The 57,524-nt window shown below is 70.1% G+C and carries 46 protein-coding genes (1 of these 46 running past the window's edge); 24 read left to right on the top strand and 22 right to left on the bottom strand.

Going from position 1 to position 57,524, the window contains the following annotated elements:
* A protein-coding gene (gene pulA, locus ACWC09_RS29035) for a pullulanase-type alpha-1,6-glucosidase (RefSeq protein ID WP_450853867.1) crosses the window boundary here: on the bottom strand, positions 1-1,323 show its 5' portion. It extends 4,053 nt beyond the left edge of the window; the window shows 1,323 of its 5,376 coding nt (coding positions 1-1,323); the start codon lies at positions 1,321-1,323; its stop codon lies beyond the left edge, outside the window.
* A gap of 202 nt (positions 1,324-1,525) precedes the next feature.
* Here pulA and ACWC09_RS29030 point away from each other — a divergent pair, with 202 nt between their 5' ends.
* Positions 1,526-3,598, top strand: coding sequence for a carbohydrate-binding module family 20 domain-containing protein (locus ACWC09_RS29030; protein WP_450853866.1), 2,073 nt, complete (start codon positions 1,526-1,528; stop codon positions 3,596-3,598).
* A 5-nt stretch (positions 3,599-3,603) separates the two neighbouring features.
* On the opposite strand, the gene ACWC09_RS29025 is transcribed toward ACWC09_RS29030, so the two are convergent.
* The 6 genes from ACWC09_RS29025 to ACWC09_RS29000 all read right to left on the bottom strand — a co-directional run bounded on the left by ACWC09_RS29025 (position 3,604) and on the right by ACWC09_RS29000 (position 12,872).
* Positions 3,604-5,994, bottom strand: a complete 2,391-nt coding sequence (locus tag ACWC09_RS29025; RefSeq protein WP_450853865.1) for a non-reducing end alpha-L-arabinofuranosidase family hydrolase — start codon at positions 5,992-5,994, stop codon at positions 3,604-3,606.
* 125 nt (positions 5,995-6,119) lie between these two features.
* Positions 6,120-7,496, bottom strand: coding sequence for an alpha-amylase (locus ACWC09_RS29020; protein ID WP_450853864.1), 1,377 nt, complete (start codon positions 7,494-7,496; stop codon positions 6,120-6,122).
* Positions 7,497-7,618: 122 nt separating this feature from the next.
* Positions 7,619-9,334, bottom strand: a complete 1,716-nt coding sequence (locus tag ACWC09_RS29015) for a glycoside hydrolase family 13 protein (RefSeq protein WP_450853863.1) — start codon at positions 9,332-9,334, stop codon at positions 7,619-7,621.
* Between the two features lie 217 nt (positions 9,335-9,551).
* The gene (locus ACWC09_RS29010; RefSeq protein WP_450853862.1) at positions 9,552-10,472 is read right to left on the bottom strand and encodes a sugar ABC transporter permease; all 921 of its coding nucleotides are present in this window, start codon (positions 10,470-10,472) and stop codon (positions 9,552-9,554) included.
* 13 nt (positions 10,473-10,485) lie between these two features.
* Entirely contained in the window at positions 10,486-11,490 is a 1,005-nt protein-coding gene (locus tag ACWC09_RS29005; RefSeq protein ID WP_450853861.1) for a carbohydrate ABC transporter permease, read from the bottom strand.
* 110 nt (positions 11,491-11,600) lie between these two features.
* Complete coding sequence (locus ACWC09_RS29000) at positions 11,601-12,872, bottom strand: extracellular solute-binding protein (protein ID WP_450853860.1); 1,272 nt, start codon at positions 12,870-12,872, stop codon at positions 11,601-11,603.
* A 496-nt stretch (positions 12,873-13,368) separates the two neighbouring features.
* Between ACWC09_RS29000 and ACWC09_RS28995 the strand changes: the two genes are divergently transcribed.
* On the top strand, positions 13,369-14,403 hold the full coding sequence (locus ACWC09_RS28995) for a LacI family DNA-binding transcriptional regulator (protein ID WP_450853859.1): 1,035 nt from the start codon (positions 13,369-13,371) through the stop codon (positions 14,401-14,403).
* Between the two features lie 142 nt (positions 14,404-14,545).
* Positions 14,546-15,517, top strand: a complete 972-nt coding sequence (locus ACWC09_RS28990; protein WP_450853858.1) for a phosphatase PAP2 family protein — start codon at positions 14,546-14,548, stop codon at positions 15,515-15,517.
* Here ACWC09_RS28990 and ACWC09_RS28985 read toward each other — a convergent pair.
* The gene (locus ACWC09_RS28985) at positions 15,411-16,982 is read right to left on the bottom strand and encodes an amidohydrolase (RefSeq protein WP_450853857.1); all 1,572 of its coding nucleotides are present in this window, start codon (positions 16,980-16,982) and stop codon (positions 15,411-15,413) included. The two genes, ACWC09_RS28990 and ACWC09_RS28985, sit on opposite strands and share 107 nt — an antisense overlap.
* Positions 16,983-17,011: 29 nt before the next feature.
* Positions 17,012-18,472, bottom strand: coding sequence for an APC family permease (locus ACWC09_RS28980; protein WP_450853856.1), 1,461 nt, complete (start codon positions 18,470-18,472; stop codon positions 17,012-17,014).
* A 181-nt stretch (positions 18,473-18,653) separates the two neighbouring features.
* On the opposite strand from ACWC09_RS28980, the gene ACWC09_RS28975 reads away from it, so the two are divergent.
* The gene (locus ACWC09_RS28975) at positions 18,654-19,268 is read left to right on the top strand and encodes a TetR/AcrR family transcriptional regulator (protein WP_450853855.1); all 615 of its coding nucleotides are present in this window, start codon (positions 18,654-18,656) and stop codon (positions 19,266-19,268) included.
* Here the strand turns inward: ACWC09_RS28975 and ACWC09_RS28970 are convergent.
* Positions 19,256-22,252, bottom strand: coding sequence for a bifunctional [glutamine synthetase] adenylyltransferase/[glutamine synthetase]-adenylyl-L-tyrosine phosphorylase (locus ACWC09_RS28970; protein WP_450853854.1), 2,997 nt, complete (start codon positions 22,250-22,252; stop codon positions 19,256-19,258). The two genes, ACWC09_RS28975 and ACWC09_RS28970, sit on opposite strands and share 13 nt — an antisense overlap.
* Positions 22,253-22,396: 144 nt before the next feature.
* On the opposite strand from ACWC09_RS28970, the gene ACWC09_RS28965 reads away from it, so the two are divergent.
* The 6 genes from ACWC09_RS28965 (at position 22,397) to ACWC09_RS28940 (ending at position 27,597) form a co-directional block, all read left to right on the top strand.
* Positions 22,397-22,909 (top strand): pyridoxamine 5'-phosphate oxidase family protein, encoded by a 513-nt coding sequence (locus ACWC09_RS28965; protein WP_450853853.1) that lies wholly within the window; start codon positions 22,397-22,399, stop codon positions 22,907-22,909.
* Between the two features lie 33 nt (positions 22,910-22,942).
* A complete protein-coding gene (locus ACWC09_RS28960) occupies positions 22,943-23,374 on the top strand; it encodes a VOC family protein (protein ID WP_450853852.1) in 432 nt (143 codons plus the stop codon).
* Positions 23,375-23,568: 194 nt separating this feature from the next.
* Entirely contained in the window at positions 23,569-24,414 is an 846-nt protein-coding gene (locus tag ACWC09_RS28955; protein WP_450853850.1) for an alkaline phosphatase family protein, read from the top strand.
* A 1-nt stretch (position 24,415) separates the two neighbouring features.
* Positions 24,416-25,702, top strand: coding sequence for an MFS transporter (locus ACWC09_RS28950; RefSeq protein ID WP_450853848.1), 1,287 nt, complete (start codon positions 24,416-24,418; stop codon positions 25,700-25,702).
* Positions 25,699-26,721, top strand: coding sequence for a TolB family protein (locus ACWC09_RS28945; protein WP_450853846.1), 1,023 nt, complete (start codon positions 25,699-25,701; stop codon positions 26,719-26,721). Before ACWC09_RS28950 ends, ACWC09_RS28945 begins: the two co-directional genes overlap by 4 nt.
* Positions 26,722-26,796: 75 nt before the next feature.
* Positions 26,797-27,597, top strand: coding sequence for an HAD family hydrolase (locus tag ACWC09_RS28940; protein WP_450853844.1), 801 nt, complete (start codon positions 26,797-26,799; stop codon positions 27,595-27,597).
* A 243-nt stretch (positions 27,598-27,840) separates the two neighbouring features.
* On the opposite strand, the gene glnA is transcribed toward ACWC09_RS28940, so the two are convergent.
* Positions 27,841-29,202, bottom strand: coding sequence for a type I glutamate--ammonia ligase (glnA, locus tag ACWC09_RS28935; protein WP_450853842.1), 1,362 nt, complete (start codon positions 29,200-29,202; stop codon positions 27,841-27,843).
* A gap of 303 nt (positions 29,203-29,505) precedes the next feature.
* Between glnA and ACWC09_RS28930 the strand changes: the two genes are divergently transcribed.
* The 7 genes from ACWC09_RS28930 to ACWC09_RS28900 all read left to right on the top strand — a co-directional run bounded on the left by ACWC09_RS28930 (position 29,506) and on the right by ACWC09_RS28900 (position 37,602).
* The gene (locus ACWC09_RS28930; RefSeq protein WP_450853841.1) at positions 29,506-30,177 is read left to right on the top strand and encodes a DUF3105 domain-containing protein; all 672 of its coding nucleotides are present in this window, start codon (positions 29,506-29,508) and stop codon (positions 30,175-30,177) included.
* 1 nt (position 30,178) lies between these two features.
* A complete protein-coding gene (locus tag ACWC09_RS28925) occupies positions 30,179-30,811 on the top strand; it encodes a DUF305 domain-containing protein (protein ID WP_450853839.1) in 633 nt (210 codons plus the stop codon).
* Between the two features lie 222 nt (positions 30,812-31,033).
* On the top strand, positions 31,034-32,971 hold the full coding sequence (locus ACWC09_RS28920; protein WP_450853838.1) for a S53 family peptidase: 1,938 nt from the start codon (positions 31,034-31,036) through the stop codon (positions 32,969-32,971).
* A gap of 79 nt (positions 32,972-33,050) precedes the next feature.
* On the top strand, positions 33,051-33,446 hold the full coding sequence (locus tag ACWC09_RS28915) for a DUF6153 family protein (RefSeq protein WP_450853836.1): 396 nt from the start codon (positions 33,051-33,053) through the stop codon (positions 33,444-33,446).
* A 129-nt stretch (positions 33,447-33,575) separates the two neighbouring features.
* Positions 33,576-35,198, top strand: a complete 1,623-nt coding sequence (locus ACWC09_RS28910) for a multicopper oxidase family protein (RefSeq protein WP_450853834.1) — start codon at positions 33,576-33,578, stop codon at positions 35,196-35,198.
* Between the two features lie 79 nt (positions 35,199-35,277).
* On the top strand, positions 35,278-37,314 hold the full coding sequence (locus tag ACWC09_RS28905; RefSeq protein ID WP_450853832.1) for an NAD(+) synthase: 2,037 nt from the start codon (positions 35,278-35,280) through the stop codon (positions 37,312-37,314).
* Between the two features lie 84 nt (positions 37,315-37,398).
* Positions 37,399-37,602 (top strand): SpoIIE family protein phosphatase, encoded by a 204-nt coding sequence (locus tag ACWC09_RS28900; RefSeq protein WP_450853896.1) that lies wholly within the window; start codon positions 37,399-37,401, stop codon positions 37,600-37,602.
* Positions 37,603-37,743: 141 nt separating this feature from the next.
* Here ACWC09_RS28900 and ACWC09_RS28895 read toward each other — a convergent pair whose 3' ends face one another.
* The 4 genes from ACWC09_RS28895 to ACWC09_RS28880 form a co-directional block, all read right to left on the bottom strand.
* The gene (locus ACWC09_RS28895; protein WP_450853830.1) at positions 37,744-38,970 is read right to left on the bottom strand and encodes an MFS transporter; all 1,227 of its coding nucleotides are present in this window, start codon (positions 38,968-38,970) and stop codon (positions 37,744-37,746) included.
* Between the two features lie 112 nt (positions 38,971-39,082).
* On the bottom strand, positions 39,083-40,051 hold the full coding sequence (locus tag ACWC09_RS28890) for an endonuclease/exonuclease/phosphatase family protein (RefSeq protein ID WP_450853895.1): 969 nt from the start codon (positions 40,049-40,051) through the stop codon (positions 39,083-39,085).
* Positions 40,052-40,316: 265 nt separating this feature from the next.
* The gene (locus ACWC09_RS28885) at positions 40,317-40,949 is read right to left on the bottom strand and encodes a TetR/AcrR family transcriptional regulator (RefSeq protein WP_450853828.1); all 633 of its coding nucleotides are present in this window, start codon (positions 40,947-40,949) and stop codon (positions 40,317-40,319) included.
* A 52-nt stretch (positions 40,950-41,001) separates the two neighbouring features.
* A complete protein-coding gene (locus tag ACWC09_RS28880; protein WP_450853827.1) occupies positions 41,002-42,594 on the bottom strand; it encodes an MFS transporter in 1,593 nt (530 codons plus the stop codon).
* 194 nt (positions 42,595-42,788) lie between these two features.
* On the opposite strand from ACWC09_RS28880, the gene panB reads away from it, so the two are divergent.
* From panB to ACWC09_RS28865, 3 genes are all read left to right on the top strand, one after another.
* Complete coding sequence (panB, locus tag ACWC09_RS28875) at positions 42,789-43,655, top strand: 3-methyl-2-oxobutanoate hydroxymethyltransferase (protein WP_450853825.1); 867 nt, start codon at positions 42,789-42,791, stop codon at positions 43,653-43,655.
* Positions 43,656-43,796: 141 nt separating this feature from the next.
* A complete protein-coding gene (locus ACWC09_RS28870) occupies positions 43,797-44,822 on the top strand; it encodes an ATP-binding cassette domain-containing protein (protein ID WP_450853823.1) in 1,026 nt (341 codons plus the stop codon).
* A complete protein-coding gene (locus ACWC09_RS28865; RefSeq protein ID WP_450853821.1) occupies positions 44,819-45,628 on the top strand; it encodes an ABC transporter permease in 810 nt (269 codons plus the stop codon). Before ACWC09_RS28870 ends, ACWC09_RS28865 begins: the two co-directional genes overlap by 4 nt.
* Before the next feature lie 20 nt (positions 45,629-45,648).
* Here ACWC09_RS28865 and ACWC09_RS28860 read toward each other — a convergent pair whose 3' ends face one another.
* The gene (locus tag ACWC09_RS28860) at positions 45,649-49,710 is read right to left on the bottom strand and encodes an AfsR/SARP family transcriptional regulator (protein ID WP_450853819.1); all 4,062 of its coding nucleotides are present in this window, start codon (positions 49,708-49,710) and stop codon (positions 45,649-45,651) included.
* Between the two features lie 54 nt (positions 49,711-49,764).
* On the bottom strand, positions 49,765-50,340 hold the full coding sequence (locus ACWC09_RS28855; protein ID WP_450853817.1) for a DUF6578 domain-containing protein: 576 nt from the start codon (positions 50,338-50,340) through the stop codon (positions 49,765-49,767).
* Positions 50,341-50,456: 116 nt separating this feature from the next.
* Here ACWC09_RS28855 and ACWC09_RS28850 point away from each other — a divergent pair, with 116 nt between their 5' ends.
* The gene (locus tag ACWC09_RS28850) at positions 50,457-51,227 is read left to right on the top strand and encodes a site-2 protease family protein (protein WP_450853815.1); all 771 of its coding nucleotides are present in this window, start codon (positions 50,457-50,459) and stop codon (positions 51,225-51,227) included.
* Here ACWC09_RS28850 and ACWC09_RS28845 read toward each other — a convergent pair.
* The 3 genes from ACWC09_RS28845 to ACWC09_RS28835 form a co-directional block, all read right to left on the bottom strand.
* Positions 51,209-51,388: a hypothetical protein gene (locus ACWC09_RS28845; protein WP_450853813.1), complete on the bottom strand. Its 180-nt coding sequence runs from the start codon at positions 51,386-51,388 to the stop codon at positions 51,209-51,211. The two genes, ACWC09_RS28850 and ACWC09_RS28845, sit on opposite strands and share 19 nt — an antisense overlap.
* A 92-nt stretch (positions 51,389-51,480) precedes the next feature.
* The gene (npdG, locus tag ACWC09_RS28840) at positions 51,481-52,197 is read right to left on the bottom strand and encodes an NADPH-dependent F420 reductase (protein ID WP_450853811.1); all 717 of its coding nucleotides are present in this window, start codon (positions 52,195-52,197) and stop codon (positions 51,481-51,483) included.
* Positions 52,198-52,234: 37 nt separating this feature from the next.
* A complete protein-coding gene (locus tag ACWC09_RS28835) occupies positions 52,235-53,308 on the bottom strand; it encodes a sialidase family protein (RefSeq protein WP_450853809.1) in 1,074 nt (357 codons plus the stop codon).
* A gap of 121 nt (positions 53,309-53,429) precedes the next feature.
* On the opposite strand from ACWC09_RS28835, the gene ACWC09_RS28830 reads away from it, so the two are divergent.
* Together ACWC09_RS28830 and ACWC09_RS28825 are read left to right on the top strand one after the other, a co-directional pair.
* The gene (locus ACWC09_RS28830) at positions 53,430-54,068 is read left to right on the top strand and encodes a hypothetical protein (RefSeq protein ID WP_450853807.1); all 639 of its coding nucleotides are present in this window, start codon (positions 53,430-53,432) and stop codon (positions 54,066-54,068) included.
* Between the two features lie 68 nt (positions 54,069-54,136).
* Positions 54,137-55,468 (top strand): MFS transporter, encoded by a 1,332-nt coding sequence (locus tag ACWC09_RS28825; RefSeq protein WP_450853806.1) that lies wholly within the window; start codon positions 54,137-54,139, stop codon positions 55,466-55,468.
* Between the two features lie 5 nt (positions 55,469-55,473).
* Here ACWC09_RS28825 and ACWC09_RS28820 read toward each other — a convergent pair whose 3' ends face one another.
* Entirely contained in the window at positions 55,474-55,704 is a 231-nt protein-coding gene (locus tag ACWC09_RS28820) for a hypothetical protein (protein ID WP_450853804.1), read from the bottom strand.
* Between the two features lie 58 nt (positions 55,705-55,762).
* Between ACWC09_RS28820 and map the strand changes: the two genes are divergently transcribed.
* Positions 55,763-56,620, top strand: coding sequence for a type I methionyl aminopeptidase (map, locus tag ACWC09_RS28815; protein ID WP_450853802.1), 858 nt, complete (start codon positions 55,763-55,765; stop codon positions 56,618-56,620).
* Between the two features lie 85 nt (positions 56,621-56,705).
* On the opposite strand, the gene ACWC09_RS28810 is transcribed toward map, so the two are convergent.
* Positions 56,706-57,362, bottom strand: a complete 657-nt coding sequence (locus ACWC09_RS28810) for a PhzF family phenazine biosynthesis protein (protein WP_450853800.1) — start codon at positions 57,360-57,362, stop codon at positions 56,706-56,708.
* Positions 57,363-57,524: the final 162 nt, after the last annotated feature.

The raw sequence follows: 57,524 nt of genomic DNA, 5'->3' as shown, positions 1-57,524 counted from the left end.
CTCGTTGGAGAGCCTGTCCTTGGCGAGGAGTTCGGCATCGGTGGCCTTCGGGTTGTCCGTCTTCAGGAAGTACCCGATGCGGCCCATGTCGTGGTTGCCGGTGAAGGTGACCTGCTCGTACGCGTTGGCCTTGTCGGTCGTGTACTTGTAGTCGTCGCCGAAGACCGAGGCCAGCTTCTGCGCGCTGCCGCCCTGGGAGGCGTAGGTGCGCGCCGCGTCCTGGAAGGGGAAGTCGAGGGTCGCGTCGAGGCGGCCCTGGGTGACGTACGGCGAAGTGATCGACGTGTCGGCCGAGTAGACCTCGCCGAACATGAAGAAGTTCTTCCGCCCGTGTTCGGCCGCGTACGTGTCGAGCGCGGTCGCCCACTGGGTCCAGAACCCCATGTCGACGTGCTTCACGGTGTCGATCCGGAAGCCGTCGATGTCGTAGTCCTTCACCCAGCGCTCGTAGATCTTCTCCATGCCCCTGACGACTTCGGGACGCTCGGTCCACAGGTCGTCGAGGCCGGAGAAGTCGCCGTAGGTGGCGTTCTCGCCGGCATAGGTGGAGTCACCGCGGTTGTGGTACATCGTCGGGTCGTTCAGCCACGACGGGACCTTGATGTTCTTCTTCTCGGCGGGCACGGTCGGCGTGCGCGGGAAGGAGTCGGTGTCGACGGCCGGGAACTTCTTGCCGCCGTCCGCGTAGTCGGCGTCGTCGAAGGGCTGCCCGTCCTTGGTCAGATACGGGAAGGCGCCCTTGGAGAGGTAGTCGTACGACGTGCCCTCGTAGTCGACGACATCGGCGGTGTGGTTGGTGATGACGTCGAAGAAGACCTTCATGCCCTTGGCGTGCGCCTTGGAGATGAGGGTCCTGAGGTCGGCGTTGGTCCCGAAGTGCGGGTCGACCTGGGTGAAGTCGGTGATCCAGTACCCGTGGTAGCCGGCGGAGGCGTTGCTCCCCGTCCCCTGCACGGGCTGGTTCTTGAAGATCGGGGCCATCCAGATGGCGGTGGTGCCGAGCCCCTTGATGTAGTCGAGCTTCTTGGTCAGGCCCTTGAGGTCGCCGCCCTGGTAGAAGCCCTTGTCGGTGGGGTCGTAACCGGTGCTGAGCCGCGAACCGGTCAGCCCACCCTCGTCATTGGACGTGTCGCCATTGGCGAAACGGTCCGGCATGACGAAGTAGAACTGCTCCCGGGTGTCGTCGTGCCGGGCGGGCTCGGCGGCGAGCTTCGCATCGGAGGGCGGCGAGGGCGGGGACTCCGCGTGCGCCGCGAGTGGCTGGATCAGGGCTGCGGCGAGCGCGGCGACGGTGACGGCCGCGAGCCGTCTGACATGTATCACCGGTGTGAACTCCTAGCGACAGCGGCTCTCTTGGGTCCGACCCCGCGTGACCGTACCGCTGACGCAAGGTTTACAGCAAGAGCCTTGAAACTCATAGCAAGAACTTTCAACGTCAACCTTGACGTGCCCTTCTCAACTGCCCCACGCTCACGAGTTGTTGAACCCTGTCCCTTCCTCACGGAGTTCTCTTTCGGAGCCGCACATGAGCAGACACCGCCCCCCAGGTGTCCTCCGCCGCACCACGATCGCCGCGGCCGCAGGCGCCCTCGCACTGGCCGGGGCCCTGGCCCTGCCCGCAACACCCGCCCAGGCGGACACGTCCGCCAAGGGCGACGTCATCGCCAACCTCTGGGAATGGAACTGGGACTCCATTGCCTCCGAGTGCACCAATGTGCTGGGCCCGGCCGGTTACGGCGCGGTCCAGGTGGCCCCGCCGTCCGAGTCCCTCAAGCAGTCCACCTACTACTGGTGGGACGTCTACCAGCCGTACTCGTACACCTTGAACAGCCGTTTCGGTACGGCAACCCAGTTCGCGAACATGGTGACCGCCTGCCACACGGCCGGCGTGAAGGTCTACACGGACGCGGTGATCAACCACACGGCCGCCCAGACCGGCACCGGCTACGACGGCACCACGATCACCAACAAGTACGACACCCCGGACTGGAATCCGAGCGACTACCACACCTCGGCCGACTGCCCCACCTCCGACCTGACCATCCAGGACTACTCCAACCTCACCCAGGTCCAGAACTGCGAACTGCTCGGCCTTCCCGACCTCAAGACCGGTGCGGACAACGTCCGTTCGGGCCTCGCGGCGTTCCTCAACAAGCAGATCGCGCTCGGCGTGGACGGCTTCCGTGTCGACTCCGCCAAGCACATACCGGCCACCGACATGGCGGCGATCGTGGCCAAGCTGAACACCACGACATCCGGGTCGGCGCCGTACGTCTTCGACGAGGTCTACCCCGGCTCGACCCCACAGCCCAGCGACTACTACGGCTCGGGCGACGTCCTCGACTTCACGTACGCGAGCAAGATGAAGTCGGCCTTCCAGGGGAACGTGAGCGACCTGTCCTCCCTGTCGTCGTCCGGCATCCTGCCCGCCGCCAACTCGGTGTCCTTCGTGACCAACCACGACACCGAGCGCAACGGCCTGCACATGTCGTACAAGGACGGCGACGCCTACAAGCTCGCCAACCTCTTCGAGCTCGCCTACAAGTGGTCCACGCCGACGATCTACTCCAGCTGGCAGTGGACCCAGAGCGACCAGGCCCCGCCGAACTCCTCCGGCTTCGTCACCGGCACGGACTGCGCCAACGGCTGGAACTGCCTCGACCGTGACACCGCGGTCGTCGGCATGGTGGCCTGGCACAACGCCGTCGACACGGCCGCCGTCTCCAACTGGCAGACCATGTCGTCGAACGTGATCGGCTTCGGGCGGTCGGGGGCCGGGTTCTTCGCACTCAACAACGGCTCCTCGTCGGCGACCTACACCTTCACCACCGGTATGGCGGACGGCACGTACTCGAACGTCATCGACGGCGGCGCGACAAAGGTCACCGTGTCGAGCGGCAGCGCGTCCCTCACCATCCCCGCGAAGAGCGCGGTCGCCTTCTACAACTCCTCCTACACCTGCACGGTCGGCTGCGACGGCACGGGCGGCGACGGCGGCTCGACCTCCACGGTGAGCGCGACCTTCAACGAGTACGCGCCCACGACGAGCGGCACGAACATCTACGTCGTCGGCTCCATCTCGGAGCTGGGCAGCTGGGACACCTCCAAGGCGATCCAGCTGTCGTCGAGCGGATACCCGATCTGGTCGGGCGAGGTGAGCGTGCCGATCAACACGTCGTTCACCTTCAAATACATAAAGAAGGACTCATCCGGAAACGTCACCTGGGAGTCGAACGCCAACAGGTCGGCCACCACGACGACTTCGGCCATCACCCTGAACAATTCCTGGAACGTGGCGAACGCCGACGCCACGGACGTCACCTTCAACGAATACGCCACAACCGACTGGGGCACCAACGTCTACGTCGTCGGCTCCATCGCCTCCCTCGGCTCATGGAACACGAGTGACGCGATTCCGCTGTCGTCGGAGTCGTACCCGACATGGAGCAAGCTGGTGATCGTCCCGAAGAGCACCGCGTTCACGTACAAGTACATCAAGAAGGACAGTTCCGGGAACGTGACCTGGGAGTCCGGGACGAACCGCTCGTACACGACGGGCAGTTCGTCCGGGTACTCCACGAGTGACACCTGGAAGTGAACCGACTAGCAGGCCGAGTTGGTCTGCGTGAGCAGTCCCAGCCGCCACGGGAGCGTGTTGTACGGGCCCGTGGCGGTTGGGCTCAGCCCTTGGTACAGGTATTGCAGTCGGCATGGGTTGATGGTGAGGTTCTGGTCGGTGCCGGAGCGGATCATTTCGCCGTGGCTGATGTCCTGGGTCCAGGGTGTGCCGTCGAAGGTGACGTTGGTGGAGCGGGCGAAGGGATTGGATTCCGTGTCCGCGAGAGCGGTCCAGGTGCCGGTGAGGCTCGGGGACGTCCAGGAGCGGAAGTAGCGTTTGCCGTTGCCGCCTATTGCCTCCACCAGGAGGAGGTACTGGCCCGTGCCGTCGATCTTGTAGACGTTGCTCGCCTCCCACAGGCGGTATTTGTTGCTGGTGTCCTGCATGACCATCACCGTGTTGGTGAAGCCGTTCGGGAAGTTCGCGAGGGTGGTCTGGGAGCGGTACAGATGGCCGTTGTCGTCGGACGAGAAGAGGTAGCAGTTCGTCGTGTCGCAGATGGTCCAGAAGTCGACCCAGTAGCCGCTGCCGATGTTCTGTTTGATGATGTCGGGCATGGCCGAGTAGAAGTTCTTCGGCGCGGTCCAGGTGGAGGGTTTGGCGGGGTCGTCCGTGGTGGAGTACGAGCCGCCGTTTCCCGTCTGGTAGACCAGGTACCACTTCTTCTGCGGGGCGAAGTAGAAGAGCTGGGGCGCGGCACGGTAGCCGGTGCCTATGTTCGGGTTCTGGTCCAGGTAGTACTGGGGTGCCGAGGACGCCTGGGACCAGTCGCTGAAGCTCGTGTACACCAGGCTGTAGGAGCCGTTGGCGTTGGTCGTGCTGGCGTACACGATCCACTTGCCGTTGGAGTACACGACCGTCGGGTCCTTGACCGCTGTCAGGCTGTGGGTCGCGTCCGACTTCGGGGAGATCAGGGTCCCGCTCGACTTCCATTGGAAGCTGCCGGGCAGGGCGGCGGCGAGCTTCGCCGACGGGGACTTCTTGAGGGTGTACGTCACCAGCGAGCGCGCCGGGACCGTGGTGTTGAGTGTCCCTCCGCTCACCGCCACGGCCGGCTGCTGGGCCGTGCTGTGGGTGGTGTCGGTGAGGTACGGGGTCGCCGTCCCCGTCGTGATCCCGGTGTTCTGCAGGCTGAAGGTCACCGGGGTGGCGCTGGTCGCCGCGTTGAGGGCCACGACGGTCGTCGTGCCGTCGGTGTTGCGGAACGCCGACAGCTTGAGGTCGGCGTCGGAGGTCGTGGCGCCGATGCGGGTCGCGCCGGGGCGGATGAAGCGGCTGTAGTTGGCCATCGCCCACAGGCGCTTGGAGACGTGGTAGCTGTCGCCGTCCATCTGGATGAGGCCGCGGGTCGCGCCGGTCGAGGCGCCGTACCAGTACACGTACCCGCTGGTGTTGCCCTTGGTGAGGGCGTCGTTGATCGCGGAGGCGACGGTGAAGCCGTCGTAGCCGCTGCCGTCGTCCCAGTTCTCGTTCCAGGTGGTGCCGTTGGGCGACCACTCCGACATCCAGGTGCGCTTCGAGGTCGGCAGGGGTCCGTCGACGGCGCTCGCGTACGTGTGGCCGGTGTGCGTGGTGACGTAGGTCCGCGCCGTCGCGTCGGCCTCGATCGCGCTGCTGTACGCCTTCTGCTGGTCCCAGCCGAACGAGTCGCAGCACGTGACCTTGTATCCGGCCGCGCTCGCGATCGGACCGAAGGTCCTGGTGAACTCGACCGCCTGCGCCGGGGTCAGGCGCATCGAGTCGTACGTCGCCGTCCAGTCGGGTTCGTTGGTGAACCCGATGTCGGTGACGGGGATGCCCTCCTGGCCGTAGAACTTGGCGTACTGGACCAGGAAGTCGGCGTATGCCTTCCGCCAGTCCCCGCTCGCGCAGGTTGCGCCGGAAAGGCCGCAGAGGGTGCCGCCGTTGGCGTCCGTGCCGTTGGTCTTCATATAGCCGGGGGCGGTCCAGGCGTCGGCGTAGAAGCGGTTCACGCCATAGGACTTGGCCTGCTTGGCGAGCCAGACCTGGCCCTTGTCGTAGCCGTCCCAGGTGTACTTGGGGGTGGCGTTCGGACCGCCGGGGTCGGTGGGCTGGATGCCCGAGTCGATGCCCAGGCGAAGGATGCTCAGCCCCGCGCCGGTGGTGCGGTTGAACAGCAGGTCCAGGAGCTCGCGTTGATGCTGGGCCGATAAGCCCTGCGAGCCGTTCATGATGGCGGCTCGTCCGAAGTGCTCGGAGATGCCGAAGCCGTCGATGGGCTGGTAGGTGGTCGAGCCGTTGATGGTGGCCGAGGTGGCGGCGTAGGCGTTCGGGGTACTGACGGCGGTGACGCCGGCGGCCGTCAGCAGGGCCGCCGCGGAGGCCAACGCCCACGTTCTGAGTCTGCGCTGCATGGTCCGTCCAATCGTGGGAGCGCTCCCATATCCGTGGCGGAAGTTAGGGCGCCGTTGGGGGACCGTCAACCCCTCGCGTACCGCGCATGGTCAGCCGCAACAATGCGCGGTCGCAGTCGGGGAGCTCAGCAGCTCGACTTGCCCGCGTAGATCGCCAGGGCCGTGTTGGAGCCCAGGGTCGCCGTGAACCGGCCGGTGGAGTCGACCGTCACGCTCGTGTTGTTCTGCACGTTGCAGTACGTCCCCGCGGCCAGCGAGGTCTGGTAGGTGCGGGTCAGGCTGCCCGACTCGTGGTTGATGGCGACGTAGCCCTTGCTGCCGCGCCCGAAGCCGATCGCGTCGCCGCCGTCGTCCCACCAGTTGGTGACCGACTCGCCCCGCGTGGCGTTGCGGAAGGCGACCATGCGGATGATCTCCGGCCAGGCGTGCTGGCACTTCCAGCCGTCCTGCCAACAGGCGGTCACGGAGCCGTTGTCGGGCGGCCCGGCGTCCGTGTCGGACCACTCGTAGCCGGAGTTGATGTCCGGGGCGCCGTACGGGTAGGCGAGCATGAAGACGTTGGCGAGGGTGTAGTTCGCCCCGTCCTTGTAGTTGAGGGTCGACCCGTTGCGCTCGGTGTCGTGGTTGTCGACGAACACACCCGCCACCGAGCTGCTCATGTACCCCCAGCCCTCGCCGTAGTTCTTGAGATAGGCGAGGTTCTCGTTGTTGAAGACGCGCTTGAGGTCGTACGCGTAGCGGAACTCCTGCACATCCCCGTTGCCGGTGTACTCGGTCGGCTGGACGGCCTCTCCGGCGCCGTAGATGACCTCCTGCTTCCAGTACGCCGACGGGTTGCTGAGCCGGGACTTGATGTTGGCGAGGTCGGTGGCCGGGATGTGCTTGGCCGCGTCGATGCGGAAGCCGTCGGCCCCGTAGCCGAGAAGGGAGTTCAGGTAGCCGGCGATGGTGGCGCGGACGTACTCCTCACCCGTGTCCAGGTCGGCGAGGCCGACGAGTTCGCAGTTCTGGACGTTGGCGCGGTTGGTGTAGTCGCTGACGGCGGACGTGCAGTCGTCCATGTCGGCGGAGGAGTACAGACCGGGGTAGTTGTACTTCGTGTACGACGAGCCGCCGGTGCCGGTGCCGCTGCCGGCCGACATGTGGTTGATGACGGTGTCGACGACGACCTTCACACCGGCCGCGTGACAGGTGTTGATCATGTTCTGGAAGGCGGCCGCGTCACCGAGCCGGCCCGCGATCCTGTAGCTCACCGGCTGGTACGAGGTCCACCACTGCGCGCCCTGTATGTGCTCGGCGGGCGGCGAGACCTGCACGTATCCGTACCCGGCGGGGCCGAGTGTGTTGGTGCACTCCTTGGCGACCGAGGCGAAGTTCCACTCGAAGAGGACGGCGGTGACGTCCTTGGTGCCGGGCGGGGAGGCGGCGGCGGTGCCGGGGGTCATGACGGCGGCGGCCGCGGTGAGCGCCAGGGCCGCCGAAACGTATCTGCTGGATGCCATGTGGGGGTCCTTCGTCGTTGAAGGTTCTTGCTGAAAAGTTTCAACCACCTTGCGATGACGGGAATGTTAAAGGCCCGCCGCCTGGAAAGGCAGCGGGCCGTGTGAAGTTGATGAAAGAAATTTCAGGCGGTGGTGAACCACACCGTCGTGTCCGCCGGTACCTTCGTCTCACCCTCCGCCTCGGTCACCTCACCGCTGGTGAGCAGGACGCGGCCGTAGGCGGGGGTCGTCACCGACTCACCGCCGGTGTTCGCGACGCACACGAACTCCCCGCGCCGGAAGGCCAGTACGCCCTCCGGGGCGCGCAGCCACTCCACCGCGTCGCCCGCACCGAGGTCGGGGTGGGCTCGGCGGGCGGCGAGGGCGGCGCGGTACAGCTCCAGCGTCGACCCCGGCACACCCGTCTGCGCGGCCACGCTCAGCTCGCCCCAGCCCTCCGGCTGCGGCAGCCAACTCCCGGCGCCACCGAAGCCGTACGACGATCCGTCCCGCGTCCACGGGATCGGCACCCGGCATCCGTCGCGGAAGCCGTCCTGGCCGTCGCCGCGGAAGTACGCGGGGTCCTGGCGGACCTCGTCCGGGAGGTCGACGACGTCCGGGAGGCCGAGTTCCTCGCCCTGGTAGACGTACGCCGATCCGGGCAACGCCAGCATGAGCAGGGTGGCCGCCCGCGCCCGCCTGAGCCCCAGCTCGCGGTCGCCGGCCAGGCGGATCTGGGTGCCGAGGCCGGGCTCGTTGGCGAAGCGGGTGGCGTGGCGGGTGACGTCGTGGTTGGAGAGGACCCAGGTGGCCGGGGCACCCACCGGGCGCATCGCCTCCAGCGTGCGGTCGACGACCTTGCGCAGCTCCTCCGCGTCCCAGTCCGTCGCCAGGTACTGGAAGTTGAAGGCCTGGTGGAGTTCGTCGGAGCGGACGTAGTTGGCGGTCCGCTCGACCGTCGGGGTCCATGCCTCGGCGACGAAGATGCGCTCGCCCGTCTCCCGCGACCGCCCTTCTGCGGAAGGCCCTTCGGGCCCCTTTCCCTCTCCAGAGTACTCGTCGAGGATCGTGCGCCACTGGCGGTAGATCTCGTGCACGCCGTCCTGGTCGAAGAACGGCATGACATCGTTGCCCAGCAGCTTGAGTTGGTCGTGGGAACCGAGGTCCGGGAGACCCTCCGCCTTCACCAGCCCGTGGGCCACGTCGATACGGAAGCCGTCGACGCCCATGTCCAGCCAGAAGCGGAGGATCGAGCGGAACTCGTCGCCGACGGCCGGGTGGTCCCAGTTGAAGTCGGGCTGCTCGGGGGCGAAGAGGTGCAGGTACCACTCTCCGTCGTCGACACGTGTCCACGCGGGGCCACCGAAGATCGACTCCCAGTCGTTGGGCGGGAGTTCGCCGTGCTCGCCCTTGCCGGGGCGGAAGTGGTAGCGGTCGCGGAGGGGCGAGCCGGGGCCCTCGCGCAGGGCGCGCTTGAACCACTCGTGCTGGTCGGAGGAGTGGTTGGGGACCAGGTCGACGATGATCCTGAGGCCCAGCTCACGGGCGTCCCGGATCAGCGCGTCCGCGTCCAGAAGGTTGCCGAACATCGGGTCCACGGCCCGGTAGTCGGCCACGTCGTAGCCGGCGTCGGCCTGCGGGGAGGCGTAGAAGGGGCTGAGCCACACGGCGTCCACGCCGAGGTCGCGCAGATACGGGAGTCGGGAGCGGATTCCTTCCAGATCGCCCATGCCGTCGCCGTTGCTGTCGGCGAAGCTGCGCGGATAGACCTGGTAGATCACCGCGTCCCGCCACCAGTCGCTGCGCTTGGCTTTGGCGGAGTTCGGTGCCGGGGCGACGGCGGAGTGCTGCTGGCTCATGGCGTCCTTGGTGCGGTGGGGGTCCCCCCGCTCGAGCGAATTCGAGAGTGGGGAAGGGGTCATGGGGTCAGATGTGCATACAACGGTGATGACGAGACGGCCGCGGTGAGAGCGGGGTCGGATGAACACCGCGGCCGCCTCGGGTTTCGGGTGCGGCGCCGTCGGGGCTGGTCGCGCGGTTCCCCGCGCCCCGTTGGGGCGCTGGTGAACCGGCGTTCTAGCCCTTCGTGCCACCCGCGGTGAGACCGGTCACCAGGTTCTTCTGCACGAGGTAGAAGAACGCCGAGACCGGTATCGCGATCAGCACCGCGGTCGCGGCCATCAGGTTGCGCTGGGCGTCGTGTTCGCTGACGAAGGTCTGCAGACCGACCGCGAACGTGTACTTCGTGTCGGACAGCATGAACGTCGACGCGAACGCGACCTCGCCGAAGGCCGTGAGGAAGCTGTAGAAGGCGGCGACCGCCAGGCCCGGCTTGGCGAGCGGCAGGATCAGTCGCGCGAACGTGCCGAAGGGGGTCAGCCCGTCGACGCGCCCGGCCTCGTCGATCTCGAACGGGATGGTGTCGAAGTAGCCCTTGAGCAGCCAGGCGCAGTACGGCACCGCGGTCGAGCAGTAGACCAGGATGAGACCAGGGTAGCTGTCGATGAGCTGCAGGTCCGACAGGATCTGGTACATCGGCACCATGAGTACGGCCACCGGGAACATCTGCGTGACCAGCAGCACCCACATGAACTTCCGGTAGCCCGGGAAGCGCATACGGGAGACCGCGTAGCCGGTGGTGGCCGCGATCAGGACGCCGATGACCGTCGTACCCAGCGAGACGATCAGCGAGCTCTTCAGCCAGTCGAAGAACTCCGTGTGCTGAAGCACGAACGAGTAGTTGGAGAACGACATCTTGGACCAGATGCCACCCGGGTGGAGGTAGTCGTCCTTGTCCGGGCCGAGGGACAGATAGATCAGCCAGGCCACCGGGAAGAACGCGATCAGGCTCGCGACGATCAGGATGCCGTGCGAGGTGAAGGTCGCGAGGGGGCCGCTCTCGCCACGCCGGCGGACCGGGCGGAGCCGCGAGGCAGCGAGGACTTGCGGGGTCACCGGGCGGTCGGACTTGATCTCGGGGGGCGTTGCGGTGCTCATGGTGACTCCTGCCTCAGATCGCGAGCTGCTGGTCATTGCGGTTCAGCCAGCGGCGGTAGAAGGAGGTGAAGACGATCAGGATGGCCAGCAGCAGGATGCCGTAGGCGGCCGACTGCGCGAAATCGCGCGGCTGCTGTCCGAAGCCCAGGTAGTAGGCCCAGGTCACGAGGATCTGGGCGTCGGGGGCGGTGTTGCCGAACAGCAGGAAGATGACGGCGAACTGGTTGAAGGTCCAGATGATGCCGAGGAGCACGACGGTGGAACTGACCGATCGCAGGCCGGGCAGGGTGACGTAGCGGAACCGCTGCCAGGCGGTGGCGCCGTCCATCTCGGCGGCCTCGTACAGCGAGGCGTCGATGGACTGGAGTCCGCCGAGGAGCGAGACCATCATGAACGGCACACCGCACCAGGTGTTGACCATGATGGCGGCGAACCGCTGCCAGAAGGTGCTCTCCAGCCAGTCCGGCTGCGGCAGATGGAGCGCGTCGAGGGCGATGTTGATGATGCCGCCGTCGGCGAGCATGAACCGCCAGCCGAAGACGGTGACGAAGGTCGGTACGGCCCAGGGCAGGATGAGGATCAGCCGGTAGAAGGTCCGTCCGCGCAGCTTCTGGTTGAGCAGGAGCGCGAGGCCGAGTCCGATCGTGTAGTGCAGGGCGACACAGAGCGCCGTCCAGACGATCGTCCAGATGAAGTGGGACCAGAAGCGGCCGTAGGACGTCGGGCCGAACAGGATGTCCTTGTAGTTGTCGAGCCCGATGAACTTGTAGGTGGCGTCGATGTGGTTGACGCCGATCGTGCGCGCGGTGTTGAGGCTGTTGGCGTCGGTGAGGGTGAGGTAGAGGCCGTACACCAGGGGGTAGAGCACGAGGACACCGAGGACGATCGCGACCGGGGCGATCATCGCGTACGCGTACCAGTGCTTCTGGTAGCTGTGCTTCAGGCGTTGGCCCAGCCCGGGCCGCGGCGCGCGGTCACCGTGGCGTTTGCCGGTGGCGCGGTCGATGGCGACTGTCATGTTCGACACCTTCTGGAAGTTCTACGGCACTGAGAAGAGGCTGGGCACAGGCCGGTGGCCGTCGGACCGCTCCCCCCATGGATGTGGGCGGTCCGACGGCCACTCGGGGCTTACTTGCTGAAGTCCGGCAACAGCTTGGCCATGGCGAGTTCAGCGTTGCTCAGTCCCTTGTCGAGGGACTCCTTGCCGCCGGCGATGGCGGTCAGCTCGGTGTCCAGCGGGGTCCACAGGGAGCTGTACTCGGGCAGCGCCGGGCGCGGCTGGGCGGCGGGCAGGACCGCCTGGAAGCCGGCGATGCCCGGGTCGGCCTTGACCTCGGCGGTGTAGGCGTCCGCGCGGGTGGGCAGCGTGGAGTTCTTCAGCGCGATCTCCGTCTGGGACTTGGCGGAGGTCATGAAGTTGACGAACGTGAGAGCCGCCTTCTGGTGGGCGGAGTCCGAGCCCGCGTAGACGGCCAGGTTGTGGCCGCCGGTCGGGGCGCCCGCCTTGCCGGTGGAGCCGGCCGGGATGGTGGCGATGCCGAGGTTGGACTTGTCCTTGAACGCCGAGCCCTTGTAGAAGTTCGTGATCTCCCAGGGGCCCTGGATGATCGCGCCGACCTGGCCGTTGACGAACGCGTCCTGGATGTGGGCGTAGGCGTCGGCCGTGGTGTCGGCCTTGTGCAGGCCCTGGCCCTTGAACATGCTCAGCCAGGTGCCGTACGCCTTCTTCGCGGCGGCCGAGTTCACGGTGATCTTCTTGGCGGAGGCGTCGACGGTGTCGGTGCCCTCGCCGTAGAGGAAGGTCTGCGCGTAGTAGGACTGGGTGGAGCCCCAGTAGCCGTAGACGTGCTCCTTGGCGTCGATCTGGAAGGCGTCGGCCTTGAGCTCGTCCCAGGTCTTGGGGGGCGTGGTGAAGCCGGCCTTCTTGAAGATCGCCTTGTTGTAGACGAGCGCGAGGGTGTCGGTGACCAGCGGCACGCCGTACGTCTTGCCGTCGTACTGGGCCTGGGTGATCAGGCTGGACTGGAACTTGTCCTTGTCGGCGAGGGCCTCGGTGCCGTCCAGCGGCAGGAAGTAGCCCTTCTTGGCGAAGGCGGGAGTCCAGCCGACCTCGGAGCGCAGCACGTCCGGGGCGCCCTTGGAGCCGGCGGCGGTGTCGAACTTGTTCTGCGCCTGGTCGAAGGGGACGTTGACGTACTTGACCTTGATGTTCTTGTTGGCGGCCTCGAACTCCTTGACCAGGGCCTTGTACGTCGGCGCCTCATTGGTGGCGTTGGAGGTGTCCCACCAGGTGATGGTGACCGGACCGTCGGCCTTGTCGCCGCTGTCACTTCCGCCGCAGGCCGTCGCCGCGAGGGCGAGGGACGCCACCAGCGCGGTGGCCGCTATGCCACGCCGCATGAGTTCTCCTTGAGGGTTAAGCCCGTGTGGGTGGGCCCTGTCGTCATATGCCCGTCGTCCGCCCGGAGGGCGGGCCTCGCGCCAGGCGTCGCGTGGCGGACGGGAATATGACGACAGGGCCCGCGGGAGCGGCCCCGTCCGCCGCTCCTGCCATCGTGCCGACTGCGCCGTTGCCGCCGCCGGGCGACGCCGAAAGTAACAGCCATGTAAGCGGCTCCGAAAGACCTTGCAGCAAAAAATTGCAAGAAGGTGCGAGAGTTACCCGGCCGTGACCTGACCTCGATGACCTCGGAACCGCGTATTGCAGCCGCTGAGCGGGCAGAGGCACTCTTGTGCAAGACTCTGCAAGCTCTTGCCACCGGTGGCATCGATCAGCAGCCGATCAGAACACGAGGGACCCGCGATGACGCAGCAACCCGCACGGGGCCGTGCAACCGCTCGTGCCCGGCGTCCGATTGGTGTGCAAAGTGACACTCGACCGGTACAGTCCACCCCTGTGACCACACGGCTTGCCGACATCGCTGCCCAGGCGGGGGTGAGCGAAGCGACCGTCAGCCGCGTCCTCAACGGGAAGCCGGGCGTCGCCGCCACCACCCGCCAGTCCGTGCTGGCCGCGCTGGACGTGCTCGGCTACGAGCGCCCCGTCCGGTTGCGGCAACGCAGCGAGGGCCTGGTGGGCCTGATAACCCCGGAGCTGGAGAACCCGATATTCCCGGCGCTGGCCCAGGTGATCGGCCAGGCACTCACCAGGCAGGGCTACACCCCCGTGCTCGCCACCCAGACCCCGGGCGGCTCGACGGAGGACGAGCTCACCGAGATGCTCGTCGACCGCGGGGTCGCCGGGATCATCTACGTCTCCGGACTGCACGCCGACACCACGGCCGACATGGAGCGCTACGAGCGCCTGCGCGCGCAGGGCGTGCCGTACGTGCTGGTGGACGGCTTCTCGCCGAAGGTGCAGGCGCCGTTCATCTCACCGGACGACCGCGCGGCGATGACGCTGGCGGTGACCCACCTGGCGTCTCTCGGTCATAAGAGGATCGGTCTGGCCCTGGGCCCGAAACGGTTCGTCCCCGTCCAGCGGAAGATCGAGGGTTTCGTACGGGCGATGCAGGACCAGCTCGGTCTGCCCGCGGAGACGATCGAGTCGGACCTCGTCCAGCACTCGCTCTACACCCTGGAGGGCGGCCAGGCCGCCGCCACCGCGCTGATCGGCCGTGACTGTACGGCGGTTGTGTGCGCGAGCGACATGATGGCGCTCGGTGCGATACGGGCGGCACGGCAGCGCGGCCTGGACGTGCCGAAGGACATCTCGGTGGTCGGCTTCGACGACTCGCCTCTCATCGCCTTCACCGATCCGCCGCTGACGACGATCCGCAAGCCGGTGCCGGCCATGGGGCAGGCCGCGGTGCGCACGTTGCTGGAGGAGATCGGTGGGACACCGGCACCCCACAGTGAGTTCGTGTTCATGCCGGAGCTGGTGGTGCGGGGGTCGACCGCTTCGGCGCCTGGGGAACGGCATCGGCCGTAAGTCCTCCGCAGGGCGGAGAATCCGCGATTTCGTGCAGTGCCTCGGGAGTAGGCGCGGGGGTTCGTCTGTTGTAGAAAGTGCGACCTGAACCCGACCGGGGGATGATCGGTGGCGGAAGGCATTTCTGGCAAACTCTGTGCCTATGGGTGACACGACCGTGACCAGTCTGGAAGACCGCGAGCAGGCGGCCGTTCCGGACCCGAGGACGGCCTCGGAACGCCCTGGATTCCTCCGGCGACTGCGCACTCCGCGCCGGCCCCGCCTGTGGTTCGAGATCCTCCTCATCGCGGTCAGTTACTGGACGTACTCGGTCATCCGCAACGCGGTTCCGGAACAGCGCGGCAAGGCGCTGCGCAACGCCGACTGGATCTGGAGTGCCGAGCACCATCTGGGCATCGCCGTGGAGCAGTCGGTCAACCACGGGATCAACTCGGCGACTTGGCTGATCGTCGGGATGAACTACTACTACGCGACGCTGCACTTCATCGTGACGCTGAGTGTGCTGGTGTGGCTGTACCGCAGTCACCCGGGCCGCTACGCGGCGACGCGGCTGGTGCTGTTCGCGACGACGGGCGTGGCCCTGGTCGGTTACTACCTGTACCCGCTCGCCCCGCCCCGCCTGATGAACGGCAGCCACTTCATCGACACGGTCACGGTCCACCGGACCTGGGGTTCGATGGCCTCCGGCGACCTCAAGCACGTGTCCAACCAGTACGCCGCGATGCCGTCCATGCACATCGGCTGGTCCCTGTGGTGCGGACTGACCATCTTCGCCCTGGCCAAGGTGCCGTGGGTGCGGGTGCTGGGGCTCCTCTACCCGGCGGCCACCCTGATCGTCATCGTGGCAACGGCCAACCACTTCTGGCTGGACGCGGTGGGCGGCATGCTGTGCCTGGCGTTCGGGTTCGGGGTGGCGCGGGTTTGGTACGGACGCCTGCCGTACGCCTTGCCGAGGACGGTCCCGGCCGAGGGTACGGACGGGACGCCGTCGCCGACGAAGGTGTGGGTCAACAGGCCCGGTGCACCACATGCCCCCCGGTCACCGTCAGCCGTACCTGCGCCTGCGCCAACTCGTCCGCCGGAGCCTTCACCGGATCCAGGGCCAGGGCCGTGAGGTCGGCGCGGTGGCCGACGGCGATACGGCCCGCCCTGTCGGCCTCCCCCACCGCCCGCGCCGCATGGCTCGTACAGCCCTCCAACGCCTCCAGCCCTGTCAGCCCGCCCCGTCCCGACGCGGCGCCCCGCGGCGCCCGTGCCGTCGCCAGTACCGCCCGTACGTCGTAGTGGGCGATCGGCCAGTCCGAGCCGAGGGCGACCGTCGCGCCCGCGTCACGCAGGTCCCGCAGGCGCCAGGCGTGGGACGCGCGCTCGGTTCCCAGGCGGCGGCTCCACTCGTCGGTGCCGTCGGCCCGGGTGTACGCGGTGTGCGGGGGCTGCATCGACGCCGCCACCCCGAGTTCCGCGAACCGGGGCAGGAGGTCGTCCGGTGCCGTCTCGATGTGTTCCACCCGGTGCCGGCCCCGGGCGTCCGGCCCCAGCCCCGCCACCACGTCCAGTACATGCCGTACCGCCGCGTCCCCGATGGCATGGGTGGCCGTGCGGACGCCGGCCGTGTGCAGCTGACGTACGGCGGCCGCGTACGCCTCGGGATCCGGCCAGAAGGCGTCCGTGCCCTGCCCATGGCAGTCCGCGTGCTCCAGCCACGCCGTGCCGCCCTCCACGGTGCCGTCCATGAAGAACTTCACCCCGCCGACCACCCAGTGCCGGCCTTCTCGGCCCTGCGCCGCGACCAGTTCCGCCAGCCCCGCCGCGTCCACCCCCGGCATGCACCACGGCGCGAACCGCAGCCGCACCGGCAGCACCGTCTCCCGCGCCACCGACTCGACCAGCTCCACGTCCCCCGCGTCCATGGCATGCGCCCCGGTCAGCCCGGTCGCGGCCATCGCCGAGAGGAGCTCGACGAGGCGGGTGCGGCGGGCCTCGTACGACGGCCGTGGCAGCACCTGCGCCAACAGCTCCATCGCCGCGTGCTCGACGAGATGCCCCGTCGGCCGCCCCGCGCCGTCGCAGACCACCTCCGAGCGCTGGGCGAACCCGCGCGGCCCCGTCACGCCGGCGGCGGCCAGCGCCGCGCCCGTCGCGAGGGCGGAGTGGCCGTCGTAGAGGCGCAGGAAGGCGGGCGCGCCGGCGAGTACGTCCTCGACGAGCGCGCGGTCGATGGGGCGCCCCTCGAAGGCGTTGTGGTCGAGGCCGTACCCGATGACCCACCCGTCGGTGTGCTCGGCCCCGGCGAGGGCCGCCCGCAGCCCCGCCAGGTCCGTCACCCCCGACAGATCCACCCCGGTCGCCATGTCCAGCCCCCACACGGGGTGACTGTGCGCGTCCACGAGCCCCGGCACGAGGTGCGCGCCCGCCAGGGCCACGACCTCCGTGCCCGGCCCGCGCCACTCGCGTACGTCCGCCTCGTCGCCGACCGCCGCGATCACCCCGTCGCGCACGGCGACGGCGGTGGCGTAGGGGCGTTCGGGGTCGAGGGTGCGGACCTCGGCGCCGGTGAGGATCAGGTCGGGCGTGGGCATGACTCCACTGACTCCCTTGCTCGGTATGGCTATTCGGCGGGCTCGGCGGCGAACTCGGCGTACACCCGGGGCCGTACACGGCGCAGCCACCAGGCCAGGACCAGGCCCAGGACGAAGACCGCGGGCGCGATGACGATCAGGACGGTGTTGATGGTCGTGGAGGCTCCCGTGAACAGGTCGATGTGGGTGATGACCAGCCCTATCGCCGTCGCGAGCAGCACGGCGGCCGCGATCGGCGCCACGACGGTGCGCAGGGTGCCCTCCTGGTGGCTCACCCTGCGGAAATAGCAGGGCACGGCGATCGCGGCAAGGAGCTGGAGGGCGAACAGGCCGATCATTCCCGGGGTGTTGACCCACAGGAGCAGCTGTTGGTACGGGTCGGCACCGGCCGCCCAGAAGGCGAGGACGACGAGCGCGCCGAGGGCCGTCTGGGCGATTCCGGCGACGTACGGGGAGCGGTGGCGGGGGTGGATGCGGCCCAGCGACTTCGGCAGGACCCCCTCCTCGGCGAGCGCCAGGGCATACCGGTTGATCGCGTTGTGGAAGGCGAGGAGGGAGGCGAGGACGCTGGTGACGATGAAGAGGTGCATCAGGTCGGCCGCCCAGCCGCCGACGTAGGTGGTGATGGCGGAGAAGAAGAGGCCGCCGGGGTCCTTGGCCGCGGCCGCGATGACTCCGCTGTTGCCGAAGGCCTGGATGACGATCCAGACGATGAAGGCGTAGAAGAGGCCGAGGAATCCGATCGCCACGTAGGTCGCGCGGGGCACGGTGCGTTCCGGGTCCCGGGCCTCCCTCCGGTAGATCACGGTCGACTCGAAGCCGGTGAACGCGGCGAAGGCGAAGGCCAGGACGACGGCCGTACCGGAGACGAGGACATGCCCGGGTGCGAAGGAGGCAGCGGACAGCCCGTGCGCGCCGCCCTTGACCAGCACCCCGCCCGCGAGCAGCACCAGGATGCCGGTCTCGGCGACCAGCAGGACGCCCAGCACCTTGGCGCCGAAGTCGATCGAGCGGAAACCGCCGTAGCCGATGACGAGGAGGCCGGCGAGGGAGATCGGCAGCCAGGGGACGTCGGTGGCGAAGACGGCGTGCAGGGTGTCCTTGACGGCGGAGGCGAGGAGGCCGTAGACGCCGATCTCCATGCCGTTGTAGCCGATGAGGGCGAGGAGCGCGGCGCCGATGCCGACGGGGCGGCCGAGGCCGCGGGTGATGTACGCGTAGAAGGCCCCGCCGCTCTTGACGTGCCGGCTCATGGTCGTGAAGCCGATGGCGAAGACCGCGAGGGTGATGCCGGCGATGAGGTAGCCGGCGGGGGCGCCGATGCCGCCGAGCAGGATCGCGAGCGGGGCGACGCCGGCCATGACGGTGAGCGGGGCGGCGGCGGACACCACGAAGAACGCGATGTCGGCGGTGCCGAGGGAGCCGGAGCGGAGGGTCGCGGTGCCGGGCGGCGTGCTCTCCTCGGAGGCATCGGGAGTGGTGACGGACATGGGCGAAGCCCTTCGAGCGCTGCGGACGGGGAGGGTTCCGGGCGTGCGGGATGGCCGGCGTTCCCGGAGTACGCGGTGGCGTCCGGGCCCATAAACCTAAAGGCTTTCGGTTTCGGCAATGTAGCCTCACCTCGGGGCGTCCGGGAAGCCCTGTCTCACACCTCCAGGGGAGAACACACGCATGGGACGGCCGCGCACACCGCTCCTCGACCGTGAGCGCATCACGGCGACGGCACTGCAACTCGTCGACGAGCAGGGCGACTTCAGCGTGCCGCAGATCGCGAGGAGGCTGGGCGCCCAGACCGGTTCGGTGTATCACCATGTGGACGGCCGGGACGGCATCGTGGAACTCCTGCGGGAGCGGGTGGCCGAGGCGATCGACCCCGGCACGCTGGACCTCACCCCCTGGGACACGGCCCTGGAGGCCTGGGCCCGCTCCTACCGCGCCGCCTTCGCCGCCCACCCGAAGGCGATCCCGCTCCTGATGACGTCACCCGTACGAGCGCCCCGGGTCCTGGAGCAGTACGAGCGCGCGGTGACCCTGCTGCTGGACGCGGGCTTCGCGGCGGGAGAGGTGATGCCGCTGATCGTCGCCCTGGAGAACCTGGTGCTGGGCTCGGCGCTGGACCTGGCGGCCCCGGAGACGATGTGGGAGCTGACGGAGGAGACACCCACTCCGAGGTTGGCGGAGGCGCTGGCGGCGGTGGGAGAGGGGCGGGCGGACAGGGCGTTCGAGGTGGGGTTGGCGGGGTTCATGAATCATGCGCGGTCACTGCGTCTTCCCTACGCCCCGTAGAACAGCGTCTCCACCACCGCCCGAGCCCTCCTCGCCGTCCGCCGGTAGGCATCGAGCATGTCCCCCACATGCCCGTCCCCGTACCCCAAGTACCGGCCCACAGCGGCCAGTTCACGCCCGTCCGACGGAAACGTGTCCCCCGCCCTGCCCCGCACCAGCATCACCGCGTTCCGCACCCGCGTCGCCAGCACCCACGCCTCGTCCAGGATCTCCGCGTCCTCCCCGGAGATCAGCTCGGCCGCGCACGCCGCCGCCAGCGCCTCCCGCGTCCGCGTGGTCCGCAGCCCCGGCTCGACCCATCCGTGCCGCATTTGCAGCAGCTGCACGGTCCACTCCACGTCGGACAGCCCGCCCGGCCCCAGCTTGGTGTGCAGCTTGGGGTCGGCGCCGCGCGGCAGCCGCTCCGACTCCATCCGGGCCTTCAGCCGCCGGATCTCGCGTACGGCGTCGTCGCCCAGCCCCTCCGCCGGGTACCGCAGCGGGTCGATCAGCTCGATGAAGGCACGCCCCAACTCCTCGTCCCCGGCGACCGGTTCGGCCCGCAGCAGCGCCTGCGACTCCCAGACCAGCGACCACCGGCGGTAGTACGCCTCGTAGGACTTCAGTGTCCGGACGAGCGGCCCCGACTTGCCCTCGGGCCGAAGGTCGGCGTCGATCAGCAGCGGCGGGTCCGCGCTCGGCATCTGGAGCAGTCGCCGCATCTCGGAGACGACTTTGCCCGCTGCCTCGGAGGCCTCCTGCTCACTCACGCCCTCCCGCGGCTCGTGCACGAAGACGACGTCCGCGTCGGAGCCGTAGCCCAGCTCGTGCCCGCCGAAGCGACCCATGCCGATGACCGCGAACCGGGTCGGCAGTTCGTCCCCCCAGCCGTCCTGCACCACCGCCCGCAGCGTCCCGGCCAGCGTCGCCGCCGTCAGGTCGGACACCGCACCCCCGACCCGGTCCACCAGCGCACCCTGATCGGCCTCGGCGGGCTGCGTCTCGGTGCCGTAGGAACCGACGATGTCCGCGGCGGCCGTACGGAACAGCTCCCGTCGCCGCACCCCACGCGCCGCGGTCACGGCCTGCACCACACCCTCCGCGCGCCCCACCGCCGCGAGGATCTCCGGCTCGAACTGCTCGCGCCCGCGCGGCTCCAGCCCTCCCCCGTCCCCGTCGCCGAGCAGCGCCACCGCTTCCGGCGCGCGCATCAGCAGATCCGGAGCGAGCCGCCCGGCGGACAGCACGCGCGCGAGGTTCTCGGCCGCGGCGCCCTCGTCCCGCAGCAGCCGTAGATACCAGGGCGTCTTGCCCAACGCGTCCGACACCTTGCGGAAGTTGAGCAGCCCCGCGTCCGGGTCCGCGGAGTCGGCGAACCAACCCAGCAGCACCGGCAGGAGAGTTCGCTGGATCGCGGCCTTGCGGGTGACCCCGGAGGCGAGGGCCTCCAGGTGGCGGAGGGCCGCGGCCGGATCGCCGTATCCCAGCGCGACCAGCCGCTCCCGGGCCGCCTCCGGGCTCAACCGGGCCTCGCCGGGCGCCAGTTGGGCGACCGCGTCGAGCAGCGGCCGGTAGAACAGCTTCTCGTGCAGACGGCGTACGACGGCCGCGTGCCGCCGCCATTCGCGGTTCAGCTCGGCGACCGGGTCGGCGCGCAGCCCGAGCGAGCGCCCGATGCGCCGCTGGTCGGCCTCGTCCTCGGGGACGAGATGCGTGCGCCGCAGCCGGTAGAGCTGGATCCGGTGCTCCATGGACCGCAGGAAGCGGTACGCGTCGTCGAGCTGCACGGCGTCGGCGCGGCCGACGTAGCCGCCGGCGGCCAGCGCCTGCAGCGCGTCGAGCGTCGTCCCGCTGCGCAACGACACATCCGCCCGCCCGTGCACCAACTGCAGCAGCTGTACGGCGAATTCGACGTCCCGCAGACCACCGGGGCCGAGCTTCAGCTCGCGGTCGACCTCGGCGGCGGGGATGTTCTCGACGACCCGGCGGCGCATCTTCTGCACGTCGACGACGAAGTTCTCCCGCTCGGCGGCCTTCCAGACGAGGGGTTCGAGGGCGGTGACGTACTCCTCGCCGAGCTCGATGTCGCCGGCCACCGGGCGGGCCTTGAGCAGCGCCTGGAACTCCCAGGTCTTGGCCCAGCGCTGGTAGTACGCGAGATGGCTGGAGAGGGTGCGGACCAGCGGGCCGTTGCGGCCCTCGGGGCGGAGGTTGGCGTCGACCGGCCAGATCGAGCCCTCGACGGTCGTCTCGGAGCAGACCCTCATCATGTGCGAGGCGAGCTTGGTGGCGGAGCGCAGGGCCTTGCCCTCGTCGGCACCCTCCGTCGCCTCGCCGACGAAGATGACGTCCACGTCGGAGACGTAGTTGAGCTCATGTCCGCCGCACTTGCCCATCGCGATCACCGCGAGCCGGCAGGCGGCCGCGTCGTCGGGCGCGGCGGCGCGGGCGATGGCGAGGGCGGCGCGCAGGGTCGCGGTGGCGAGGTCGGCGAGCTCGGCGGCGGTCTCGGCGACGTCGGTGGTACCGCAGACGTCACGGGCGGCGATGGACAGCAGGCAGTGGCGGTAGGCGACGCGCAACGACACCGGGTCGGTCGCCTCGGCCAGGCCCCGCTCGAACTCCTCCACCCCGGGGTGCAGGTCCCGGGGCTCGTACATGACGAGTGCCTCCCAGTCCCGCGGATGCCGGGCCAGGTGGTCGGCGAGCGCTACGGAGGCCCCGAGTACTCCGAGCAGACGGTCCCGCAGCGGCTTGGCCGCTATCAACGTGTCGAGCAGCTCACGCCGGGCCGTGGGACCGGGCTGTGCTTCGAGGAGTCGTACGAGACCCAGCAGCGCCTGGTCCGGGTCGGCGGTCGCGCCCAGGGCTTCCAACAGCACCGGGTCGTTGCGCACGGGCATCAGCTCGGCGCTGTCCAGGAGCCGCTCGGCGGCGGAGGGATCGGTGAAGCCGTGCCGCAGCAGCCGTGAGAAGGTGCTGCTCCTGCGCCCCGGCGCCGTCATCCTCGGCCTCCTGTCGGATCAAGGTCGTACTGGCCACGAGCCTAACCGGAGGGACTGGCACGAGCGCCTGGTCAGTCGGCGATGAGTTCTGTCGTCGCCGCGGGTCAGTCCTGTGAAAGGGACCCACAGGTGGGAGTGCCGCTCATGACGGACAGGAAACCGCAGACACGTCTGGATGCCCGCTACAGCGAGCCACGGGCCACCGCGACCGTCTGGTCCGAGGCCGAGCGGCGGCTCGCCGAGGCCGAGCTGTTCTGGATCTCCACGGTGCGGCCGGACGGGCGGCCGCATGTGACGCCGTTGCCGGCCGTGTGGGCGGACGGCGCGCTGCACTTCTGCACGGGGCCCGAGGAGCGCAAGGCACGGAACCTGGCGGACAATCCGCAGGTCGTGCTGACGACCGGCACCAACACCTGGAACAAGGGCTACGACCTGGTGCTGGAGGGCGAGGCGGTGCGGGTGGCGGACGAGGGGCGGCTGCGCGAGCCGGCGGCCGCGTGGGAGGCGAAGTACGGCAGCTTCTGGCACTTCGAGGTGCGGGACGGGGCGTTCCACCACGGCCCCGGACACGCCTTCGTCTTCTCTGTGGCGCCCCGGACCGTTTTCGGCTTCGGTAAAGGAGAGCCGTTCAGCCAGACGCGGTGGCGATTCACCTGACGTTCGCGTGACGCACGACGAAGGAGTCGTTCCATGGACATGAGCCTCGAAGTCATCCTGCTGCCGGTCTCCGACGTGGACCGGGCCAAGGAGTTCTACCGGGACAAGGTCGGCTTCCATGTCGACCTCGACGGTGAGGTGATGCCAGGGGTGCGGATCGTGCAGCTGACGCCGCCCGGGTCGGGGTGTTCGATCGCCCTCGTCGACGGGTTGCAGGTGCCGACGGGGACGCCGCAGCCGGGGACGTATCACGGCATGCAGCTGTGCGTGACCGACGCGAAGGCGGCGTACGACGAGCTGACCGGGCGGGGGCTGGAGGTCAGCGAGCCGCAGCAGTTCGCGCCGCAGGACGGTGCGACGTTCATGTACTTCAAGGACCCGGACGGGAACGGCTGGGCGATCCAGGAGTACCGGCGCCGGGCGACCGAGCCGCTGCACCAGGTGTTGGCCGAGGCCCACAACTGAATTCCGGTCAGTAGTTCATCCGATCTTCACCGTCCGGGTTGGGTGACGTGGGTCGGGGGCATCTTGGCGTGTGCATGCTCTGTCCGCACCGCCGCGCCCCCACCGTCCTTCCCCCCCTCCCGGAGGTTGATGTGTCCGGCAGCAGTACAGGCAGTAGTCCCGCTCGTTCGGCGTACCGCCGCAGCCGTACGGCCGTGGCGTCCACGCTCGCCTTCACGGCGGCGGCCGTCGGTCTGTGGACCGGCCTCGGCGGCTCCTCGTCCGCCGCGTCCGGTGTGCCGACCCCGGACCACGTGGTCGTCGTGGTCATGGAGAACCACGCGTACAGCCAGGTGATCGGCTCCTCCAGCGCCCCGTACATCAACTCGCTGAAGACCGGCGGCGCGGGCCTCACCCAGTCGTACGCCATCACCCACCCGAGCCAGCCCAACTACTACGCGCTGTTCTCGGGCTCCACCCAGGGCATCACCGACGACAGCTGCGTCACCCCGGGCTTCTCCTCGGCCGCCAACCTCGGCTCCGAGCTGATCGCCGCCGGGAAGACCTGGGCCAGCTACAACGAAACGCTGCCCAGCCAGGGCTCGACCACGTGCAGCAGCGGCAACTACGCGCAGAAGCACAACCCGTGGTTCGGCTTCAGCAACGTCCCGACGTCGAGCGCGAAGACCTTCGCCCAGTTCCCGACCGACTACTCGACGCTCCCCGACGTCTCCTTCGTCACCCCCAACCTGTGCAGCGACATGCACGACTGCTCGGTGTCGACCGGTGACACCTGGATCAAGAACAACCTCGGCGCGTACGCCACCTGGGCCAAGACCCACAACAGCCTCCTCGTCGTCACCTTCGACGAGGACAACCGGCTCGCCGGCAACCGCATCCCGACGGTCCTGTACGGGCAGCCGGTGACGGCGGGGTCGTCCAGCTCCACCACCTACAACCACTACGACCTCCTGCGCACCCTGGAGGACTCGCAGGGCCTGACCTCCCACGCGGGCAACGCGGCCTCCGCGTCCGACATCACGGGGATCTGGGCCTCCTGACATGTACGTAGCGGACAGCCGCGCGAGCGACCCCGTCGCGCCGGCGTCCGCGGAAGGCACCGCCCGGCGGGTCCTCGCCGGGCGGTACCGCACCGCGGTCGCCCCCACGGTCCTCGCGCTCGGCACGGTCAGCCTGATCACCGACGTCTCCTCGGAGATGGTGACGGCGGTCCTCCCCCTGTACCTGGTGACGGGCCTGGGCCTGTCCCCGCTGGGCTTCGGGCTCCTGGACGGCGTCTACAACGGCTTCTCGGCGCTCGTACGACTGGCGGGCGGCCACCTCGCCGACCGGGGCGGCGGCCGTCACAAGTGGGTGGCGGGGCTGGGGTACGGCGTCTCGGCGCTCTGCAAACCGCTGTTGTTGCTGGCCCACTCGCTCACCCCCATCGGCCTGGTCCTGGCCGCCGACCGCACCGGCAAGGGCCTGCGCACCGCCCCGCGCGACGCGCTGATCTCCCTGTCGTCCACGCCCGCGACCCGTGGCCGTGCCTTCGGCGTGCACCGCGCGATGGACACGGCGGGCGCGCTGCTCGGCCCGCTGGTGGCGTTCCTGATCCTGCGGGCGACGGTGGACGGGTACGACGCGGTGTTCACGGTGAGCTTCTGCGTGGCCGTGGTCGGTGTGCTGGTGCTGGTCCTGTTCGTGCCGGGTTCGTCGTCGGCACCGGCCGTCGAGAAGGCCGTGCGTCCGACGGTGCGCGCTGCGCTGGCACTGCTCCGCCGCCGCGACCTGCGCCGGATCACGGTCTGCGCCCTGCTGCTGGGCCTGGCGACCGTCAGCGACTCCTTCGTCTATCTGCTCCTGCAGCGCCGCCTCGGCGTCCCGGACCGCTGGTTCGCCCTGCTGCCGCTGGGCACGGCGGCGGCGTTCCTGCTTCTCGCGATCCCCCTGGGAAGACTGGCGGACCGGGTGGGCCGCCGGCGGATCTTCCTGGCCGGCCACGGCGCACTGCTCCTCGCCTACGCCCTCCTCCTCACCGCCTGGCACGGCCCCGCGCTCCCCTACGCCGTCCTCCTCCTGCACGGCGCCTTCTACGCGGCGACCGACGGTGTGCTGATGGCGGTGGCCTCGGACGGCGTGCCGGAGGAGCTCCGCTCCTCGGGCCTGGCCGTGGTCCAGACGGGACAGGCCCTGGCCCGCTTCGTCTGCTCGCTGGGCTTCGGTGCGGCGTGGTCGATGTGGGGCGACCGTACGGCGCTGCTCGCGTCGACGGCGGCGCTGGCGCTGTGCGCGGCGGTGTCGTCGGCCTTCCTCCGCCCTGCCGCCGCCCGGGAGGCGACCGTATGACCGTCCGCAACCGCGTCCTCGTCCTCCTCGCGGCCGTGCTCGCCCTCGCGGCGGTCGCCGTGGCGTCGATCCTGCACGCGTCGGCCCGTGCCGAACGCCGTGACCAGGCCCAGCCGGGCGGCCCCCGGGTGACCTCGGGGCGGGTCGCCCTCACCACCCCCGCCACCATGGTCTTCCGCAACATGGCATGGGGCCCGCACCGCGACGAACTCACGACGGTCCCGGCGTCGGACCCGTCGGGGCCACGGGTCGCCTCGGGCGTGAAATGCCTGCGTTTCTACGCCGCTTCGGGCACCGGCGTATGCCTGCAGGCGGTGCACGGCCCGGTCTCGGACACGTACCGGGCACTGATCCTCGACGCCCACCTTCATGTGACGGCCCGCTACGACGTCCCGGGCATCCCGTCCCGCGCCCGTGTCTCCCCCACCGGCCACTACGCGGCCTGGACGGCCTTCGTCGGCGGCGACTCCTACGCGGGCACGAACTTCTCGACCCGCGCGGCGATCGTGGACGTACGGACGGGCCGGCTGACGTCCTCCCTGGAGGCGTACCGCGTCATCAGGGACGGCCACACCTACCACGCGGCGGATGTCAACTTCTGGGGCGTGACGTTCGCGCCGGACGACCGGACCTTCTACGCGACGCTGGCGACGAAAGCGAAGACATACCTGGTCAGGGGCGACCTGCAGGCACGGACCGTGACCACGCTCCGCACGAACGTGGAATGCCCGTCCCTCTCCCCCGACGGCACCCGCATCGCCTTCAAGAAACGGGTGCCGGGCCTGCCGAAGGACGCACCGTGGCATCTGTACGTCCTCGACCTGCGGACGATGCGCGAGACCGCGCTGGCGGAGTCGCGGAGCGTGGACGACCAGGCGGTGTGGAAGGACGATCACACCCTGGTCTACGCCCTGCCGGGAGACTATGGAGCCGACCTGTACACGGTCCCGGCGGACGGCACGGGAACGCCGCGGCGCATCAGTACCGCGGCGGTGTCACCGGCGTACGTCGGTCCGTAGCCGCCCCGGGTGAATGTCCGGCCGTTCCCCGGGCGGTCGCGACTCGAAGGCGTCCACAGTGGGGAGGCACTTCTCATGCCTGTGATCTTCTTCGACATCGGGGCGACCCTCGCGGAACCCCGACAGCACCCCGACGGTTCCCTGACGCTCCGTCCCCTGCCGCGTGCCCTGGCCGTGCTCGACGACCTCGGCCGGCTGCGCGAGGGCATCATCTCCAACCCCGGGACCCACGAGGGTGACGCCGAACGGGCGGCGGCCGCGCTGCACGAGGCGTTCCCGGGCCGGTTCACCGACGAGGCCCTCGTGCACTGGGGCGCGAAGGACAGCCGCGCGATCTTCGACCGGGCCGTCGCGAGCGCCGGGGGAAGCGCCGACGACTGTGTCTTCGTGGGCGAGGACGCCCGCGAGCGCGCGTTCGCGCGGGAGGCGGGGATGCGTACGGCGGCGCACCCGGTATTCACCCGGGCCGCTACGGAGGACCGTCCCGTGCTCCGGGCACGGATCGAGTCGCCCGACGGCCCGGACGGTACGGAGCTGGATACGGCTGTGAACGCCACCGAGGCCGTCGTCGTGGAGGTCGTCTCCGAGCGGCTCGCGCTCGCCATGGTGACCGCGCGCGGCGCCGAGGCGCTGGAGCGGGCCGGGTTCATGGTGGATCCGCGGGGGCCGGTGGACACCACCCGCGACGATGTACCGGCTGCCCAGGGACCGGGCGGGGACGCCGAGCGGATCGCGGCCGAGAAGTTCGCCGACGACCTGCTGGCGCGCGGCGAGGCGGTGTTCGAGGGCGAGGAGCCGACGCCCCGTACGACACACGTCGTCAAACGCGAGGACGACGGCCGGCTGACCGCCCGTCGTCTGCACTTCCTCGGCTGACGCCGAGGTCCTTCCGGTGGGTCGCAGGACGGCGTGTCGTCGTAGAAGGTCTTGAGGTCTCGGCGCCCGGTCCGCGCTGTCGGGCTGCCCGTGCGGATTGCCGTTCCCCAGCTCGACCCCCAGCCCTTCCCCGCCGCCGTCGCGGAGTTGCCCGAAGCAGCCGGGCCCGAAGCCGCAGAACCAGCGACGGCCCCCAGAGCACACGGGGGCCGTCGGAGTCGACTCGGTACAGGGCGGCTGTGCCTACAGCACCGGCAGGTTCTTGCGCAGCTCGAACGCGGTCACCTCGGAGCGGTACTCCTCCCACTCCTGCCGCTTGTTGCGCAGGAAGAAATCGAAGACGTGCTCGCCCAGGGTCTCGGCGACCAGGTCGCTCCGCTCCATCAGGGTCAGGGCCTCGCCCAGGTTCTGGGGCAGCGGCTCGATGCCCATCGCGCGGCGCTCGGCGTCCGAGAGGGCCCAGACGTCGTCCTCGGCGCCCGGCGGGAGTTCGTAGCCCTCCTCGATACCCTTCAGGCCTGCGGCGAGCAACACCGCGTACGCCAGGTACGGGTTCGCGCCGGAGTCCAGGGAGCGGACCTCGACCCGCGCCGAGCCCGTCTTGCCGGGCTTGTACATCGGGACGCGGACCAGCGCGCTGCGGTTGTTGTGGCCCCAGCAGATGTACGAGGGGGCCTCGCCGCCGGCGCCGGCCGTGCGCTCCGAGCCGCCCCAGATGCGCTTGTAGGAGTTGACCCACTGGTTGGTCACCGCGGAGATCTCCGCCGCGTGCCGCAGCAGACCCGCGATGAAGGAGCGGCCGACCTTGGAGAGCTGGTACTCCGAGCCGGACTCGTAGAAGGCGTTGCGGTCGCCCTCGAAGAGAGAAAGGTGCGTGTGCATACCGGAGCCGGGGTGCTCGGAGAACGGCTTCGGCATGAAGGTCGCCTGCACGCCCTGCTCCAGCGCCACCTGCTTCATGACCAGGCGGAAGGTCATGATGTTGTCGGCCGTGGAGAGCGCGTCCGCGTAACGGAGGTCGATCTCCTGCTGGCCCGGGGCGCCCTCGTGGTGGGAGAACTCGACCGAGATACCCATCGACTCCAGCATGGTGATCGCCTGGCGGCGGAAGTCCATGCCGATGTTCTGCGGGGTGTGGTCGAAGTAGCCGGAGTTGTCGGCGGGCGTCGGGCGGCTGCCGTCCAGCGGGCGGTCCTTCAGCAGGAAGAACTCGATCTCCGGGTGGGTGTAGAAGGTGAAACCCAGGTCGGAGCCGCGGGTCAGGGCGCGCTTGAGCACGTAGCGCGGGTCGGCGAAGGACGGGGAGCCGTCCGGCATGAGGATGTCGCAGAACATGCGGGCGGTGCCGGGGGCCTCCGCGCGCCAGGGCAGGACCTGGAAGGTCGACGGGTCCGGCTTGGCGATCATGTCGGACTCGTAGACCCGGGCGAAGCCCTCGATGGCCGAGCCGTCGAAGCCGATGCCCTCGTCGAACGCCTGTTCAAGCTCGGCCGGGGCCACGGCGACGGACTTGAGGAAGCCCAGCACGTCCGTGAACCACAGGCGTACGAACCGGATGTCGCGCTCCTCCAACGTCCGGAGCACGAACTCCTGCTGCTTGTCCATCTTCCGCTTCCCCATCCTTGCTGGTCAGGCCGCCTGTCTCCCTGTCCCACAGGAGGCGGTCGGGCACCTGAGCATCACACCACAACAGCATTTCATGCGCGTTGCGGACCATGATCGGCCGTCCGACTCCGGTCTGAACGCCTCACCAACGGCAGGTGTACTGCTCACCGCCCATCTTGCCTGCTCGGACCGACATCCGTAATGGGAGGTCCGACAGAAGGACATACGGGACTCCATTCCGTCCGGCAGTCCTACTAGGATCAGCGGGCCCAGCAGTCCCTTTCCCCCCAGAAGGACACCCCGATGGCCTCCGGCAACAAGACCAGCAACGCGGCGCGCAAGGCGCGGATAGAAGAGATGCGGCGTGCCGAGCAGGCCCGTGAGCGGCGCAACCGGATCCTGGTGATCGCCGCAAGCGTGGTCGCCGTGGCCGCGCTGGTGGCCGGCGGTGTCTTCGTCGTGAAGTCGCAGGACGACAAGAAGGACGACACGGCGAGCGACTCGAAGAGCTCAGGTGACTCCGGTCACTGGTCCACGGGCAAGGACGGCGTGCGGACCTGGACGGGCAAGCTGTCCCGCACCCATGTCGAGGGCACCGTGAAGTACCCGATGCACCCCCCGGTCGGCGGCAACCACAACCCGGTCTGGCTCAACTGCAACGGCAACGTGTACACCAAGGCCGTCAAGGACGAGAACGCGGTGCACGCGCTGGAGCACGGGGCCGTGTGGGTGACGTACACGGACAAGGCGTCGAAGTCCGACGTGGACACGCTCGCGGCGAAGGTGAAGCAGACGCCGTACTCGCTGATGAGCCCGTACACGAACCAGACCTCGCCGATCGTGCTGTCGGCCTGGGGGCATCAGCTGGGCGTGAAGAGCGCCGCCGACCCGAAGGTGGCCAAGTTCTTCGAGACGTATGTGCAGGGCGACCAGACCCCCGAGCCGGGCGCCTCCTGCACCGGCGGGACGATGTGACGTGAAGAAGCACATCGGCTGGGTCGCCGGGGCCGCGGCGGCGGCGCTCGTCGCGGCCGGCGCGGTCACCTACGCGGTCGCGGAGGACGACGGCGGCTCCGGCACGAAGACGCCGACCGCCGACTCCGCGGACGCCGGGTTCGCCCGGGACATGGCGGTGCATCACCAGCAGGCCGTCGAGATGTCGTACATCGTGCGGGACCGTACGAAGAACGAAGAGGTACGGCGCCTTGCATACGACATCGCGCAGACGCAGGCCAACCAGCGCGGCATGCTGCTGGGTTGGCTGGACCTGTGGGGGCTTCCGAAGGTGTCGGCCGACCCGCCGATGACCTGGATGGGCATGGGTGACATGGCGTCCGGCAAGGACGGCGCGCTGATGCCGGGCATGGCGACCAACACCGAGCTGAAGAAGCTGGGGACCCTCAGCGGCAAGCAGGCCGAGGTCCTCTACCTCCAGCTCATGACGGACCATCACAAGGGCGGTATCCACATGGCCGAGGGCTGTGTCGCCAAGTGCACGGTCGGGGTGGAGAAGCGGCTCGCGCAGGGGATGGTCGACGCTCAGCAGTCTGAAATCCAACTGATGGCGGGGATGTTGAAGGAGCGGGGAGCGAAAGCGCGTTCTCAATAGGCCTCGTAACGCCGCCGTAAGAACGAAAGCCTCAAATCGCCCCACCTGACGGTTCCTTGGGTTTCTCTTGGTTTCCGGTTTCCCCTGGCATGAACGGTTCATCGCAAGAGTGGCCACCATCGCTTGATCCAGTGCCCGCGCCTCCGCCGCGGAGCGGGTTGTCTACGCGGATCACGACGACGACCGACCACACATGCGAAGAACCGCATCGCAGGGGGTTCTATGAGATCCAACCGCGCCAGACTGCGTGCCACGAGCATGGCGGCAACTCTGCCCATGCTCGCCGGCGCGCTGGCGCTCGGCATACCCGCGGCGCACGCCGCGGACAACCCGGGCCGGGACGCCCTCACGGGCACCAAGCCCGCGTGGGCCACGGCCAAGGCGGACAAGGGCGACGCCTCGAACGGCGCCCAGGTCAAGCTCCGGGTCTACCTCGCCGGCAAGGACGCCGACGGCCTCGCCCGCTACGCGAAGGCCGTGTCCGACCCGAGCTCACCGGCATACGGCAAGTACCTGAGCGCCAAGCAGGCAGCGGCCCGCTACGGCGCGACCAAGGCCCAGGTGGCCGCGGTCAAGTCGTGGCTGAAGTCCAACGGACTGAAGGTCACCGGTGTCACGCAGCACTACGTCTCCGTCACCGGTGACGTGGCCGCCGCCGAGAAGGCGTTCGGCACCCAGCTGCACAACTACACCAAGGGCTCGAAGACCTACCGGGCGCCGTCGAAGACGGCCTCGGCCCCGGACAGCCTCAAGGGCGCCGTCCTGACCGTCACCGGCCTGGACAACGCGCCCCACAAGGCGAGCCACGACGACACGCTCCCGCCGCCGGAGACCGTGTTCCGCAACTCCGGGCCGTTCTCCTCGTACTACGGCTCGAACATCGCGAGCACGCTGCCGGACGCGTACGGCACGAAGATCCCGTACGCCGTCCAGGGCTACACCGGCAAGCAGCTGCGCGCGGCCTACGGTGCGGGCACGTACACCGGCAAGGGCGTCCGGGTCGCCATCACGGACGCGTACGCCTCGCCGTACATCGCCTTCGACGCACAGACGTACGCGTCGAAGCACGGTGACGCGGCCTGGAAGACCAGCCAGCTGCACCAGGTGCTGCCGAAGAAGTACACGAACACCACGGACTGCTCCGCCGCCGGCTGGTACGGCGAGGAGACCCTGGACGTCGAGGCCGTGCACGCGGTCGCGCCGTCCGCGGACGTGACGTACGTGGGCGCCGCGTCCTGCATGGACGACGACCTGCTGGACTCGCTCAGCAAGGTGGTCGACAACCACCTCGCCGACATCGTGTCCAACTCGTGGGGCGACATCGAGGCCAACCAGACCCCGGACCTCGCCGCCGCCTACGACCAGGTCTTCCAGTTCGGCGCGGTCGAGGGCATCGGCTTCTACTTCTCCTCCGGTGACAACGGCGACGAGGTCGCCAACACCGGTACGAAGCAGGTCGACACCCCGGCCAACTCGGCCTGGGTGACGGCGGTCGGCGGTACCTCGCTGGCGGTCGGCAAGAGCGACACGTACCAGTGGGAGACCGGCTGGGGCACCAAGAAGGCTCTGCTGTCCGCGGACGGCAAGAGCTGGACCAACTTCCCCGGCGCGTTCACCTCGGGTGCAGGCGGCGGCACCAGCAAGACGGTCGCCGAGCCCTACTACCAGAAGGGTGTCGTCCCGAACGCGCTCGCCACGGCCAACAGCGCCACCGGCAACCGCGTCGTTCCGGACATCTCGGCGATCGCCGACCCGAACACCGGCTTCAAGGTCGGCCAGACGCAGACCCTGCCGGACGGGACGCTGGGCTACGACGAGTACCGCATCGGTGGCACCTCGCTCGCCGCTCCGGTGATCGCGGCCGTCCAGGCCCTGGCCCAGGAGGCCCGGGGCGGCAAGGCCATCGGCTTCGCCAACCCGGAGATCTACGCCCGGTACGGCAAGGGCGTGTACCACGACGTCACGGACAAGCCCACGGGCAAGGACCTGGCGGTGGCACGCGTCGACTTCGCCAACGGCTACGACGCCACCGGCGGTCTGCTCACCTCGGTGCGCAGCCTCGGCAAGGACAGCTCGCTGTCCGCGGTGAAGGGCTACGACGACGTCACCGGCGTGGGCTCGCCCGCGAACGGCTACGTGGAGTCGTACCGGAAGCACTGAGGTCCCTGCGGTAGCCGTGCGCCCGTTCCCTTCCGGGGAGCGGGCGCACGCGCATACCCGGCGGGGGTAGGGTGCAGACATGGCCCGGTCGAGGAGAGAGACGCACGGACGGCTGCTGCTGTTCGCCGTGCTGCTCCTCGGCGTCGTGACCATGCACACGCTGGGGCACCCCTCGGAGGTGGACGGCGGGACGCCGTCGCCGGTCGCGGTGCATCAGCAGGTGGGACAGGCGCACGAGATGAGCGCCGACTCCCGTTCGGCCGACTCCCATTCGATGGACGGAATGAACCCGGCCTCGGTGTGTCTGGCCGTCCTGGGCGTCTTCACGCTGGGACTGCTGCTCGCGGCCGCACTCGGCGGCGGTGCGGCGACTGCCGTACGCCCGGCCCCCCTCTCCCGTCTCCTGCGGGCCCTGTGGCCCAACCCTCCCCCGCCGAGACTTCTCCTCTCCCGTCTGTCGGTGCTGCGCATCTAGGCCTGCGCACCGGCTGCTTCGGCCTGCCCGGCTCCGGGTGGGAACCTCCGCGCCTCGAGCGGTGTACCAGAAGCAGCAGATGCGTCCAGGCCATTCACCAGCACCACTCAGACGAGGTGTCAGCACGTCATGCGTAATCCCACGCGCCGCTCCGTACTCGGCGCATCCATCGCCGTCGCCGGGACGGGCATCCTGGCCGCCTGCTCGGGCTCTTCGGGCTCGACCGCAAGCACCCCCGCCCCCAAGGGCTATGTCGACCCGGCCGGCGAGCAAGTCGCCGCCGCCGAGAAGAAACGCGCCGCGAGCGGAAGCGGCACCGTCCGCAAGATCCGCCTCACCGCCGCCAAGACCCCACTGGACCTCGGCGAGCGCACGGTCAGGTCCTGGTCGTACGGCGGAGCGCTGCCCGGCAAGGAGATCCGCGTCACCGCGGGCGACACCCTCGCCGTGACGTTGGCCAACCACCTTCCGGCCCCGACGACCCTGCACTGGCACGGCATCGCCCTGCGCAACGACATGGACGGCGTCCCGGACCTCACCCAGGGCTCCATCAGGCCGGGCGCCGAGTTCACGTACCGCTTCACGGTCCCGCACCCGGGCACCTACTGGTTCCACCCGCACTCGGGCGTCCAGCAGGACCGCGGGCTGTACGCCCCGCTGATCGTCGAGGACCCCAAGGAACCGCTGTCCTACGACAAGGAGTGGGTGGTCGTCCTGGACGACTGGGTCGACGGGGTGGACGGATCGACGCCGGACGCCGTGCTCGCCGAGCTGCGCCAGGGCATGGGCGGCATGGGGATGGGTGGGGGCATGGACATGGGTGACTCCGGGTCCACCGCCGACTCCGGCTCCGGGCACGGCATGTCGAACATGTCCATGGGCGGTCCGGCGTCGTCGTCGCCCTCCCCCTCCGGTGGCCCCTCCCGCATGCTGATGGGCGCCACCAGCGACCTGCTGGGCGGCGACGCCGGCGATGTGGCCTACCCGTACTACCTGGTCAACGGGCGTACGGCGACGGCTCCTTCGGCCTTCCGGGCCCGCCCCGGGGACCGTATCCGTATCCGGTTCGTCAACGCGGGCGGCGACACGGCCTTCCGGGTGGCCCTCGGCGGCCACCGGATGACGGTGACGCACACGGACGGCTTCCCGGTGCGGCACGCGACGACGGACACGCTGCTGATCGGCATGGGCGAGCGGTACGACGTGCTGGTGACGGCCGGCGACGGAGTCTTCCCGCTCACCGCGCTGGCCGAGGGCAAGAAGGCGGCCACGATGGCGCTTCTGCGCACCGGCGGCGGTACGGCGCCCACCGCCTCCGTGCGCCCGAAGGAACTCGACGGCAGACTCCTGACCGCGGACAAGCTCACGGCGGATGCCACCGTGGCACTCGCGCGGAAGGAACCCGACCGCACGGTCAAGCTCCGGCTGACCGGCGGGATGATGCACTACGACTGGGCGTTCGACAGGAAGCCGTACACCGCCACGCAGCGGCACGCCGTGCGCGCCGGAGAGCGGGTGCGGCTGGAGTTCGAGAACTCGACGACCATGTGGCACCCGCTCCATCTGCACGGGCACACCTTCTCCCTGGCCAATGCGGCGGGCGGGCCGCGCAAGGACACGGCGCTGGTCATGCCGAACGGCACGCTCACGGTCGACTTCGACGCCGACAATCCGGGCCTGTGGATGATCCACTGCCACAACGTCTACCACGCGGAGGCGGGGATGATGACGGTGCTGGGTTACCGCAGCTGAGGGGGCGTGAGGTGCGGGGCATGGGAGCGTCCAGACCCCGCACCACCCATCGTGTCGGACTGACGATTACACTGAGCGGGTGCCTGCCTTGAACTTCTGGTCGATCTATCAGCACGGCTTCGCGCGCGTCGCCGCGTGTACGGGTCACACCGTCATCGCCGACCCGCATGCCAACGCCGAAGCGGTCCTGCGCCACGCACGCCGGTGCGCCGAGGAGGGGGTGGCCGTCGCCGTCTTCCCGGAGCTGGTGCTGTGCGGCTACTCGATCGAGGACCTGCTGCTGCAGGACGCCCTGCTCGACCAGGTCGAGGAGGCGCTCGGGGAGGTGGTGGCCGGATCGGCGGACCTGCTGCCGGTCCTGGTCGTCGGCGCCCCGCTGCGCCATCGCCACCGGATCTACAACTGCGCGGTGATCGTGCACCGCGGCCGGGTACTCGGTGTCGTACCGAAGTCGTACCCGCCGAACTACCGGGAGTTCTACGAGCGTCGGCAGATCGCCGACGGCGCCGACGAGCGCGGCGGTTCGATCCGGGTCGGCGGTGAGGCGGTCCCCTTCGGCGTGGATCTGCTGTTCGCGGCCGAGGACGTCCCCGGGCTGGTGCTGCACGCGGAGATCTGCGAGGACATGTGGGTGCCGGTGCCGCCCAGCGCGGAGGCCGCCCTCGCCGGTGCGACCCTCCTCGTCAACCTCTCCGGCAGCCCGATCACGGTCGGGCGGGCCGAGGACCGCAAGCTGCTGTGCCGCTCGGCGTCCGCCCGCTGCCTCGCCGCGTACGTCTACGCGGCGGCCGGCCTCGGTGAGTCGACCACCGACCTGTCCTGGGACGGACAGGCCATGGTCTTCGAGAACGGTGTACTGCTGGCCGAGACCGAGCGGTTCCCGCTGGGCGACGAGCACGCGGTGGCCGACGTGGATCTCGATCTGCTGCGGCAGGAGCGGCAGCGGATGGGCACGTTCGACGAGAACCGCCGTACGCACCGGGCGCGGACCGGTGACTTCCGGACGGTCGGGTTCGAGCTGGATCCACCGCTCACCGATCTGGGCCTGCGCCGTCGCCTGGAGCGCTTCCCGTTCGTGCCGGCCGACGCCGAGCGGCTCGCGCAGGACTGCTACGAGGCGTACAACATCCAGGTCGCGGGGCTTCAGCAGCGGCTGGCCTCGATCGGCGGGCCGAAGGTGGTCATCGGGGTGTCCGGCGGCCTCGACTCCACGCACGCGCTGATCGTCGCCGCGCGCGCGATGGACCGCGCCGGGCGACCGCGCAGCGACATCCTGGCCTGGACGCTACCCGGGTTCGCCACCAGCGACCACACCAAGGACAACGCCCATGCGCTGATGCGGGCGCTGGGGGTCACCGCGGCGGAGCTGGACATCACGCCGACGGCGCGGCTGATGCTGAAGGAGATGGGGCATCCGTTCGCGTCCGGCGAGCCGGTGTACGACGTCACCTTCGAGAACGTGCAGGCGGGCCTGCGCACCGACTATCTGTTCCGGCTCGCCAACCAGCGCGGCGGCATCGTGCTCGGCACGGGTGACCTGTCGGAGCTGGCGCTCGGCTGGTCGACGTACGGCGTGGGCGACCAGATGAGCCACTACAACGTCAACTCCGGTGTGCCCAAGACGCTGATCCAGCACCTCATCCGCTGGGTCATCAGCAGCGGGCAGTTCGACGAGGAGACCGGGAAGATCCTCGCCGCGATCCTCGACACCGAGATCAGTCCGGAGCTGGTGCCGGGCGAGGAGATGCAGTCGACGGAGTCGAAGATCGGGCCGTACGCGCTGCACGACTTCACGCTGTTCCAGGTGCTGCGGTACGGGTTCCGGCCGTCGAAGATCGCGTTCCTGGCGTGGCACGCGTGGCACGACGCGGAGGGGGGCGCCTGGCCGCCGGGGTTCCCGGAGGCCAAGCGGGTGGCGTACGACCTTCCGGAGATCCGGCGGTGGCTGGAGGTGTTCTGCCGTCGCTTCTTCGCGTTCGCGCAGTTCAAGCGGTCGGCGATGCCGAACGGGCCGAAGGTGTCGGCGGGGGGTTCGCTGTCGCCGCGGGGTGACTGGCGGGCGCCCTCGGACAGTTCGGCGACGGCCTGGCTGCGGGATCTTGCCCGCTTCGACTAGCCAGGGTCCGGCACTTTCGCGCAGGGGAGAAGAGAGAGCAGTCGTCGAGGCGGAGGACGCGCGTGCGTCGGTGGGCCGGCGCGCCTGCTCGCTCTCTACACCGACGGGCTGGTCGAGTCCCGCGAGCAGGACATCGACGACGGGATCGCGCGTCTGTGCAGTGCCCTCGCCGGCGCCACGACATCCCTGGACGATCTTTGCGACACCGTGCTCGCCACCCTGCCACCGGAGCACCCCGCCGACGGGCTCACTGATCAGGAACGGTACGCGCCACTCCAGCACCGGTAAGACCATCTGGGCAGAGCTGGCCCTGGGCTCGTCCGAGTCCCCGTAACCGCACGCTCGGGTGTGGTGCCCGCAGCGCAGGGCGCAGCCGTCCTCGAAGCCGGACCGGTTGAGCATGCCGGCCCGGCCTTCAGGCAGTGAGCCTCAGTGGTGGAACGCCTCCGACCGCTGCGGCCTGTGGGACGCCACCACCCGTTCCCGGCCGGCCTGTGTCCGCGGAACCGTCCGCCGACGGTCCACCGCGTACGCGACGCCCGCAACGCCCAGCCCCAGCACCGCCAGCATCGCCCCCGCGAGCGCCGGTGACGTCACCCCGAACCCGGCCGCCAGGGCGAGCCCGCCGATCCACGCTCCCCCGGCGTTGGCCAGGTTGAAGGCCGCCTGGTTGGCCGAGGACGCCAGGGACGGGGCCGCCGACGCCTTCTCCATGACCATCAGCTGGAGGGGCGAGCCGGTGATGAAGGCCGCCGCGCCGAGCAGGATCACCGCCAGGGCCGCGCTCCACGCCGAGGACATGAACAGCGGGAACAGAGCCAGTACGGCGCCCAGCGCCACCAGCCCCCCGAACAGCGTCCCCCGCAGCGAGTGGTCCGCCAGACGGCCGCCCACCAGGTTGCCGATCGTCGCGCCGACGCCGAACAGGGCCAGCAGCAGCGTGACGCTCGCGTCGGCGTAGCCCGCCGCGTCCGTCAGCATCGGCGTGATGTAGCTGTAGGCCGCGAAGAGGGCGCCGAAGCCCGCGACCGTGGTGCCGAGGGCCAGCCAGACGGGAAGCGACCGAAGGGCCGACAGCTCACGGCGCAGGCCCACCGCAGGTGCCTGCGCGTGGTCGTGCGGGATCAACAGCGCCAGCGCCGCAATCGCCGCCAGGCCGATCGCGCTGACGCCCAGGAAGGTGGCCCGCCAGCCCAGGTGCTGCCCCATGAGCGTGGCGACCGGCACGCCCACGATGTTGGCGACCGTCAGGCCCAGGAACATCAGCGAGACGGAACGCGCCTTGCGCTCCGGCGCGACCATGTTCGTGGCGACGACCGCGCCGACGCCGAAGAAGGCGCCGTGCGGCAGGCCGCTGAGGAAGCGGGCGGCCAGCAACGAGTCATTGCCGGGGGCGAACGCCGACAGCGCGTTGCCGACGACGAACAGCGCCATCAGGCCGATCAGGACCGTGCGCCGGGACATCCGCGCGGTCAGTGCGGCGAGCAGCGGGGCGCCGATCACCACACCCAGCGCGTACGCCGAGACCAGGTGACCGGCGGCGGGGAGCGAGATGTGCAGGTCGTTCGCGACGTCGGGGAGGAGTCCCATCATCACGAATTCGGTGGTTCCTATACCGAATGCGCCGACGGCCAGAGCGAGCAGGGCCAGGGGCATGGAGGGGCCTGTTCCTTTCGGAGCGCAGTTGTCCGCGCATAGAGGGGTGCGTGTTCCAGGATTGTATGTTCATTCGCGGAACAAACCCGCTCGGGCCCCGTATTCCAGCGGGTTACGAGGTGGTGTCGAGGTTCACACGGGCGGCCACCGGGAGGTGGTCGCTGCCGGTCGCGGGCAGGGTCCACGAGCTCACCGGCTCGATGCCCTGGACCATGATCTGGTCGATCCGCGCCATCGGGAACGAGGCCGGCCAGCTGAAGCCGAAGCCGTTGCCCGCCGCGCCCTGGGTGGAGCGCATCTGGGAGGTGATGGCGTTGAGCGAGCGGTCGTTCATGGTGCCGTTCAGGTCGCCGAGCAGCACCTTCCGTTTCAGCGGCTCGTCGGCGATGGCCTCGCCCAGCGCGTCGGCGCTGGTGTCGCGCTGCCGGGCCGTGAACCCGGCCTCCAGCTTCACCCGGACCGACGGCATATGAGCGACGTAGAACGCGACCCGGCCCTCCGGGGTGGTCACCGTGGCGCGCATGGCGCGGGTCCAGCCGAGCTTGATGTCCACGGCCTTGACGCCGGTCATCGGGTACTTGCTCCACAGGCCGACCGTGCCCTGCACCGAGTGGTACGTGTACGTCGACGCCAGGGCCCGCTCGTACACCGGGACGGCCGTGGCGGTGAGCTCCTCCAGGGCCACCACGTCCGCGCCGGACGCGGCCACGTCACGGGCGGTGCCGGACGGGTCGGGGTTGTCGGCGTTGACGTTGTGCGTGGCGACGGTGAGGTCGCCTCCGGTGCCGGTCTTGTCGCTGAGCAGGCCGCCGAAGAGGTTGAGCCAGACGGAGACCGGGAGGATCAGGGCGATGAGCGCCGTGGCCGACTTCCGCACCAGCGCGAGCAGCAGCAGGAGCGGGACCAGCAGGCCCAGCCAGGGCAGGAAGGTCTCGGTGAGACTGCCCAGGTTGCCGATCCTGTTCGGCACGCGCGCGTGCAGCAGCAGCACGAGCGCGAGGACGGTCGAGAGGGCGGCCAGGACGATGCCGCGGCGCCAGACTCTGGGGTCGCCGCGCCAGCCGGAGAGGAGGCGGTTCATCAGGCGCCGGAAGCGGTCTCCCCGGCGCTCGGGTCCCGAGCCTCCGTTGTCCGTCTCCGTCATGTACGCCTGCTGCGCCATACCGCGTCGCCTCACTGCCTGCCGTGCATCCCGTCCGTCCCCCGAGACAAAACCCTAGGGGATGATCGGCTCCGTTCCTGCCGTCCTCGACGGCCGTACAGGCAGTGGGACGTACGAGCCGGGGCGAGGAGTTCCGATGACCGGCGCGGAAAGCGCGCTCTGTGACGCAACGCGCACATGCGGGTTACGCGGTCGGCGAACTGACGGGCCGTAGCCCTTCCAGGAGTGTGTCGACGATCTGTTCGGACAGCCCCTCGGGCAGGTCGGCTTCGGGGCGCATGACGGTGCGCAGCAGCATCGGGCCGACGAACATGTCGTTCATCAACTCGACGTCGACGTCCGCGCGCAGCTCACCGCCCGCCTGACCGCGGCGCAGGATCTCCACCTGCAGCCTGCGCCGCGGTTCGACGACGTTCGCGTGGTACGCGGCCCAGACCTTCGGGCTGCTCTTCATCTGGGCGAAGACGTTGTGCAGCAGGGCCGATGTGCGGGCCATCACGCCGCGTTGACGCAACTGCTCCAGGATTGCCACGAGGTCGTCGCGCATCGAGGTCCCGGGCAGCTCCGGGCCCAGGGGCTCCGCGTTGCGTACGACGTCGACGAAGAGCTCCTCCTTGCCGCTCCAGCGCCGGTAGATGGTGGCTTTGCCGACGCCCGCGGTACGGGCGATGCGCTCGATGGAGAGTTCGGCCAGCGGCACACCCTCCTCCAGGAGCTTCATCACGCCCTCCACGATGGCGCGTTCCACCTCCTCGCTGCGGGGGCGGCCCCTGACCGGGGCCCGCTCGGGAGCGGCTTGGCTGTCGGCGGGGCTCACTTCAGTCCATCCCTTCGCTCTCCTGCGCACATTCTCCTACGGCGCCCGGGTGCTACTCGGACGCGGCCACCAACTCCTGCTTCTCCTCACCCTGTTGACGGGCCGGCGGCTTGCCGGGCAGGAACAGGAAGGCGACCAGCGCGCCGATCAGCGCGACGCCCGTGCCGCACAGGGCGGTGACGTGCATGGCGTGCAGGAAGGCGTCGTTGGCGGGGCCGACGAGGGCCTTGCCCTGCGGGCCGAGCTTCGCGGCGACACCGAGCGTGGCCTCGATGGACTCGCCCGCCGTGTCCCGGAGGCCGACCGGGAGGTGGCCGAGCTTGTCCTGGATGCCGGTGCGGTACGCCGTCGACAGAACCGAGCCGAGCACGGCGATGCCGAGGGCGCCGCCGACCTGGCGGAAGGTGTTGCTCAGCGCGGACGCGGAGCCGGCCTTCTCGCGCGGCAGGGCCTGCATGATGACGACGGACGTCGGGGTCATGACGTGCGCCATACCGGCGCCCATGAGGAAGAACACGACCTCCAGGACCCAGATCGGCGTGTCCGCCCCAAAGCCCGCGAACGCGGCGAGCATGCCCGCCAGGACCAGCAGACCGACACCGGTGGTGACCCTGTTGCCGAACCGGTCGACCAGCAGCCGGGCGCGCGGCGCGAAGATCATCTGCGCGGCGGCCAGCGGCAGCATCAGCAGACCGGCCTGCAGCGGCGAGTAGCCGCGCACGCTCTGGGTGTAGAAGACCGAGAAGAAGGTCACGCCCATCAGCGCGAAGAACACCAGGCAGATCGCGGCCATGGCGGCCGAGAACACCTTGTTCTTGAAGTACGTGACGTCGAGTGACGGGTGGTCGCTGCGCTTCTCGAAGACGACGAACGCGGCGAGTACGACGACACCGGCACCGATGGTCGCCAGCACCTGGACGTCCGTGAAGTCGGCGAGCTCGCCGCCCTTGATGATGCCGTAGACGAGCAGGACCAGGCCGACGACGGACAGGACGACACCGATGGGGTCGAGGCGGCCCGGCTTCGGGTCGCGGGAGTCGGGGACCAGCCACACCATCAGCGCGAGCGCGAGGAGCACGATCGGCACGTTGATGAGGAAGACCGAGCCCCACCAGAAGTGGTCGAGGAGGACGCCGCCGGTGATCGGGCCGATGGCGATGGCGAGGCCGACGCCGCCCGCCCAGATGCCGATGGCCTTGGGCTGCTCCTCGCGCTCGAAGACGTTCATGAGGACGGCGAGGGTGGCCGGCATCACGAAGGCGGCGCCGAGGGCCATCAGGGCGCGGTAGGCGATGAGCTGGCCGGGTGAACCGGACTCGGCGGCCAGGGCCGAGCCGATGCCGAACACCACGAGGCCGCCGAGCAGCACCTTCTTGCGGCCCACCCGGTCGCCGATCAGACCGGCGGTGAACAGCAGGCCCGCGAAGACGAGGGTGTAGGCGTTGATCGCCCACTCCAGCTCGCTCTGCGTGGCGCCGAGGCCGGTCGGGGCCGGGGTGGAGATCGTCTTGATGGCGACGTTCAGGATCGAGTTGTCGAGCACCACGATCAGCAGGCTCAGCATCAGCACGCCCAGGATCGCCCAGCGGCGCCGGTGCACCGCTTCCGGGATCCGGGGTGCGACAGGGAGAGGTGGATTGGTCATACGGAACAGCCTAGATAATTCCGATACGGATCGGTCTCGTATCGTAAATGTTTTTACCCGGTCCTTACACACCGCCTTCCGTGAGCCCTTACGTGACAGAGGTCCTCTTGGCTGCGCCCGGCACGAGGTGCCACCATGGGAGTGATCCGGGGACGCCGTAAGGGCGCCTCGAGATGACTGAAGGAGCCGTTGCAATGACGCAGCTTTCGGCTGCCCAGACGAAGCCCTCCGACGGCAGCAAGGCGCTGTACGGGGGCAAGGGCACACGCCGTATCACTGTTCGCGACATCGCCCTCGCCAAGGAACGCGGCGAGAAGTGGCCCATGCTCACCGCCTACGACGCGATGACCGCGTCCGTCTTCGACGAGGCCGGGATCCCGGTGCTCCTCGTCGGCGACTCGGCGGGCAACTGCCACCTCGGGTACGAGACGACGGTCCCCGTGACCATGGACGAGATGACCATGCTGTCGGCCGCGGTGGTCCGTGGCACGCAGCGTGCCCTGATCGTCGGCGACCTCCCCTTCGGCTCCTACCAGGAGGGTCCGGTGCAGGCGCTGCGCTCGGCGACCCGGCTGGTGAAGGACGCCGGGGTGGGGGCCGTGAAGCTGGAGGGCGGCGAGCGGTCGCACGAGCAGATCCGGCTGCTCGTGGAGTCAGGGATCCCGGTGATGGCCCACATCGGGCTCACGCCGCAGTCCGTCAACGCCATGGGCTACCGCGTCCAGGGGCGCGGCGAGGAGGCGGCCCAGCAGCTGCTGCGGGACGCCAAGGCCGTGCAGGACGCGGGCGCGTTCGCCGTGGTGCTGGAGCTGGTGCCGGCCGAGCTGGCGGCCGAGGTGACCCGGGTGCTGCACATCCCCACGGTCGGTATCGGCGCCGGGCCGGAGACGGACGCGCAGGTGCTGGTGTGGACGGACATGCTGGGGCTGACCGGCGGTCGCGTGCCCAAGTTCGTCAAGAAGTACGCCAACCTGCGCGAGGTCATGGGCGACGCGGTCAAGGAGTTCGCGGAGGACGTCGTCGGCGGAACATTCCCGCTGGACGAGCACTCCGTCCACTAGAGCCATAGCGGCACAGAGGCAGCCCGCCGATCTTCCCCCGTCGGCGGGCTGCTGCTTTGTGTAGGCGTGCTGTCGGTACCGACATGTCGCTGTCGGTCGTCTGTCGGTCGTTTGTCGGTGGGCCCTGGCACCGTTCTCGGCATGAAGCGAATCGACAAGAACTCCAGCGGCGGCGGGAACGCCGTCACCGTGCGGGGGATGGTCAAGCACTACGGCGAGACCAAGGCGCTGGACGGCGTCGACCTGGACGTGCGCGAGGGCACCGTGATGGGTGTGCTCGGGCCGAACGGGGCCGGCAAGACCACCCTCGTACGCATTCTGTCCACGCTGCTGGCCCCCACCGCGGGCCAGGCCACCGTCGCCGGATACGACGTCCTGCGGCAGCCGCGGCAGCTGCGCCGGGTGATAGGACTCACCGGGCAGTACGCCTCCGTCGACGAGAAGCTCCCGGGCTGGGAGAACCTCTACATGATCGGGCGGCTGCTCGACCTGCCCCGGAAGGACGCCCGCGCCCGTGCCGACGAGCTGTTGGAGCGGTTCTCGTTGACCGACGCCGCCAAGCGGCCCGCGAGCACCTACTCCGGCGGTATGCGGCGCCGCCTGGACCTCGCCGCCTCGATGATCGGGCGCCCCCAGGTGCTCTTCCTCGACGAGCCGACCACCGGCCTGGACCCCCGTACCCGCAACGAGGTGTGGGACGAGGTCAAGGCCATGGTGGGGGGCGGCGTGACCGTCCTGCTCACCACGCAGTACATGGAGGAGGCCGAGCAGCTCGCCTCCGAGCTGACGGTCGTGGACCACGGGAAGGTCATCGCCGGCGGCGCGATCGACGAGCTGAAGGCCAAGGTCGGGGGCCGGACCCTGCGTGTACGGCCCGTCGATCCGCTGCAGTTGCGGCCGCTCGCCACCGCGCTCGACGAGCTCGGCATCACCGGGCTCGCGACCACCACCGTCGACACCGAGAGCGGGACCGTGCTGGTGCCGATCCTCAGTGACGAGCAACTGACCGCCGTGGTCGGCGCGGTGACCGCGCGTGGCATCACCATCAGCTCCATCACCACCGAACTCCCCAGCCTGGACGAGGTGTTCCTGTCCCTCACCGGCCACCGCGCCAGTGCCCCGCAGGACACCGTGCCCACCGACACCCTCGAGGAGGTCGCCGTATGAGCGCCGCCACCGCCACCGCGACCGACGCGCGCATTCCGCTGCGCGGCCACCTGCGCCACACCGGCGCCCTGATCCGCCGCAACCTGCTGTGGATCAAGCAGGACCCGGAGTCGATGTTCGACGCGCTGCTGATGCCCGTCATCTTCACGCTGCTGTTCGTGTACGTCTTCGGCGGCTCGATCGGGCAGGCGCTGGGCGGCGGGCAGGACGGGTATGTGCAGTACGTCATCCCCGGCATGATCGCGATGATGAGCATGTCGCTGTCGCAGGGCGTCGGCACCGGGTTCAGCCAGGACTTCAACTCCGGTGTCATGGACCGCTTCCGGTCCCTGCCGATCGGGCGCGGGTCCGTCCTGTTCGCGAAGATCGCGGTGGAGCTGGCGCGGATGCTGTTCGCGACGACCGTGCTGATGATCGTCGCCGTGCTGGTCGGGTTCGACATCGACCACTGGGGCGGACTGTTCGCCGCCGTGGGCCTGTCCGCCGTGTTCGCCTCGTCGATCATGTGGGTGTTCCTCACCCTGGGCGTGGTCCTGAAGAACGCGCAGTCCGTGCAGGCGATGGGCTTCCTCGTGCTGTTCCCGCTGCAGTTCGGCTCGTCGATCTTCGCGCCGACGAACTCGATGCCGGGCTGGCTGCAGGCCTTCACCGACTACAACCCGCTGTCCACCCTGGCGGACGCGGCCCGCGGGCTGATGGTGGGCGGGCCGGTCGCGCACGACCTGTGGGTGACGCTGGGCTGGTCCGTGGCGATCACGGCCGTGGCGGCGCCCTACGCGATCCACAAGTTCCGCACCAAGAGCTGACCGTCACCGGCGTTCGCGCCTCACACCAGGGCGGCGGCCTCCACGAGGGAGAGGCCGCCGCCCTCGGCGTGTGCGGTCTCGTAGGCCTCGTCGCCGAGCACGGCGCGGGTGTGCCGCTCGGCCCGCTCGTACACCTCGCGCTCCATGGACGTCGCCGTGTGGCGGGGCGGGAGCGCGGCCCTCGCGGCCCCGATGCACCGGGCGCCGTCCTCGGCCCTGCGGCCGTCGTCGGTCTCGGCGAGCCCGATCGCGGCCATGGCCAGGTAGAGGGGGCGCATGTGCGGGGCTATGGCGTCGGCAAGGGAGTCGGCGGCCCGGCCCAGGGCCTGGCGGACCTTCTCCAGGGAGAGTTCGTAGTTGCCGGCGGCCACCTCCACCCAGGCCTCGGAGCCGAGGATGAACGCGTCGAAGATGACGAAGAAGGCGATCTTGAACTCCTCGCGCAGCAACCGCAGTTGCTCGCGCGCCTCGTCGACCCGCCCGGTCATGGCGAGACGGCCCGCGAGGAACATCCGGGCGGCGGGCATGGCCTCGTTGTGCGCGCCGCCCGCCGTCACGATCACCTCGCGCAGGATCTGCTCGCCCCGCTCGCCCTCGCCCGCCTCCATCAGCGCACTGCCGAGCCGGGCTCTGAGGACGGTCACCTGGGCGCGGGCGCCGAGCCGTTCGGCCTCTTCGATCGCCGCCTCGTAGTCGGCGGCGGCCAACTGGTACTCCCCGCCCCGCTCATGGGCCTCCCCGCGGGCGGACAGCGCCTCGGCGGTGCCCCACAGGTCCCCGATCCGGCGATAGATCTCCAGCGACTCGTCGGCGTCGCGCCGCGCGTCGCCCGCCCAGTCGCTGCGGTTGGCCAGGAGGTTGGCGCGCATCTGGAGGGTGGCGGCGAGCTCCCATTCCATCCCGGGAGTGGTCCGGCAGGTATGGACCGAGGCGTCCAGGATCGTGGGCAGCCGCTCCACGCTGCCGGTCAGCATCACGGCGTAGAACCAGAGCATGCCGGGGGTGCGGCAGGTCTGCGGGAGGCCGGGCTCGTAGACCTCGGTGATCAGGCGCAGCTTCTCCTTCGCCTGCGGGGACTCCCAGGCCTCCAACTCGGTGTCCATACAGGCGAGATGGGCGAGATGGACGCCGCGCCGGGCCTCGGCGAGGAGCTCACCCGACCAGGGGGGCGAGGTGTCGGTGCAGCGCCGCGGGACCGGTTGGGCCCGGCGGACGGGGGCGGTGAAGGGGTCCGGGCCGAGGGCCATGACCTCGGCGCACCAGTTGCGGGCCTCGATACGCGCGTCACGCATCTGCCAGTACCAGGCCAGCGACAGGATCAGGCAGATGCCCTCCTGCTCGTCGCGCTCGGCGACCGCGAACCGCAGGGCGGTGCGCAGGTTCTCGTACTCGCGCTCCAGCAGTCCGATGGCGGCGAGTTGGCCGGGGCCGCGGAGCAACGGGTCGGTGGTGCGGGCGAGTTCGCGGTAGTACGTGAGATGGGCGCGCTGCGTCCCGGCCCGCTGCCCGGTCTCCGCGAGCCGCTCACCGGCGTACTCGGCGACGGTCTCCAGGAGCCGGTAGCGCATACCGCCGTCGCCCGAAGGGGCGGCCACGACAAGGGACTTGTCGACCAGTGAGCCGAGCGCCTCCAGGGCGACGGGGCCGCAGACGGCCTCGGCGGCGGCGAGGTCGCAGCCGCCCGCGAAGACGGAGAGCCGCCGCAGGACGTTCCGCTCCTCCTCGTCCAGCAGCTCCCAGGACCAGTCGACGACCGCGCGCAGGGTCTGCTGGCGGGGCAGGACGGTACGGCTGCCGGAGGTGAGGAGGCGGAAACGGTCGTCGAGCCGGTCGGCTATCTGACGCGGCGTCAACATCCGTAGCCGGGCCGCGGCGAGCTCGATCGCGAGGGGCAGTCCGTCCAGCCGCCGGCAGATCTCGGCGCAGGCGTCGGGATCCTCCTGCGTGCGGAATCCGGGCCTGGCCGCCGCGCCCCGGTCGGCGAGCAGCCGCAGGGCGACCGGCTCGGGAAGGGGCTCCACCGGCCGTAGCAACTCCCCCGGCACGCCCAGCGGTTCACGACTGGTCGCCAGCACGGTCAGCTCGGGACACCGCCCCAGGAGTTCCTCGACCAGCCGCGCGGCGGCGTCGACGACATGCTCGCAGTTGTCCAGGACGATCAGCATCCGCCGTCGCCCGCAGTGCTCGGCGAGCCGCTCGACGGGGTCGTCGTGCCGCTCGGCCCCGGCCGCCCGCATGGCCTCGGCCCCGGCGCCGTAGAGCACGGTCTCGCGGGCGCCGACGGCGGTGAGCACGGCCTCCGGTACGGCGTCCGGGTCGTCGACGGGAGCGAGTTCGGCCAGCCACACCCCGTCCCGCGCCGCGTACCGCACGGTCTCGGCGGCCTCCTGCGACAGCCGCGTCTTGCCGGCACCACCGGGCCCGAGCAGCGTGACGAGCCGGGCGGAGGCGAGGTCACCGCGGATGGCCTCGATGTCGGCTTCCCGTCCGACGAAGGAGGTGAGGCGGGCGCGGAGGTTGCCGGGGGGTTGGGGGGACGGGGCGGAGGGCGGGTCCTGGGGGGCGGCGGCGGACGTGGTGGGTGAGGGGGCGATCGGGGCCCGGCCGCCGACCCCGGAGGTGTTCGGAGCGTGCGGGTCGGGAGCGGGGGCCGACCGGGCCGGAACACCGGGATCGGGATCCGGGTCGGGATGGGAATGGGGATCGGGATCGGGCTGCGCTCCCGGTGCGCCCTGGACGGCCGAGCCGTGCGTTCCGATCGGCCCCTCGGCGAGGTTCCACGCGATGTACCGGCCGTCGTGCCCCACTTCCCCCGGCCCGCCGTCCTGCGCGTCGACGCGCGGGTGACCGCCTGCGGGTGCGCCGGGCCCGACCCCATGGCCGCTCGTCGACCCGCCGGCACCTCCCCCATGGCCACCCGACAACCCTCCGACACCCACCCCCTGACCGCCCGCAGACGCGCCCGGCGCGACCCCATGACCAGCCGACAACCCTCCGCCACCTCCCCCATGGCCACCCGTCGACCCGCCGGCACCCACCCCCTGACCGCCCGCAGACGCGCCGGGCCCGAGCCCCTGACCAGCCGACGACCCGCCGGCACCTCCCCCGTGACCACCCGACAACCCTCCGGCACCTCCCCCGTGACCACCCGACGCCCCGCCGGCACCCACCCCCTGACCGCCCGCAGACGCGCCGGGCCCGAGCCCATGACCAGCCGACGACCCGCCGGCACCTCCCCCGTGACCACCCGTCGGCGCGCCGGCACCCACCCCCTGACCGCCCGCGGGCGCGCCGGGCGCGACCCCGTGGCCGTCCGTCGGCGCGTCGCGTCCGGGTCCGTGCGCGAGTGGGTTTTCCGGTCGTAGCAACTCCCCGTACAGGGAACGTAGTTCAGGACCCGGGTCCGTGCCCAGGCGGTCCGCCAGCAGCTGGCGTACGTCCTCGAAGGCGGCCAGGGCCTCGGCCGTGCGGCCGGCTGCGCGGAGGGCGCGCAGGCGCAGGGCCTGGAGGGGTTCGTCGAGGGGGTGGGTGTCGCAGAGGGCGGTCAGTTCGGGGAGGGACCGTTCGGCGTGGCCCAGGGCGAGGGCGGCGGTGTGGCGGGTGCGGAGGGCATCCAGGCGGCGGGCCTCCCAACGGGCCGCCTCGGCGGTGCGGTCGGGCAGATCGGCGAGAGCGGGACCCTGCCAGAGGGCGAGGGCGTCGTCGAGGGCGACGGCGGCCTTGGCGGGGTCGCCGTCGGCCAGGGCGCGGGTGCCCTCGCCGGTGAGCCGTTCGAAACGGTGCAGGTCGATGTCGTCGGGCGGCGCGGCCAGGCGGTAGCCGCCCTCGACCGAGGCGATCGCGTCGGCGCCGAGGGCTCGGCGCAGCCGGCCGACGAGTGCCTGCAGCGCGCCCGGGGCGTCGGCGGGCGGGGCGCCGTCCCAGACCTCTTCGACGAGCAGGCTCACGGGCACGGTCCGGCCGGCCCGCAGGGCGAGCACGGTCAGCAGAGCACGCAGCCGCGCGCCGCCGACCGGGACGGGGGTGCCGTCGGGCCGAAGTGCCTGAGCTGTGCCGAGGATGCGATAGCGCACGGGGTCCATTGTCTCCGGTCGGGTCGGGGCCGGTCACGGGGTTCGGGTCGGCGGGGTGGCGCCCTACTCCCCCCGGCCCTCCGCCGCTGCCCCCGGCGTCGGTACCTCCAGCGTCACCAGCACCCCCGCCTCCATCCCCTCGCGGCCCTCCGCCTCATGGGTGCTGTCCCGGAAACGCTTCGGGCAGGTGCCGATCGACCGCAGACGGCGTGTGCCCGGGCCCGACGCCGGCCGCCAGGACGTCGAGCCCGGCTCTGTCTCCTCGTACACCTGCGTCACCAGTCGGATCGCCCGCACCCGCCCCCGCGCCTCCGGCCACTCTCCGCTGTGTCGTTCCACCGTGAGCATGCCGACCCTGCGGATCCGGTCGCCCGGTCCCGCATCGGCGCCCTGCTCGCCGAACAGGGCCGCCGTCAGCCCCGTCTCGTCCCGCAGGACCCGCACCGGAGGGCCGCCCTCGCCGTCCGGCACCTCCTCGACCGGGCCCGCGAGCCTGGACAGTTCCTCGGACCAGCCGCCGGACAGCACGTCGTCCGCGTCATGGAACTGCAGCGGCCAGCGCACCTCCTCCCCCACCGCGAACGGCTCCCCGCAGCACTCCATCTGCCAGCCCTCGTAGTACACCTGCCACAACCCCATGTCCCCCACCTTCCCTGGAACCCAGGGCAGACCGCGAGACGTTTTCCCGGTGCGCCCGGTACGGTCGGGCAGTCCCACCACATGCAGGTACGACGATCCACAGTCCAGGGAGTTCCATGACCACCGCTGCCACCCGCCACAGCGACCGGCGGATCAGTCCCGTCTTCGTCGGCATCCTGGCCGTGACGGCGGTGACCGGCTGGGCCACCTGGTCCGGCTTCGCCGAGCAGCCCGGTGTGGCCGTGTTCCTGTTCGTGACGGCCGCGTGGATCGTGTCGCTCTGCCTGCACGAGTACGCGCACGCCCGCACCGCCCTCCACAGCGGCGACATCACGATCGGCGCGAAGGGCTACCTCAGCCTCAATCCTCTCGCCTATACACACGCCCTGCTCAGCATCGTGCTGCCGGTGCTGTTCGTGATCATGGGCGGGATCGGACTGCCGGGCGGGGCCGTCTTCATCGAACGCAACCGCATTCAGGGGCGGTGGCGGCACAGCCTCATCTCGGCCGCGGGCCCGCTGACGAACGTACTCTTCGCCGCCGTGTGCACCGCCCCGTTCTGGCTGCACGCCCTCGACGGCGTGCCGACCGACTTCCAGTACGCGCTCGCCTTCCTCGCGCTGCTCCAGGTCACGGCGGCGATCCTGAACTTCCTGCCGGTCCCGGGCCTGGACGGCTACGGCGTGATCGAGCCCTGGCTGTCCTACAAGATCAAGCGGCAGGTGGAGCCGTTCGCGCAATTCGGGCTGCTGTTCGTTTTCGCGCTGCTGTGGGTGCCGTCGGTGAACAGGGTGTTCTTCGACCTGGTCGACGCGATCCTGCGCGGACTCGACGTCACGGACTGGCAGACCTCGTCCGGCTTCAGCCTCTACCGCTTCTGGGCGTAGGCGCTCCGGCCCCGCTTCACGTAGTACCAGCACATGTTGGACGAGAGGCTCGCCAGCAGCACCCAGACGACCCCCAGCCAGCTGCCCTGCACGAAGGACACGACCGCGGCGGCCACGGAGAGCAGGCAGACGGCGAGGGCGTAGAGGGCGAGGCGGGGCATTTCGTTCGGCTCCTGTCGGCGGACTCGGGGGGCTCGGGGGACTCGGGGGACACTGCGGGACGTGCTCGTACCGACCAGTGTCCCCCACCCGCTCACACGTCCGTGACGCGGAGCCCGGCGTGTGCCTTGTAGCGGCGGTTGACGGAGATCAGGTTGGCGACCAGCGACTCCACCTGGTGGGCGTTGCGCAGCCGCCCGGCGAAGATGCCGCGCATGCCGGGGATACGCCCCGCCAGCGCCTGCACGATCTCGACGTCGGCCCGCTCCTCCCCCAGCACCATCACATCGGTGTCGATCTCGTCGATCCCGGGGTCCTGCAACAGCACCGCCGACAGGTGGTGGAAGGCCGCGGCCACCCGCGAGTCCGGCAACAGGGCGGCCGCCTGCTCCGCCGCGCTGCCCTCCTCCGGCTTGATCGCGTACGCGCCCTTCTTGTCGAAGCCGAGCGGGTTGACGCAGTCCACGACCAGCTTGCCCGCCAGTTCCTCGCGCAGGGCCTCGAGGGTCTTGCCGTGCCCGTCCCACGGTACGGCGACGATCACGACGTCGCTGCGGCGCGCGGTCTCGGCGTTGTCGGCGCCCTCGACGCCGTGGCCCAGCTCGTCGGCGGCGGCCTGCGCACGCTCCGCCGCACGCGAGCCGATGATCACCTTCTGGCCGGCCCTGGCGAGCCGGTAGGCCAGACCCTTGCCCTGCGGGCCGGTCCCGCCGAGGACGCCCACGATGAGCCCGGAGACGTCGGGGAGGTCCCACGGGTCCTTGGCGGGAGCCTTCGCGGGGGTCTGTGCAGCACTGTCGGTAGAGGTCATGGGCCGACTTTACGTCCGCCCCGATCGGCCCGGCGGGTCAGGTGAGCCGCGTCACGGGCAGCCGCCGCAGCACGATCCGCTCGTACGCCCCGAAGTCCCCGGTCTCGTAGAGGATCCCGACGGTCGAGGCGTCGATCCGGACCAGGTCGGAGTAGGCGGCCGGCAGACCGTCCATGGTGTACACGGGCCGCCAGGTGGTGCCGCCGTTGGTGGAGGCGCGGACGGTCATCAGGGCGCGGGCGTCGGGGTAGGCGGGCCCGGAGAAGAGGAGCACGTCCGGGTCGCGGAGCTGGAGCAGGCTGCCCTCGCACACCGGACCCTCGAGGCCGGCCTGCGGGCGGAAGGGCGTACGCAGGGTCTTGCCGCCGTCCTCGGAATGGGCGTCGGCGCGGCTGCCGGGGGACGGGGAGTCGTTGCGGGTGTTGAAGTAGAGGCTGCCGTCGGGGAGTTCGGCGGCGGTGGTCTCGTTGGCGTTGATGTAGCCGTCGGTGTTGTCGTCGACGTAGCCGATGGACCAGGTCTCGCCGAGGTCGTCGCTGAGCAGGCAGTGGCCGCCGTTGTACTGGGCCTCGGTGCCGAGGTCGGTGCCGGTGGGGGCGAGGCTGTGGTTGGCGGGGACGACGACGCGGCCGTCGCCGAGTTGGAGGGCGTGGCCGGGACCGGTGGCGTACCACCGCCACCCGGCGTTCTTCACGGACTTGGTGATCTCGACCGGGCTCGACCAGGTGAGGCCTTCGTCGTCGCTGTGCTGCACCCACACCCGGCGCCCGTCGGCGTCCTTCACCTTGCCCTGCCGGATGAGGTCCTCGGCGGCGGAGGCGGCCGCGCGGACGTGGACGAGGAGGACGCGGCCGTTGTTCAGGACCACGGGCGCGGGGTTGCCGGCGAGTCCGGTGCCGTTGCTCGCGGCGACCTGGAGCGGGCCCCAGGTGTGACCGCCGTCCGTCGACCGCTTCAGCACGATGTCGATATGACCGTGATCGCTCGCGGACTTCACCCGCCCCTCGCAGAAGGCGAGAAGAGTGCCTTTCGCGGTGGCGACGATCGCCGGGATCCGGTAACTCGCGTATCCCTCCCGGCCCGCGCGGAAGGGGACGGTCACGTCTGCCATGGACGGCTCTCCTCGCAATCGATCTCCAAGGGGCACCAGTAAGGCGCCTGGATGCCCAAGTCGGGCGAATTCGTGGTGAACTCCGGGTCACGAGTGGCCGATTGGTGCAGGATGCGAACCCATGGACGCCGTACGGGTCGCGCTGCTGCGCGAAGTGCTCGCCGGGACCGAGTGGTTGGGGGCCACCCGGAGATTCGCGGGGGCGCTGCGCGGTTCGGTGGTGTCGCACGGGGGCGGGCTGCTGCTGGTGGGCACGCCGGAGTACGAGCCCTGGCATCTCGCGGCCCATCTCGTGGACGAGGCCGCGTGGTCGGGCACGCCCGAGCTGGCCCCGACTCTCGTACGACATGACGCGCACCCCTCCGATCCGGCCCATCTGGCCGTCGGGCTGGGCAGGTTGGCGGCGGCGCGGCGGGGCGAGACGCTGCTGGTGGTGTCGCCCTGCGGGTCCCCCCGCTCGAGCGGATTCGAGAGTGGGGGAGGACCGGCGGCGCCCCTGCTGGAGCGCGTGCACGACGCGCGCCGGGCCGGAGCGACGGTCCTCGCCCTCGGCCCCGGCGAGGGCGACCTCACGTCCATGGCCCATGAGTCGCTGCCGGTGCCGGACGGCTCGGAGCTGGACCTGGACACGGTGCAGCACCTGGTCAGCGCGGCGGCCGGCGAGAACGCGGTACCGGTCGCAAGGGGAAGCCGGCGAGTCCGGGACCGCCTCTCGAGACTGGCGGAACTCCTGACGGCTCCCCCGCCCTCCGCTTGGTGACGCACCACCTCCGGTACCGGCCGAAAACGGGTTGCCCGCCGCAGGTTCCCCGCCCACCATGACCGGTCGTGACCGAAGACGCCCCCGACCGCGCGCCCGCCGAAGGCAGCCCCTCCCGCCTGCGCGCCCTCCTCCCCGACCTCACGCCCTGGCACGCCTCCCTCGACTTCCGGCGTCTGTGGATCTCCGGGACGGTCTCGAACTTCGGGAGCTTCCTGACGTTCGTGGCGTTGCCCGTGCAGCTGAAGGAACTCACCGGATCGGCGGCGGCGGTCGGCGCGATCGGAGCCGTGGAGCTGCTGCCACTTCTGGTCTTCGGCCTGTACGGCGGCGCACTGGCCGACGCGCTCGACAAGCGGAAGCTGATCGTGTGGACGGAGGCCGGACAGGGCCTGCTGTCGGCCGCACTCCTCCTCAACGCCCTCCTCCCCCACCCCGCCGTCTGGCCGCTCTACGTGGTCGCCGCCCTCTCCTCCGCCCTGGTCTCGGTCCAGCGCCCCGCGATCGACTCCCTCTGGCCCCGCATCGTCGCCCACGAGCACATGCCCGCCGCGGCCGCCCTGAACTCCCTGCGCTGGACCGTCGGCGGCGTGGCGGGTCCCGCGCTGGCGGGTGTGGTCGTGGCGTACGCGGGCCTCGGCTGGGCCTACGGCGCGGACCTGCTGACCTTCGCCGTCTCCGTGGCCCTGATGGTCCGCATCGCCGCGTCCCCCGCCTCCCACGAGGCCGCGAAGCCGTCGCTCAGGGCCATCGCCGAGGGCGCCCGTTACGCCTGGAGCCGCAAGGAGCTCCTCGGCACCTACGCGGTGGACCTGGCGGCGATGTTCCTGGCGATGCCCCTCGCCGTCCTCCCCTTCCTGGCGGACGAACTGCACGCCAACTGGTCCCTGGGCCTGATGTACGCGACCGTCCCCCTCGGCTCGATGCTGGTGAGCCTGACCAGCGGCTGGACCTCACGGGTGCACCGGCACGGACGGATGGTCGTCGTCTCGGCCGCGCTGTGGGGCCTGGCGATCGCGGGTGCCGGCATCGTCGGCAACGTATGGCTGGTGCTGCTGTTCCTCACCCTGGCCGGCGGCTGCGACATGGTCAGCGGGATCTTCCGGGGCTCCATGTGGAACCAGACCATCCCCGACGAACTGCGCGGCCGGCTCGCCGGGATCGAGTTGCTGTCGTACTCGGTGGGCCCGACGGTCGGCCAGGTCCGCTCAGGCGGTTTCGCGGCCTGGTGGGGCGTACGGGCGTCGGTCTGGTCGGGCGGCCTGCTCTGCGCGGGTGCGGTCGGCCTCCTGGCGCTCTGCCTGCCGAAGCTGATGACGTACGACGTCCGCACGAACGAGCACGCGGTGCGGCTGCACGCCCAGCGGACGGCAGCCGCACCGGCTCAGGCACAGGCCTGATCGCCTCAGTCGTCGTCGGCGGTCCCGGCGGGCGCGTCATGCCACTTCGGGTCGTTCTCCCACTGGAGGTTGCGCTCGCGGGCGGTCTCCATCGCGTGCTGGGCCTCCTGCCGGGAGGCATACGGCCCGAAGCGGTCCTTGCCCGGACAGTCCGGCCCCTCCTCGACCTTCTTGTGCTCCAGGCAGTAGTACCACTCGCCCGGCTTGCCGACCGTGCGCTTCTTGAACAAGGCCATGACCTGCTCCTCTCGCCTACGACATGTTCCCCCACCCCGGCTCGTTAGACTCGCTGGCATGTCTGGCCAGTCGCTGCTCGTACCAGGGGAGCTCTCCCCCACCCGCTCCGTCCCCGGAAACATCCGCCGCCCCGAGTACGTCGGCAGGCCCGCGCCGACGCCGTACACCGGACCGGAGGTGCAGACGCCCGAGACGATCGAGGCGATGCGCCTCGCCGGCCGGATCGCCGCGCAGGCGATGGCGGAGGCCGCGAAGCTGATCGCGCCCGGGGTCACCACTGACGAACTGGACAAGGTGGCACACGAGTACATGTGCGACCACGGCGCCTACCCCTCCACGCTCGGCTACCGCGGCTTCCCCAAGTCCCTGTGCACCAGCCTCAACGAGGTGATCTGCCACGGGATTCCGGACTCCACGACGCTCCGGGACGGCGACATCATCAACCTCGACGTGACGGCGTACATCGGCGGGGTGCACGGCGACAACAACGCGACGTACCTGGTGGGGGACGTGGACGAGGAGTCGCGGCTGCTGGTCGAGCGCACCCGCGAGTCGTTGGCGCGCGCGATCAAGGCGGTGAAACCGGGCCGCCAGATCAACATCATCGGCCGGGTCATCGAGTCGTACGCCAAGCGCTTCGGCTACGGAGTGGTCCGCGACTTCACGGGCCACGGCATCAACTCGTCCTTCCACTCGGGTCTGATCATCCCCCACTACGACAGCCCGCACGCGACGACGGTCATGCAGCCGGGGATGACGTTCACGATCGAGCCGATGCTGACCCTGGGCACCCACGAGTACGACATGTGGGACGACGGCTGGACGGTCGTCACGAAGGACCGGAAGCGGACGGCGCAGTTCGAGCACACGCTGGTGGTGACGGAGACGGGGGCCGACATCCTGACGCTGCCGTAGCGATCTTCCAGGGGTGTGGACGCTTTTGCGCTGCACCGCGCAACTCTGGTTCGTCTACGAGGCGTTGGAGACCGGTGTCGCGCGCCTAGCGCTCCGGCTGGCGCTCCAGGAAGACCCGTCCACCGATCTCCACCCAGCCGTACGGCTGCGGAGCGGTGATTATCTGCGACCCGGCGCCCTGCGTGATGTTGAGCGCGCGGCCGAGTTGTTCGGTGAGCAGCAGGGCCGCCGCGCCCGTGGCCTCGTCCTCGTCGATGCCGTCGTCCCGGCCGGGGAAGCCGCGGGCGCGGATGCGGCCGGCGGGCTCGTCCTCCCACGCCCAGGCGTAGATCCACTCACCCTTCGGCGGCACGGGCAGGGCATCGACCTCGGCGGCCGTGGCGTACTGGCGGAACGTGCGCGGCGGGGCCCACTCCGCCCGCGCCTCGATCCAGCTGAACTCCCCGTCCTGGCGGGCCCCGACCGCACCGGCGGGTGTCACCAGCTCCTCCACGTCCAGCAGCCAGGCCGCACCGACACACGGATGACCGGCGAAGGGCAGGCGCAGGGTCGGGGTGTAGATGTCGATGACGCCACGCTCGGGGTCGTCGACGAACACGGTCTCACTGAAGCCGAGCTTCGCGGCGAAGGCCTGGCGCTCCGTCGGATCGGGCATCACCGAGCCCTCGCGGACGACACCGAGTTCGTTGCCGTAGCCGCTGTTCGGGGCACAGAAGACGCGGAGCACGTCGTAGTCAGTCACGTTGGAATTGAAGCATCGCGGGGGCGGGGATGCCTGCGGCGCCTGTGCGGGGTGGGTGGGGGCTGGTGTAGCGCCTGCGGTGTGTTGTGGGTCGGGGCCGGGGCGGGGGGTGTCCGTCCTCGGTCGGGCGGTGCTGTGTCTTTGGAGGGTGCGCGGTGATGG

The sequence above is a fragment of the Streptomyces sp. NPDC001617 genome (genome assembly GCF_053596855.1).
This window is presented reverse-complemented; position numbering and strand designations above follow the sequence as displayed.

Bases quoted from the DNA above. Each gene is read 5' to 3' on its own strand.
- ACWC09_RS28940 (WP_450853844.1), top strand. From the start codon at position 26,797: ATGCCTGTGATCTTCTTCGACATCGGGGCGACCCTCGCGGAACCCCGA.
- ACWC09_RS28895 (WP_450853830.1), bottom strand. From the start codon at position 38,970: ATGCCCCTGGCCCTGCTCGCTCTGGCCGTCGGCGCATTCGGTATAGGA.
- ACWC09_RS28950 (WP_450853848.1), top strand. From the start codon at position 24,416: ATGTACGTAGCGGACAGCCGCGCGAGCGACCCCGTCGCGCCGGCGTCC.
- ACWC09_RS28965 (WP_450853853.1), top strand. From the start codon at position 22,397: ATGACGGACAGGAAACCGCAGACACGTCTGGATGCCCGCTACAGCGAG.
- ACWC09_RS28855 (WP_450853817.1), bottom strand. From the start codon at position 50,340: ATGGGGTTGTGGCAGGTGTACTACGAGGGCTGGCAGATGGAGTGCTGC.
- ACWC09_RS28960 (WP_450853852.1), top strand. From the start codon at position 22,943: ATGGACATGAGCCTCGAAGTCATCCTGCTGCCGGTCTCCGACGTGGAC.
- ACWC09_RS29000 (WP_450853860.1), bottom strand. From the start codon at position 12,872: ATGCGGCGTGGCATAGCGGCCACCGCGCTGGTGGCGTCCCTCGCCCTC.
- ACWC09_RS28850 (WP_450853815.1), top strand. From the start codon at position 50,457: ATGACCACCGCTGCCACCCGCCACAGCGACCGGCGGATCAGTCCCGTC.
- ACWC09_RS28830 (WP_450853807.1), top strand. From the start codon at position 53,430: ATGGACGCCGTACGGGTCGCGCTGCTGCGCGAAGTGCTCGCCGGGACC.
- ACWC09_RS29010 (WP_450853862.1), bottom strand. From the start codon at position 10,472: ATGAGCACCGCAACGCCCCCCGAGATCAAGTCCGACCGCCCGGTGACC.
- ACWC09_RS28985 (WP_450853857.1), bottom strand. From the start codon at position 16,982: ATGCCCACGCCCGACCTGATCCTCACCGGCGCCGAGGTCCGCACCCTC.
- ACWC09_RS28820 (WP_450853804.1), bottom strand. From the start codon at position 55,704: ATGGCCTTGTTCAAGAAGCGCACGGTCGGCAAGCCGGGCGAGTGGTAC.
- ACWC09_RS28845 (WP_450853813.1), bottom strand. From the start codon at position 51,388: ATGCCCCGCCTCGCCCTCTACGCCCTCGCCGTCTGCCTGCTCTCCGTG.
- ACWC09_RS29020 (WP_450853864.1), bottom strand. From the start codon at position 7,496: ATGGCATCCAGCAGATACGTTTCGGCGGCCCTGGCGCTCACCGCGGCC.
- ACWC09_RS29025 (WP_450853865.1), bottom strand. From the start codon at position 5,994: ATGCAGCGCAGACTCAGAACGTGGGCGTTGGCCTCCGCGGCGGCCCTG.
- ACWC09_RS28945 (WP_450853846.1), top strand. From the start codon at position 25,699: ATGACCGTCCGCAACCGCGTCCTCGTCCTCCTCGCGGCCGTGCTCGCC.
- map (WP_450853802.1), top strand. From the start codon at position 55,763: ATGTCTGGCCAGTCGCTGCTCGTACCAGGGGAGCTCTCCCCCACCCGC.
- ACWC09_RS28880 (WP_450853827.1), bottom strand. From the start codon at position 42,594: ATGACCAATCCACCTCTCCCTGTCGCACCCCGGATCCCGGAAGCGGTG.
- npdG (WP_450853811.1), bottom strand. From the start codon at position 52,197: ATGACCTCTACCGACAGTGCTGCACAGACCCCCGCGAAGGCTCCCGCC.
- ACWC09_RS28860 (WP_450853819.1), bottom strand. From the start codon at position 49,710: ATGGACCCCGTGCGCTATCGCATCCTCGGCACAGCTCAGGCACTTCGG.
- panB (WP_450853825.1), top strand. From the start codon at position 42,789: ATGACGCAGCTTTCGGCTGCCCAGACGAAGCCCTCCGACGGCAGCAAG.
- ACWC09_RS29015 (WP_450853863.1), bottom strand. From the start codon at position 9,334: ATGAGCCAGCAGCACTCCGCCGTCGCCCCGGCACCGAACTCCGCCAAA.
- ACWC09_RS28865 (WP_450853821.1), top strand. From the start codon at position 44,819: ATGAGCGCCGCCACCGCCACCGCGACCGACGCGCGCATTCCGCTGCGC.
- ACWC09_RS28970 (WP_450853854.1), bottom strand. From the start codon at position 22,252: ATGACGGCGCCGGGGCGCAGGAGCAGCACCTTCTCACGGCTGCTGCGG.
- glnA (WP_450853842.1), bottom strand. From the start codon at position 29,202: ATGGACAAGCAGCAGGAGTTCGTGCTCCGGACGTTGGAGGAGCGCGAC.
- ACWC09_RS29030 (WP_450853866.1), top strand. From the start codon at position 1,526: ATGAGCAGACACCGCCCCCCAGGTGTCCTCCGCCGCACCACGATCGCC.
- ACWC09_RS28915 (WP_450853836.1), top strand. From the start codon at position 33,051: ATGGCCCGGTCGAGGAGAGAGACGCACGGACGGCTGCTGCTGTTCGCC.
- ACWC09_RS28920 (WP_450853838.1), top strand. From the start codon at position 31,034: ATGAGATCCAACCGCGCCAGACTGCGTGCCACGAGCATGGCGGCAACT.
- ACWC09_RS28890 (WP_450853895.1), bottom strand. From the start codon at position 40,051: ATGAACCGCCTCCTCTCCGGCTGGCGCGGCGACCCCAGAGTCTGGCGC.
- ACWC09_RS28975 (WP_450853855.1), top strand. From the start codon at position 18,654: ATGGGACGGCCGCGCACACCGCTCCTCGACCGTGAGCGCATCACGGCG.
- ACWC09_RS28930 (WP_450853841.1), top strand. From the start codon at position 29,506: ATGGCCTCCGGCAACAAGACCAGCAACGCGGCGCGCAAGGCGCGGATA.
- ACWC09_RS28990 (WP_450853858.1), top strand. From the start codon at position 14,546: ATGGGTGACACGACCGTGACCAGTCTGGAAGACCGCGAGCAGGCGGCC.
- ACWC09_RS29005 (WP_450853861.1), bottom strand. From the start codon at position 11,490: ATGACAGTCGCCATCGACCGCGCCACCGGCAAACGCCACGGTGACCGC.
- ACWC09_RS28870 (WP_450853823.1), top strand. From the start codon at position 43,797: ATGAAGCGAATCGACAAGAACTCCAGCGGCGGCGGGAACGCCGTCACC.
- ACWC09_RS28980 (WP_450853856.1), bottom strand. From the start codon at position 18,472: ATGTCCGTCACCACTCCCGATGCCTCCGAGGAGAGCACGCCGCCCGGC.
- ACWC09_RS28835 (WP_450853809.1), bottom strand. From the start codon at position 53,308: ATGGCAGACGTGACCGTCCCCTTCCGCGCGGGCCGGGAGGGATACGCG.
- ACWC09_RS28910 (WP_450853834.1), top strand. From the start codon at position 33,576: ATGCGTAATCCCACGCGCCGCTCCGTACTCGGCGCATCCATCGCCGTC.